At 64.1% G+C, this 54,969-nt stretch carries 44 protein-coding genes and 1 pseudogene; 27 read left to right on the top strand and 18 right to left on the bottom strand.

Features of this window, described 5'->3' with window-relative positions; all coding sequences use genetic code 11:
• Positions 1-449 precede the first annotated feature (449 nt).
• Positions 450-1,877 (bottom strand): hypothetical protein, encoded by a 1,428-nt coding sequence (locus P9M14_06205; GenBank protein MDP8255323.1) that lies wholly within the window; start codon positions 1,875-1,877, stop codon positions 450-452.
• Between P9M14_06205 and P9M14_06200 the strand changes: the two genes are divergently transcribed.
• From P9M14_06200 to P9M14_06190, 3 genes are all read left to right on the top strand, one after another.
• Positions 1,866-2,123, top strand: a complete 258-nt coding sequence (locus tag P9M14_06200) for a hypothetical protein (protein MDP8255322.1) — start codon at positions 1,866-1,868, stop codon at positions 2,121-2,123. The genes P9M14_06205 and P9M14_06200 overlap by 12 nt on opposite strands.
• Before the next feature lie 68 nt (positions 2,124-2,191).
• Positions 2,192-3,586: a hypothetical protein gene (locus P9M14_06195; GenBank protein MDP8255321.1), complete on the top strand. Its 1,395-nt coding sequence runs from the start codon at positions 2,192-2,194 to the stop codon at positions 3,584-3,586.
• Complete coding sequence (locus P9M14_06190) at positions 3,583-5,175, top strand: hypothetical protein (protein ID MDP8255320.1); 1,593 nt, start codon at positions 3,583-3,585, stop codon at positions 5,173-5,175. The genes P9M14_06195 and P9M14_06190 overlap by 4 nt, the downstream gene beginning before the upstream one ends.
• A gap of 280 nt (positions 5,176-5,455) precedes the next feature.
• Here the strand turns inward: P9M14_06190 and metG are convergent, their stop codons facing one another.
• On the bottom strand, positions 5,456-7,471 hold the full coding sequence (gene metG / locus P9M14_06185) for a methionine--tRNA ligase (protein MDP8255319.1): 2,016 nt from the start codon (positions 7,469-7,471) through the stop codon (positions 5,456-5,458).
• A 313-nt stretch (positions 7,472-7,784) separates the two neighbouring features.
• Between metG and P9M14_06180 the strand changes: the two genes are divergently transcribed.
• The 3 genes from P9M14_06180 (at position 7,785) to P9M14_06170 (ending at position 11,427) form a co-directional block, all read left to right on the top strand.
• The gene (locus P9M14_06180; protein MDP8255318.1) at positions 7,785-8,942 is read left to right on the top strand and encodes a hypothetical protein; all 1,158 of its coding nucleotides are present in this window, start codon (positions 7,785-7,787) and stop codon (positions 8,940-8,942) included.
• A 131-nt stretch (positions 8,943-9,073) separates the two neighbouring features.
• Complete coding sequence (locus P9M14_06175; protein MDP8255317.1) at positions 9,074-10,774, top strand: alkaline phosphatase family protein; 1,701 nt, start codon at positions 9,074-9,076, stop codon at positions 10,772-10,774.
• Entirely contained in the window at positions 10,771-11,427 is a 657-nt protein-coding gene (locus tag P9M14_06170; protein MDP8255316.1) for a transglutaminase family protein, read from the top strand. Before P9M14_06175 ends, P9M14_06170 begins: the two co-directional genes overlap by 4 nt.
• Here the strand turns inward: P9M14_06170 and P9M14_06165 are convergent, their stop codons facing one another.
• The 3 genes from P9M14_06165 to P9M14_06155 are packed head-to-tail and all read right to left on the bottom strand — an operon-like array spanning position 11,428 to position 13,441.
• Entirely contained in the window at positions 11,428-11,742 is a 315-nt protein-coding gene (locus P9M14_06165; GenBank protein ID MDP8255315.1) for a hypothetical protein, read from the bottom strand. It abuts the gene before it with no gap.
• A 42-nt stretch (positions 11,743-11,784) separates the two neighbouring features.
• Complete coding sequence (locus tag P9M14_06160; protein ID MDP8255314.1) at positions 11,785-11,916, bottom strand: hypothetical protein; 132 nt, start codon at positions 11,914-11,916, stop codon at positions 11,785-11,787.
• Positions 11,894-13,441 carry a family 1 glycosylhydrolase gene (locus P9M14_06155; protein ID MDP8255313.1) on the bottom strand — a complete coding sequence of 516 codons (1,548 nt, stop codon included), beginning with the start codon at positions 13,439-13,441 and terminating at the stop codon, positions 11,894-11,896. The genes P9M14_06160 and P9M14_06155 overlap by 23 nt, the downstream gene beginning before the upstream one ends.
• A 192-nt stretch (positions 13,442-13,633) precedes the next feature.
• Here P9M14_06155 and purD point away from each other — a divergent pair, with 192 nt between their 5' ends.
• The 7 genes from purD to P9M14_06120 all read left to right on the top strand — a co-directional run bounded on the left by purD (position 13,634) and on the right by P9M14_06120 (position 20,206).
• On the top strand, positions 13,634-14,905 hold the full coding sequence (gene purD, locus P9M14_06150) for a phosphoribosylamine--glycine ligase (GenBank protein ID MDP8255312.1): 1,272 nt from the start codon (positions 13,634-13,636) through the stop codon (positions 14,903-14,905).
• A gap of 16 nt (positions 14,906-14,921) precedes the next feature.
• Positions 14,922-15,425, top strand: a complete 504-nt coding sequence (gene purE / locus P9M14_06145) for a 5-(carboxyamino)imidazole ribonucleotide mutase (protein MDP8255311.1) — start codon at positions 14,922-14,924, stop codon at positions 15,423-15,425.
• On the top strand, positions 15,422-16,084 hold the full coding sequence (locus tag P9M14_06140) for an L-threonylcarbamoyladenylate synthase (protein MDP8255310.1): 663 nt from the start codon (positions 15,422-15,424) through the stop codon (positions 16,082-16,084). The genes purE and P9M14_06140 overlap by 4 nt, the downstream gene beginning before the upstream one ends.
• Entirely contained in the window at positions 16,071-17,384 is a 1,314-nt protein-coding gene (locus tag P9M14_06135; GenBank protein MDP8255309.1) for a DUF1015 domain-containing protein, read from the top strand. Before P9M14_06140 ends, P9M14_06135 begins: the two co-directional genes overlap by 14 nt.
• A gap of 4 nt (positions 17,385-17,388) precedes the next feature.
• Complete coding sequence (locus P9M14_06130) at positions 17,389-18,168, top strand: methyltransferase domain-containing protein (GenBank protein MDP8255308.1); 780 nt, start codon at positions 17,389-17,391, stop codon at positions 18,166-18,168.
• Between the two features lie 5 nt (positions 18,169-18,173).
• Positions 18,174-18,995: an amidohydrolase family protein gene (locus P9M14_06125; GenBank protein MDP8255307.1), complete on the top strand. Its 822-nt coding sequence runs from the start codon at positions 18,174-18,176 to the stop codon at positions 18,993-18,995.
• 77 nt (positions 18,996-19,072) lie between these two features.
• A complete protein-coding gene (locus tag P9M14_06120; GenBank protein ID MDP8255306.1) occupies positions 19,073-20,206 on the top strand; it encodes a DUF362 domain-containing protein in 1,134 nt (377 codons plus the stop codon).
• Positions 20,207-20,299: 93 nt separating this feature from the next.
• Here the strand turns inward: P9M14_06120 and P9M14_06115 are convergent, their stop codons facing one another.
• Positions 20,300-20,818: a hypothetical protein gene (locus tag P9M14_06115; protein MDP8255305.1), complete on the bottom strand. Its 519-nt coding sequence runs from the start codon at positions 20,816-20,818 to the stop codon at positions 20,300-20,302.
• A 162-nt stretch (positions 20,819-20,980) separates the two neighbouring features.
• On the bottom strand, positions 20,981-21,874 hold the full coding sequence (locus P9M14_06110; GenBank protein ID MDP8255304.1) for a thioredoxin domain-containing protein: 894 nt from the start codon (positions 21,872-21,874) through the stop codon (positions 20,981-20,983).
• A 294-nt stretch (positions 21,875-22,168) separates the two neighbouring features.
• On the opposite strand from P9M14_06110, the gene P9M14_06105 reads away from it, so the two are divergent.
• Positions 22,169-23,776 (top strand): hypothetical protein, encoded by a 1,608-nt coding sequence (locus tag P9M14_06105; GenBank protein MDP8255303.1) that lies wholly within the window; start codon positions 22,169-22,171, stop codon positions 23,774-23,776.
• Positions 23,777-23,956: 180 nt separating this feature from the next.
• Here P9M14_06105 and P9M14_06100 read toward each other — a convergent pair whose 3' ends face one another.
• On the bottom strand, positions 23,957-24,682 hold the full coding sequence (locus tag P9M14_06100) for a hypothetical protein (protein MDP8255302.1): 726 nt from the start codon (positions 24,680-24,682) through the stop codon (positions 23,957-23,959).
• The gene (locus tag P9M14_06095) at positions 24,628-24,996 is read right to left on the bottom strand and encodes a hypothetical protein (GenBank protein ID MDP8255301.1); all 369 of its coding nucleotides are present in this window, start codon (positions 24,994-24,996) and stop codon (positions 24,628-24,630) included. The genes P9M14_06100 and P9M14_06095 overlap by 55 nt, the downstream gene beginning before the upstream one ends.
• Positions 24,997-25,096: 100 nt before the next feature.
• On the opposite strand from P9M14_06095, the gene P9M14_06090 reads away from it, so the two are divergent.
• The 4 genes from P9M14_06090 to P9M14_06075 all read left to right on the top strand — a co-directional run bounded on the left by P9M14_06090 (position 25,097) and on the right by P9M14_06075 (position 27,116).
• On the top strand, positions 25,097-25,630 hold the full coding sequence (locus P9M14_06090; protein MDP8255300.1) for a hypothetical protein: 534 nt from the start codon (positions 25,097-25,099) through the stop codon (positions 25,628-25,630).
• A gap of 28 nt (positions 25,631-25,658) precedes the next feature.
• Complete coding sequence (locus P9M14_06085) at positions 25,659-25,880, top strand: hypothetical protein (protein MDP8255299.1); 222 nt, start codon at positions 25,659-25,661, stop codon at positions 25,878-25,880.
• Between the two features lie 59 nt (positions 25,881-25,939).
• Positions 25,940-26,626, top strand: coding sequence for a zinc metallopeptidase (locus P9M14_06080; protein MDP8255298.1), 687 nt, complete (start codon positions 25,940-25,942; stop codon positions 26,624-26,626).
• A gap of 73 nt (positions 26,627-26,699) precedes the next feature.
• Positions 26,700-27,116: a DUF5362 family protein gene (locus tag P9M14_06075; GenBank protein ID MDP8255297.1), complete on the top strand. Its 417-nt coding sequence runs from the start codon at positions 26,700-26,702 to the stop codon at positions 27,114-27,116.
• Here P9M14_06075 and P9M14_06070 read toward each other — a convergent pair.
• On the bottom strand, positions 27,102-27,293 hold the full coding sequence (locus P9M14_06070) for a hypothetical protein (GenBank protein MDP8255296.1): 192 nt from the start codon (positions 27,291-27,293) through the stop codon (positions 27,102-27,104). The two genes, P9M14_06075 and P9M14_06070, sit on opposite strands and share 15 nt — an antisense overlap.
• 147 nt (positions 27,294-27,440) lie before the next feature.
• On the opposite strand from P9M14_06070, the gene P9M14_06065 reads away from it, so the two are divergent.
• Entirely contained in the window at positions 27,441-28,379 is a 939-nt protein-coding gene (locus P9M14_06065; GenBank protein ID MDP8255295.1) for a DUF933 domain-containing protein, read from the top strand.
• Positions 28,380-28,411: 32 nt separating this feature from the next.
• Here P9M14_06065 and P9M14_06060 read toward each other — a convergent pair whose 3' ends face one another.
• Positions 28,412-30,937: a hypothetical protein gene (locus tag P9M14_06060; GenBank protein MDP8255294.1), complete on the bottom strand. Its 2,526-nt coding sequence runs from the start codon at positions 30,935-30,937 to the stop codon at positions 28,412-28,414.
• Positions 30,938-31,117: 180 nt separating this feature from the next.
• Here P9M14_06060 and P9M14_06055 point away from each other — a divergent pair.
• From P9M14_06055 to thrC, 4 genes and pseudogenes are all read left to right on the top strand, one after another.
• Positions 31,118-31,309, top strand: a pseudogene (locus tag P9M14_06055) (IS1595 family transposase).
• A gap of 285 nt (positions 31,310-31,594) precedes the next feature.
• Complete coding sequence (thrA, locus tag P9M14_06050) at positions 31,595-34,063, top strand: bifunctional aspartate kinase/homoserine dehydrogenase I (protein MDP8255293.1); 2,469 nt, start codon at positions 31,595-31,597, stop codon at positions 34,061-34,063.
• Positions 34,060-35,028, top strand: coding sequence for a homoserine kinase (locus tag P9M14_06045; protein MDP8255292.1), 969 nt, complete (start codon positions 34,060-34,062; stop codon positions 35,026-35,028). The genes thrA and P9M14_06045 overlap by 4 nt, the downstream gene beginning before the upstream one ends.
• Positions 35,025-36,329 carry a threonine synthase gene (gene thrC, locus P9M14_06040; protein MDP8255291.1) on the top strand — a complete coding sequence of 435 codons (1,305 nt, stop codon included), beginning with the start codon at positions 35,025-35,027 and terminating at the stop codon, positions 36,327-36,329. The genes P9M14_06045 and thrC overlap by 4 nt, the downstream gene beginning before the upstream one ends.
• 300 nt (positions 36,330-36,629) lie before the next feature.
• Here the strand turns inward: thrC and P9M14_06035 are convergent, their stop codons facing one another.
• A complete protein-coding gene (locus tag P9M14_06035) occupies positions 36,630-38,630 on the bottom strand; it encodes a PKD domain-containing protein (GenBank protein ID MDP8255290.1) in 2,001 nt (666 codons plus the stop codon).
• Between the two features lie 171 nt (positions 38,631-38,801).
• Here P9M14_06035 and P9M14_06030 point away from each other — a divergent pair, with 171 nt between their 5' ends.
• The gene (locus P9M14_06030; GenBank protein ID MDP8255289.1) at positions 38,802-40,160 is read left to right on the top strand and encodes a Gfo/Idh/MocA family oxidoreductase; all 1,359 of its coding nucleotides are present in this window, start codon (positions 38,802-38,804) and stop codon (positions 40,158-40,160) included.
• A 197-nt stretch (positions 40,161-40,357) separates the two neighbouring features.
• Here the strand turns inward: P9M14_06030 and P9M14_06025 are convergent, their stop codons facing one another.
• The 3 genes from P9M14_06025 to aroF (P9M14_06015) form a co-directional block, all read right to left on the bottom strand.
• On the bottom strand, positions 40,358-41,503 hold the full coding sequence (locus tag P9M14_06025; GenBank protein ID MDP8255288.1) for a prephenate dehydrogenase/arogenate dehydrogenase family protein: 1,146 nt from the start codon (positions 41,501-41,503) through the stop codon (positions 40,358-40,360).
• Positions 41,503-42,531, bottom strand: coding sequence for a 3-deoxy-7-phosphoheptulonate synthase (aroF, locus tag P9M14_06020; protein MDP8255287.1), 1,029 nt, complete (start codon positions 42,529-42,531; stop codon positions 41,503-41,505). Before aroF (P9M14_06020) ends, P9M14_06025 begins: the two co-directional genes overlap by 1 nt.
• A 115-nt stretch (positions 42,532-42,646) precedes the next feature.
• Positions 42,647-44,536, bottom strand: a complete 1,890-nt coding sequence (gene aroF, locus P9M14_06015; GenBank protein MDP8255286.1) for a 3-deoxy-7-phosphoheptulonate synthase — start codon at positions 44,534-44,536, stop codon at positions 42,647-42,649.
• A gap of 124 nt (positions 44,537-44,660) precedes the next feature.
• Between aroF (P9M14_06015) and P9M14_06010 the strand changes: the two genes are divergently transcribed.
• On the top strand, positions 44,661-45,356 hold the full coding sequence (locus P9M14_06010; protein ID MDP8255285.1) for a pseudouridine synthase: 696 nt from the start codon (positions 44,661-44,663) through the stop codon (positions 45,354-45,356).
• Between the two features lie 223 nt (positions 45,357-45,579).
• Here P9M14_06010 and P9M14_06005 read toward each other — a convergent pair whose 3' ends face one another.
• From P9M14_06005 to P9M14_05995, 3 genes are all read right to left on the bottom strand, one after another.
• Positions 45,580-48,672, bottom strand: coding sequence for a PAS domain S-box protein (locus P9M14_06005; protein MDP8255284.1), 3,093 nt, complete (start codon positions 48,670-48,672; stop codon positions 45,580-45,582).
• Positions 48,673-48,832: 160 nt separating this feature from the next.
• Positions 48,833-50,527, bottom strand: coding sequence for a DUF6178 family protein (locus P9M14_06000; GenBank protein MDP8255283.1), 1,695 nt, complete (start codon positions 50,525-50,527; stop codon positions 48,833-48,835).
• 68 nt (positions 50,528-50,595) lie between these two features.
• Positions 50,596-52,281, bottom strand: a complete 1,686-nt coding sequence (locus P9M14_05995) for a hypothetical protein (protein MDP8255282.1) — start codon at positions 52,279-52,281, stop codon at positions 50,596-50,598.
• Between the two features lie 57 nt (positions 52,282-52,338).
• Here P9M14_05995 and P9M14_05990 point away from each other — a divergent pair, with 57 nt between their 5' ends.
• Both P9M14_05990 and P9M14_05985 read left to right on the top strand, forming a co-directional pair.
• A complete protein-coding gene (locus P9M14_05990; GenBank protein MDP8255281.1) occupies positions 52,339-52,899 on the top strand; it encodes a hypothetical protein in 561 nt (186 codons plus the stop codon).
• 1 nt (position 52,900) lies between these two features.
• The gene (locus P9M14_05985) at positions 52,901-54,838 is read left to right on the top strand and encodes a cellulase family glycosylhydrolase (GenBank protein ID MDP8255280.1); all 1,938 of its coding nucleotides are present in this window, start codon (positions 52,901-52,903) and stop codon (positions 54,836-54,838) included.
• Positions 54,839-54,969 lie beyond the last annotated feature (131 nt).

Genomic DNA, 54,969 nt, shown 5'->3' with positions numbered 1-54,969 from the left:
CAGGCCGATGTAAAGTTGCATTGGGCTGTCCTCCTCAAAGTTTGTGCCGTATGAGCACGTTTAACGTTTGAGGCTGTTTTATCAAACAGACCTCGAGGACAGCCCTCTTTCATGTATACGCAGCAATGCACGCGAGCGAACCATGGTCGTAATCCAACGAGCCTCTCCGCGACGAAAGATGGGGGAGGGTAATAATGTTGGATAACATTATTGGGTAGGCGCGAGCAGGGCATTGTCTTGAGATTTATTTTGCGGTGGACTGAAAAGCGTGCTCTTCCTCGTGCATGTCGAAGAAAAAATGCGTGGAGAACCCTGTAAGGCTGACATGCTGACTGTTGAGGGTCGCGGATACTGTCAAAGGCGGCATGCACTCCGATATTAATAAATTTCGAGCCAATGCCCCGTGAGCCTTACACACAAAGATCGATTTCTCGATCTTTACCCCCCCCCTATTGAAGCTCTGCGGCCAGTGCGCTATGGGCCGCGATCAGCCCGTCGGCAATATCCGGCCCCACGCAGAGCATCTTCTCATAGCGATAGATCGGATCCTCATACTGCTCGACGTCGATAATGTACCCCAGGTAGTCCTGGCTCAGGCCGCAGATGATCTGCGCCTTGCCGCCCACCGCCTCGCGAATCGTCATTCCGATCTGCGGTGAGAGCTCGCCGGGCACCGTGGCCAGCCACAGCTCGCCGATGCGCGCCAGAGTGACTTTGGTTTGGAACTGTTCGTGCATCGGCGGCAGGTCGAACGGCATCAGCCCCAGGCCCTTGGCCAATCCCAAGATCCGGTTGTCCATGGTCACGGTCACCGGCGCGGACTCGACCTTGATCGCGTCCACGGACAGCGGCTCGAGCTTGGCGAGCACCGCAATCGTGCGCTGGGCCACGGCGCGGCCCACGGCGTCGGCCCAGACGAAACCCTGCGACTGCCGCTCGTCGCCCACGTTCTGCTCGCGCCAGGGCTCGGAGGGCTGAATCGAGGCGCCGATCGAGCCGTTGATGAACATCGGGATGCCCACGTCGCGGCGGCGCATGATCGCGTAGTAGCTGCCGACCCAGTCCGAGCTGACCAGCAGGTTGTCGCCGTTCTCGCAGGTCGGATGGCAGCCCCAGTTGAGCACGGTGACGATCGGCCGGCCCTCGAAGTCCGCGGCCTGCAGCACGGTCAGCGTGTGGTCGATGGGCGCGTCGTCGACCTGGGTCTGATAGTGGTTCCAGTGCGGCTCGGCCAGCTCGCCCACCCCGTAGCTGAGCTGCGCCGGTCGGCGCGACTCGAACGCCAGGCCCGCGGCCTGCACGGCCTGGGACTTCATGTAGAGCATGTAGCCCTCGTCGCGTCCGGTGCGCGGCGGCAGCAGCGTGCCCCACAGCCCCATGGTGTCCGGGCTGTGATGTGTATGGGTGGAGCTGATGATCACCTGGTCCGGGGCGATGGGCCAGCGCTGGGCGATGGCGGCCTTGATCTCGTCCTGGTCCGGCCCGGCGAGCCCCACCAGGTCCAGGGAGATCAGCAGCAGCCGTTGGTCGTCCAGACCGATGTACATTGCCGTGGCGTAGAGCGGATCGTGCACTCCCTGCGACCAGCGGCAGGTCTCGATGCTGCCCACGTACACGCCGTAGCCGCCCATCATCGCGGACCTCAGCGGAGTGATCTCCAGCCGCGATACGCCGACCCGCAGCACGCCGGGGTCGATGTCGCCGATCGGCGCCTGCTGTTCCGTGGTCGCGGCAACGGCATTGCCCTGGGGCACGCTGACCAGCCCGGCAACCATCGCGGTGTTTGAACAACCGGCCAATAGGGCCAGGGTCAAGACCAGGACGGCCGCGACGGACAGTCTGTTTATTCGCGCTTGGTTTTGATGATGGCTTTTCAACTTATTGTCTCCTGCGCTTTTCGTTCGGCCGCAAAACATGGCACTGCAGCGTTGATCGGTCAACGGCGTCGATTTGCCGTTGAAACTTTCCGCAGCCGATCAATTGTAATCAAAGCACAAATCCTGTACTTTTTCTCGGATACGCCGCACCACTTTCTAACGATAAAAATATTGACCGAATTAAGAATTAACGAGCATGTGCCGCACCGCAAGGGCTGGTTGCGTCCTGACACCATGGAGGATTGAAAGACATGTTCGAACGTATGCCGCTATCAGCGGGGTTTTGGCTGCTGCTACTGCTTACGATTTGCTTGATGCTGCTTCCAATCGCGGCCGCTGCCGACGAGGGGGAAGCCGGAGACGATCAAGACGAATCGGATGAGCCCGGCGACGCCGAGCAGACGGACGATGCCGAACAAACCGACGAGGCTGAGGAGTCGGCCGAGGCGGAAGAACAGCCCGCAGGCACCGGGGACGCGTTTCTCGACGCCTACCTGCAGCGCGAGCCGCTGTTCGGACGTTACGGCCGTTGGCTCAAACACTACGAGAACATGGCGCTGAACCTCGACATGCGCGGCACCATGACGGTCCCCCAGGGCTTCCTGGTTGCGGTGGTCGGCTGGGGCACGATGCGCCCCTATGGCCGGTTCGACAACAACCGCGAGATGGACAACCTGCTGCCGGTTTTACAATTCGAGGATCCGTTTCACTACGGCGGCGAGTTCTTCGAGTTCTCGTTCAACCTATCGGGCAACGCCAGCGGTTACGCGGTGGCGCTGATGTACGGCATCACCGACACCTTGACCGTGGGCGTGAGCACGATGTTCATGGACCTCGATATCAACATCGATCCGGTGTTCGAGCCGGGCACCTCCGACCGCCTGGGCATCGCCTCGCGCGACGACTTCTACGACATGTTCGAGGCATTGGGACATCCGGCGCCGGTACATCACTACAAGAGCGACCCGGTGGACTGGGGCGACACCATAATCGACGTTGTATGGAGCTGCTACCGCAACTCCTGGTTCGCCACGGGCACCAACTGGCATATCTACCTGCCAACGGCGCACCAGGCGGACGCCAACAAGAACATGATCTTCGCGATGGGCCCGGACACCGACACCGGCTACAGCGCCTGGGGTTTGGGCCTGGGCATCCCGCTGTCATTCAGCATGCCCAAGCCGCTTAACGCCCTGGGGATCTCGGTCACGGGCGACGGCGCCTACTTCCTGCCCTCCAAGCGCCGCAGCCCGACGTTCCTGGATATCAACCAGGACGTGCGCGACTACCTCGAGGCCCAGGGCATGGAGGTCGATCTTTTCCAGGATCTGACCGATCTGGACGAGTATTACGATTTTCAGCCCGGACCGTGGGCCGCCGTGACCGTGGGGCTGAATTTCAGCATCATCGGCATCAGCTACCGCCATGGCTGGGGCTGGGAGGCGCACTACAAGTCCAACAGCGAGGGCTTCGACAACCTGATCGACTACATCGGTCTGGTGGGCAACGGCGACGACGGCAAGCTCAGCGTCAGCCTGACCCTGCCCTTGACCCCGCTTTACATCCCCGCAGTGGCCATGCTGCGCATGGACTACACCACCGACGGCCGCAACGCGATGGTCTGGCGCGACGCCTACCAGGTGGGCATGGGCTTCTTCATCCCGATCGCGCCGCCCGATCGCTATCGCTACAAAGGAGGTGACAAATGAGACGGCGTAAGCTTGTTATCGTCGCGATTGTCGCCCTGATTGCTACGGCATTCATCGCCTGGTCATGCCAAGGCGAGCCGCCCGAACAATGGTCGCTGCAGAAGTTGCTCTCCGAGGGCCGGCTGGCCCTGCAGGAAGGCAACGGCTCGACCGCCTATAACTTCTACAAAGACGCGCTGCAGATCGATCCGGACAACCTTGAGGCGATGTGGGGCGTGACCGTCTCCACCATGGACCGCATCGTGTCCAACCTCGACGGCCTGGTCGACCTGCTGGCCGGCGTCTACATCTACGAGCCCACGAGCCAGGAGTGCGTCGAGGCCTGCGAGCGGCTGACCGAGTGCAATCTGCTCGACGAGATCCGCTCATCCGAAGAGACCTGCATGCAAGACTGCCCCTGGGGTCTGCAGCCGATGATGTTCGCCGACATCACAGCCTCCGATGACTGCGACGCCGTGCGCCACGACGCCATCGAATGGATCCTCAACACCCAGCCCGAGGACTGCGAGGCGATTGCCGGCACCCTGGAGATGTGCGGCAACTTCAACCCGCCGATCACCTACGACAAGCAGGAGTTCATCGAGCGCTGCCCCAGAATGTACGTCGAGCACCATAGCCGCTGCTTCACCAAGCACCTCGGGGAATGCAACCGCAAAGACCGCACCTGCTTTGAGCATACGATCGTCGGCTTCCAGGTGCTGTTCCGCGAGCTGGGCACCAAAATGCCGCCCGAAATTTTAAAGTATTCGGACGTCCTGCTTGAGCATCCCGAGCAGCAGCTCTTCCTCAAGAATTTCTGGCTCGAATTTCACGACCCGGCAGTCAAGTGGGAACTTCCCGGCCGCTTCGGCGTGCCCGAGCTATACTTCTCCCGGGCGATGGCGCATTTCTTCAACTGGTTCCTGTTCTGCGCCACCTCGACCAACCTGGACATCAACACCGTGACCTTCGACCTCAACGTACGCGAGGCCGAGGGCTTCGAGGAGATGTACTGGGGGCTCACCACCGCGGTCGAGAACATGCTCTACGATCCGATCTTCCCCAACGCGCTGATCGCCTACGACGACGAGAAGTCGCTGGAGCTGATCAAGGCCTCGGGCCCCGAACTGGGCTACGCGTTCGGCGATTTCGGCCGCTACCTGGACTACCTGATGATCGACCCCGAACGCCAGACCGGCAAGGCGATGGGCTACGGCGACACGAACAACAACGGCATCTGGGACCCGGAGGAGTACGTCGAGTTCAAGGGGCTGGGGATCACCATCAACCGCATCCAGGCCGAACAGATCGCGGCGATGTGCGAGGGGATGGAACTCAACCTGGTCTATGGCACGGACTACCCGTTCGACGTCTCGTTGTTCCGCAACGTGCTGGACTCCTACAACCTGTGGTACGTCGACCTGATCTGCCGCCTGATCTTCGGCGACGGATACACCAACAACGACTTGGTCGACTTCTCGCACTTCTTCACCGACCCCAACGTCTACGACTTCCGCGATTTCGCGCTGAACCTGGTCGAAGACCTCAAGCTGATCGGCAGCATGTTCTTCGGCGGCGAGCTCGACCTCAAGTCGGCTCCCGTAGAGTAATCTACGCAATCGACAAACGGCTGGGGGCACAGGCTCCCGGCCGTTTTTTTATCCGGCTATTTAGTAAATCGCGGGGCGGATCGTGGCATTCCGTCCCTTGTCCGCCCGCGAGCCTTGCCCCCGGCTCAAAGCCGGGCGCAGGGTGGGTCGTGGCACTACGTCCAGCGAACTACGCGAGTTTTGTGGCACCTCGAAGGTGCCGGCGCGGGGCGGGTCGTTGCATTAAAACCAGCGAACTGCGCGAGTTTTGCTGCGGCTCTAAGCCGCCTCAAAGGTGCCCTCAGGAGACCTTTTCGCCCGGCTGGGCGCTCTGATCGGCCCAAAGGAAGTTGAGGTTGCCGTCCTTGCCGTCGGTGCTGGCCAGCACCATCCCCTCGGACAGTCCGAAGCGCATCTTGCGCGGCGCGAGGTTGGCCACGCAGATCACCTTGCGCCCATCAAGCACGGCCGGGTCGTCCACTGCCTTGCGCATGCCGGCGAACACCGTGCGCTCGCCCAGCGGTCCCAGACTAATCTGTAGGCGGATCAGCTTATCCGCACCCTCGACCATCGTGGCCTTGATTACCTGGGCCACGCGCAGATCGAGCTTGAGGAAATCGTCGTATGCGATCTCGTCGGCGATCTGCGGCACTTCGTAGTCGAACTGTTCCACGGGCTGCTGCTCCACCTTGCTTGCCTCCACCATCGCGTCGATCTGTTTCTGCTCGATGCGATCGACCAGGTGCTGAAACTCGTTGATCTCGCGGTCGACCAAGTCGGCCCGGGCGTCGTTCCAGGTTAGCGGATCGATTCCCAGGATGCGCTCAATGTCCGCGGCGAACTTGGGAAGCGCGGGTTTGAGCGCCACGGTGATGATCTTCGAGAGGTTGACCGCGGCGGTGCACACGTTGCGCGCGGCCTCGGGATCGTCCTTGATCAGCTTCCAGGGCTCGGCGTTCTGCAAATAGACGTTGCCGCGCTCGGCGAGCTGATTGACGATCTCGATTGCGGCGGCCACGTTGCGCTGCTCGTAGTGCTCGGCGATGCGCTCCATCGCGGCCTCGGCCTCGGATATCATCTCGGCGGCAGCGGGGTCGATCTTGCCCAGCCGCGAATCCAGTCGCTTGTTCAGAAACGAGATCGAGCGGCTGGCCAGGTTGGAAATCTTGTTGACCAGCTCGGCGTTGACGCGGTTGACGAAGTCGGTGAACGACAGGTCGAGGTCGTCCGCTCCGTTGTCGAGCTTGCTCGCGTAGTAGTAGCGCAACGCCTGGGGATCCATCTGGTCGAGGAAGGTCCGCGCGTTGATGAACGTGCCGCGCGACTTGCTCATCTTGGTCCCCCCGATGCGCAGGAAGCCGTGGGCCTGGACTGCGTCGGGCAGGTTCAGGCCCGCGGCCTGCAGCATCGCCGGCCAGAACAGCACGTGGAAATAGACGATGTCCTTGCCGATGATGTGGTAGATCTCGGTGCCCGGCCGCTCCCAGTAATCGGCGACGTCGCGGCCGTTTTGCGCGCACCAGCGCTCGGTGTTGGAAATGTAGCCGATCGGCGCATCGAGCCAGACATAGAAATATTTGTTTTCCTCGCCGGGAATCGGAAAGCCGAAGTACGGTCCGTCGCGGGTGATGTCCCAGTCGCGCAGTCCGTCCTCGATCCAGCCCTGGACCGAGTTGGCGATCTTCGGCTGCAAATGACCCTGGGCCGAGGTCCACTGCTTGAGGAAATCGCCGAAGTCCGAAAGCCTGAAGAACAGATGCTCGCTCTTGCGGCGCTCGGGCACGGTGCCGCACAGCGCGCAGTGCGGTTCAAGCAGCTCGCTGCTTTGGTATGTCGAGCCGCAGACCTCGCACACGTCGCCGTACTGGTCCGTCGCTGCGCACTTGGGGCAGGTGCCACGCAGGAAACGATCGGGCAGGAACAGCTCGTCTTTGGGGCAGTAGTTCTGCTCGATCTCGCGGCGTTCGATGTGTCCGTCGTCGCGGGCCGCGAGAAAAATCCGCTCGGCCCAGCGCCGGTTCTCGTCGCAGTGGGTCGAGCCGAAGAAGTCGAACTCGATCTGGAAGTCGGCAAAGTCGCGCTCATGCTCGGCGTGCATGCGCTCGATCAGCTCCTCGGGCCGGATCCCCTGCTTGCGCGCGCTGATCTCGATCGGCGTGCCGTGGGTATCGTCTGCACAGATGTAGATCGCGTCGTGGCCGCGCATCTTCAGATAGCGCACCCAGATATCGGTATAGATGTATTCCACTAGGTGGCCCAGATGGATCGAGCCGTTGGCGTAGGGTAACGCCGCGGTCACCAGGATGCGTCGCGTCATGATTCCTCCCAGGGCACGCTAATCTATCATTGGATATCCACGCGTCAAGCCGCGCTAGCCCGCATTATTCAGGAGGGTTCGTCAACGAGGCGTGCAAGGCACCGCAAATACAAGGAAGCCGGGGCAATCATCCGCAGGCGTACCCGCTACGGTACGTCGAGGACGGATCGTCACGGATGACGCAGTAGTTGCGGATGAATTGTGCGCCGCAGTAGAAGCCTAATGGATAATACGGGCGGGTGGGCCCGGCGCTTTCACCACAAGCGGGTTCGGCTTAGAATCAGCGGGTAGACACCTTGGAAGGGCCATTACAATGAATAGATATCTATCCGGATTGCTGCTGATCGCGTTGCTGCTGTTGCTCGGTCTGACGTTGGTCGCCTGCGATGGCGACGATGATGATGACGACCAAGCGGCTGACGACGACGACGATCTGGACGACGACGACACGGCCGATGACGATGACGACGATGATGCCGACGATGATGACGATGACGACGAGGGTCCGCCCGAAGTCGAATTCTCGGTCAAGGCCGACAACGTGGCCCACGACGTGGCCGCGGACAACCTCGAGCTGTTGGCCGACCGCGAGATGTCGCTCTACCTGGCGCTGCGCACCTACCATCTTGAAACGCCGAACACCACCGCGTTGCTGGCGCGTGCCGAAGAGCTCGACGTGCCGGTCAAGATCTGGCCGCTGCTGCCCTCCAACGAGGGGAGCTGGGGCTGCGAGGGCGACGCCGACGAGTGGATCGCCAACGTGCTGGCGACCATGGATTACGTCGAAAGCGTTGAGAACAACGTCGAGTGGGTGGTGCTCAACATGGAGCTGTGTCACCCCTACATCGACGAGTTCCAGCAACTGCTGTCCGACGGCGATTACATGGGCGCGCTGCTGTACATCGCGGCCAATCGCGACGCGACGCGCTTCGAGCAAAGCCGGGCCAAGTTCCAAACGCTGGTCGACCAGCTGCACGAGCGCGGCTACCTGGTGCAGGTTACGACCTACCCCTTTGTGCTCGACGACATGCTCGACGGCGATTACGACATCCAGGATTTGGCCGAGGTGCCCGTGGACGGTATCAACTTTGACCGCTGGGGCTTCACCACCTACACCACGATGTATTCACAGTTCGCCGGGATGACCATCGGCCCGGCCTTCCCATACAGCTACGGCGCGCAGGCCGCGGAGCGTTTCGACGGCGCGGCCGCGCTCTCGATCGGCCAGGTCGACGTGGCAGGCGAGACTGGCTACGACGAGATCGCACAGCTGGCGGCCGACGTGGCAGCGGCCCGGGCCGCGGGCGTGGCCGGTATCGATATCTACCACTTCGCCGGGATCCTCGATAAGGACGATCCCGCGGCCTGGCTCGACACGATCTACACCGAGCCGCTGGCGCCGCCGGACGAGCCGCTGGTCACGCTGATGCGAGAGATGTTGCAACTGGCCGACCAGGTGTTAGGCGACTAAGCCTGGATGCTTCATGAGGCTTCTACTGCGGCGCACAATATGCTCGCAATAACCGCGTCTTCCTTGTTCTTGCGGCATCTTGCACGCCTCGCTACGAAGCCCATGAAGCACCCAGGCTACGGCTGGTGATCATGCACCACGCATGGCAATTGCCGACAACGGCGCTGATCTGCCTGCTGCTCGCGGCCTGCGCTCCGCAACCGTTGCCGCCCCAGGGTCATGTTGATCCCGAGCCGCTGGATCACGGTTACGCCGTGGGCTGGCAGGCGCCCTCCGAATCAAAGATGCCGCAGCGCCAAATACCGCAGGTTCAAACCCAGCCGATCGAGCTTGGGTCGGACAGCCAGCGGGTTGTAGTGCTGGGGCTGGACGGCGCTGATTGGCGAATCCTCGAACCGTTGATGGCTGCCGGGCTGCTGCCCAACTTCGAGCGCCTGTTGGCCGCCGGGGCCGCGGGCGTGCTCCAGACCGACCACGCGTTCTCGCCCACCAGTTGGACCACCATCGCCACCGGTAAAGTCCCGGTGCGCCACGGAGTGACCCCGGATTACAAGCTGAGCTGGGGCGCGATGGCCCTTGAGCCGCAGGAGATCAACGTGCGCCGAGTGTGGGAGATGGCGCGCGACCGGCAGCGCACCATCGCGGTCTTCGACTACTACTTCAGCCGTCCGCGCGCCGCGGGCAACTGGGGTTACATCCCCGACCTAGGCTCGGCCGACGACCAACTGCTGCCCGCGGGCCTGAGCCTCGAGGGCTGCTACAACCCCGAGGCCGGAGAGCTGGAGCACCTGTTTCAAAAGGCGTGCATCATCGGCCGACGACCGATGGACCTTTCGATAATCCTGGTGCAGCAGACCGACGTGGCCGCGCACAAGGCCGAGCTTTGCTGGCTGCGGCGCTGGCATCCCGAAATGTTCGCCGACGATCCGCAGGTGGCGCAGCTCGATCAGCCCGACCGGCTGAGCGCAACCTGGATCGGAATCGACCGCGCCCTGGGCTATCTATGGCAGCGTATGCCCTCCGGCGCACACCTAGTGATCTGCTCGGACCACGGCTTCGGCGTGCCCCAGGCCACGCATTTGCACGCCGGGCTCGGCCACGGAACCCTCGCGGCCCTGGCCCTGGATCGCGAGCGGATCGAACAGCAGCCCGCGGGGCTCGAGTTCCGCCTCGGGCAGCGCAGGCTGCGCGCCACACGCTCCTACGACTTCCAGGCCGCACACCTGGCGCACTTCAAATGGCGCGAGGGGCCCGAGACCACTTGGCTGGTGCGCGAGCAGTTGCTGATCGAGCCTGCGGGCAGAACCGCACCCGGCTGGATCGATGCCGTGCGCACGGACCTGCAATCGGCCCTGGGAGAGCAATCCGCGCTGCTCGAATTCCAAAACGTGGAGGACCGCGGCCTGCTGGTGCGGCCAGCGGTCGATGCGACGTTGAGCGCTGCATGCCGCTTGCAGACCCCGCAACAGCGCGACGCTGTGGCACTGGAATTCACCTGCGCTCATCACAACCCCGGGGACGACGGCGTAATGCTGATCGTCGGCCCCAAGGTCAAACCCGGAGCGCGAATCCAGGGCGCACGCCTGGTGGACGTAACGCCCACGGTGCTCTACCTGCTGGGCCTGCCCGTGGGCCAAGACCTCGACGGACGCGTGCTGAGCAAGGCGTTCGAGCCCGCGGCGCTGGCCGTTGATCCGGTGCGCTTTGTTGCGACCTACGAGACCTCGCCGCCGCAGCGCGACCCGATCAGCCTGGCCGAAATCACTCTGGACTCGCCGCAGATGACGCCCGAGCTGCTCGAGCGCCTGCGTTCCCTGGGGTATTTGCAATGAACGATCGTCTTTGTGAACTCGAGCTTTTCCTGCGTCCCACACCCAGCGTGGACAGCGATTCGCCGCTGGTGCGCGACAAGGCCCTGGAACTGATCCAGGGCGTTGATTCGGAACGCGAGCGCGGAGTGCGGCTTTTTTACTTTGCGCGCGACGCGATTCGCTACAACCCGTTCGCTCCGATGTTCTGCGCCGAGGAGTATGCGGCGAGCGCCACGCTGCAACGCGGCTCGGGCTACTGCGTGCAGAAGGCCGTGCTGCTCGCCGCGCTTTGCCGCGCCGCGAAAATCCCGACCCGGCTGTGCTTCGCGGACCTGCTCAACCACTGCGTGCCCGGCGACCTGCTGGAACTGATGGGGACCAACCTGTTCACCTACCACGGCTACTGCGAGCTGTACCTCGAGGGGCGTTGGGTCAAGGCCACGCCGGCGTTCGATAGTGCGATGTGCCAGCGCCATGGATTCCGCCCGGTGGAGTTCGACGGCAGCTGCGATGCAGTGTTCCACTCCACGACCCTCGATGGCAGGCCGCACATCGAGTACGTGCGCGACATTGGCCGCTATCACGACCTGCCGCTGAACGATTTAATCCAGGCATTCATCGAGACCTATGGCAAGGCCAATCCCGATCTTATGGAGCAGTGGCGCGGGAAGTAATCAACCCGGGCAATCGGCCCCAAGCTCGATCCGCGGCTGGGGCAGCAGCTCGTCGGGAATGCGCGAGGGCCAGCCCAGCAGGCGCTGGGCGCGATTGCTCAGCAGATTAAGCAGCTTATAGAACGGGTCCGGCGCGCTTTGCGGACGTTCGCGCAAGCGCTTTAGGTCCAGCCGCCACAGGCCGTGCTCGCGCGCCGCGAGATAGGCCCGGCCTCGCACGGGATCAATCACAATGTCAGTGACGAACGGCGGCGCGATCACGCTGCGCAGCAGCCGCAGGCCGTAGTAGGACGAGAAGAACAGCAGGCGCAGCACGTCGAGCTCAGCGGTCAGCCCGATCCGCAGCAGATGTCCAGTCTAGCCGCCATCGTGAGGAAAAGCCGCTGTGGCGGCCAGCCGCAGCAGATAGAGCGTCAGGCCCAGCCGCGCCAGGTACAGCGCAATATCGAGGGCCAGCGGCCGGCGGCTAAAGTCCGGATCGGCGTGCAAAGACCTGCACCGCCTCGCGCCCGCCGCTTTGCAGCGCCTCGATCAGCTCGGTATAGGCACGTCCCGCATCCACGCCCGCGGCGTCGGTCTCCATCCGTTGCGCGCCGTTGGCGTAGTCCACGCCGTAGAGGCCGAAGCGCGGCTCATAGCTGCCCCACTCGTAGTTGTCGACCAGGGTCCAGTAGTAGTAGCGGTCGATCTTGATCCCCGCGCGCACGGCCTTGGCCACCTCGTACAGCGAGCAGGCCAAGGCTTGATCGCGCTGCACGCCGTCGCGACGCGCATGGGCTCGAACGCCGTCGTGGCGCAGGCCCATGCCGTTTTCGACAATGCCGATCGGCGCGTCGGCCGCACCATCGGCGTAGCCCTCGAGGATCGGGCCCATGCCCTCGGGCGCAAAGCGCCAGTCCCAGGGCTCGGTACGCAGCTGCGGCCGCAAACCCAGATCCACATAGTCGAGCATAAACGGATCGTAGTAATCCAGTAGCACCTCGTCGATCAGCGGCTCGTCCGAGCGCAGCACGCGATCCCGCAACGCGCCAAAGGGTCTCGGGCCCATCAGCTTGGTGACCCACCATTGCAATCGGCGCTCGAAGTGCCGTCGCACTCCGGGCCACGATCGGCTCAGGGGCGCGTCGAGCATACGCTGGATGTGCCGTTGCCGCAGTCCGCCGATATAGGCGTCGAGCTCGCGCGGACCCACGCCCGCAGCCGGTGCGCGCAGCAGATCGCACGGCAACCGGTCGAGTTCGTAAACGCAACACGACCAGCTGTTGGTCGAGATCAAGGGCCGCTCCCAGCCACGCTCGCAATAGAGCCCTCGCAAACGCTCGACCGCCTCGACGTGCGCCAGATAGTTGTTCTCCAGGGCCGTGATCGCCGTGCCGAACCCGCGGTCCGCCGACGGGCCGGGGAAGTGTTTGAGCACGTAGGTGGCAAAGGGCACCATCAGCGGCTCGTTGATGGTGATGATCCGCTGCAGGGGCGCGGAGCCGCGTTCGATCAGCCGCGTGTTGAGCCGTTCGATCGTCTCGCATGCGTACTGGGCGAACAGCGGCACGCACAGATCGCGGTGCAGCCACAGATCCTCTCCGGCCCACAGCGGATGCACGAAATGAAACAGCGTGGGATGCGGCTCCATGCCCGCTTCGCGGATGCCGTGCAAAATCTCAGCGTAGAGATCCAGGGCCGCGGGATCGAAATCGGCCGGTCCGCGTTGTTGCGGATCGACGGCGGGCTGGACCCGCGCCCACTCGATTCCCAGCCGGAACGCGCGGCAGCCCAGGGCCGCGGCACGCTGCACATCCTCGCGCCACAGCTCGAGCAGGCGGCAGGCGCCGCCCGTGCGCTGTACGCGGCCGCTTTGCTCGTGGGGATACCAGTTGTTTTTCGGCTCGTCCGGGCCGTTGAATCCACCCTCGGCCTGATAGCCGCTGGTGGCCACGCCGAAGGCGAAGTCTACGGGCAGCGGCTGGGCCAGCACCCGCTCCAGGTCGCGCATGGTGAAGTGCGGTCGGTAATGCATAAAGCTAGCTTATTGGAGCCGGGGCGGCGCGGCAACCTCGGTCCGGACGGCCGTCTGGACAGCCGGATGGAGCCCTGATAAATTGTGGCGGGTTCAGTGCCGTGCGGTTGCGTTGAAATACCGTCGGCCTCCTCGATCGATGAACGACTGCCTCTTTCCGATCGTTTTCTCAGGCTCGGGAGTCACCTGTCGATGAAGGTTCTTGTGATTGGCGGAGGAGGGCGCGAACACGCCCTGGTGTGGAAAATACTCCAAAGCCCGCTGGCGACGGCGGTCTCGTGCGTGCCGGGCAACGCCGGCACCCAGGCGGTGGCCCCCGGACCGTCGATCTCCGCCGAAGACGTCGATTCGCTACTCGAGTACGCGCGGACCCAACGCTTCGACCTGACGGTGGTCGGTCCCGAGGTGCCGCTGGCCCAAGGGCTGGTCGATCGCTTCGAGGATCAAGGGCTGCCGTGCTTCGGCCCAACCAAGGCCGCGGCTCAAATCGAGGCCAGTAAGACCTTTGCCAAAGAGCTGATGGTTGAGGCCGGCATTCCCACCGCCGATTACGCTGTGTTCGACGATCCGGACAAGGCAGCGGCCTACATCGAGACCAAGGGTGCGCCGATCGTGGTCAAGGCCGACGGGCTGGCCGCGGGCAAGGGCGTACTTATCTGCCGCGAGCGCGACGAGGCGCTGCAGGCCGTGGACGACATCGGCCGCAAACGGCAGTTCGGCGAGGCGGGCAGCCGGATCGTAGTCGAGGAACTGTTGGTCGGCGAGGAGGCGAGCTTCCTGGCGTTGACCGACGGCTTCACCGTGCTGCCGATGGCCACCAGCCAGGATCACAAACCGGTATTCGACGACGACACCGGCCCGAACACCGGCGGGATGGGCGCCTACAGCCCGGCGCCGGTGGTCAGCCCGCGGGTGGGCGAGGCGATCATGGAGCAGGTAATGGTCCCGGCGGTGCGAGCGATGACCGACCGCGGCACCCCTTACCGCGGGATTCTCTACGCCGGGCTGATGATCGATCCCCAGGGCGCGTTCAAGGTCCTGGAGTTCAACTGCCGCTTTGGCGATCCCGAAACCCAGCCGCTGATGATGCGGCTTAAAAGCGACCTGCTGCCCGCTCTGGCGGCCTGCCGCAACGGCAGCCTGGACAAGATCGAGCTGCAATGGTCAGACAAGCCGGCGGTCTGCGTAGCGATGACTTCGGGCGGCTATCCCGGATCGTACACCAAGGGCCTGCCGATCGAGGGGCTCGATATCCAGCAACCGAACACCATGGTGTTCCATGCCGGCACGCGCCGCGACGAGGGCAAAATCGTCAGCAGCGGCGGCCGGGTGCTGGGGGTCACGGCCCTGGGCGCGGACATCCCGGACGCGATCCGCGCGGCCTACAACCGGACGCGCTCGATTCATTTCGACGGTATGCACTTTCGCACGGACATCGGACGTAAGGCCCTGAGCTACCTATAAAAAGGGGGAGCCAATCGTGGAACCGAGCGTACTACTGATAATGGGCTCGGACTCCGATGTCGAGCGCATGCGTCCTTGCTTCGAGCAGCTCGACGGGCTCGGAATAGTCTACGAGGCGCACGTCTGCAGCGCCCACCGCAGCCCGGCCTTTGCCGCGCAACTAGCCGGCGAGGCGCGCGGGCGCGGGATCAAACTGATCATCGCTGCCGCGGGCATGGCCGCGCACTTGGCCGGGGCGGCCGCGGCGCAAAGCACGCTGCCTATCATCGGCGTGCCGCTGGACGCCGGCGGACTCGGCGGGCTCGACGCATTGCTCTCCACGGTACAGATGCCGCCGGGAGTGCCGGTGGCCACCATGGCGATCGGTAAAGCCGGGGCGCACAACGCCGCGCTGTTCGCCGCGCAGATCCTCTCGCTGTCCGATGAAGGACTTGCCGCAAAGCTCGAGCAGCTCAAGGCCGAGCAGGCGCTGTCCGTGGCGTCCAAGGACGCCGAGCTTTCCAAACAGCTCAATCGATGAGAATCAAGATCGATCCCGATCAGCCCGAGCCCGGGCTGCTGGCCCGGGCCGCACAAATTCTGCGCGAGGGCGGGCTGGTGGTCTTTCCCACCGATACCCTTTACGGCCTGGGAGCCGATCCGTTCAATTCGCAGGCCGTGGCCCGGGCCGCACAGATCAAGGGACGCGACGCGGCCGACCCGTTTCCGCTGCTGGCTGCCGACGAAAAGCAGGCCCGCGGCCTGTGCGCGGATTGGCCTTCCGCCGCCCAGCGGCTGGCGAGGCGCTTCTGGCCCGGAGCACTGACGCTGGTGCTGTCCGCCGACTTGAGTGGGGGCTGCGCAGGCATCGACCCCCGTCTGCTCAACCAGCGGGGTTGCATCGCCCTGCGCGTTCCGGCGAACGCCGCGGCTCGCGGACTGATCAAGCTGCTGGGACGACCGCTGGTGGGCACCAGCGCCAACCTCAGCGGCAATGCGGGCGCCCTTGATCCACAATTGATCGAACGCGAGCTCGGTGCGGGCGTTGAGTTAATTCTCGACGCCGGAGTGCTGCCTTCCAACCCGGGATCGAGCGTTGTCGCGCTGTGCAATCCCTCGCCCAAAATTCTGCGCAACGGAGCAATCGATCCATCGCTAATCACCGACGCATTGAGGGAAATCCAAGATGGTGCAATTTAAACCGTTCCAAGCAATGCGCTACGATTTACAGGTGGCCGGCGATCCCTCTGCGCTGATCGCCCCGCCCTACGACGTGATCTCGCAGCAGCATCAGCTCGAGCTGCACGAGCGCGATCCGCACAACGTCGTGCGGTTGATCCTCGGCCTACAGCATTCCCAGGACAACGAGCAGGACAACCGCTACACTCGCGCGGCGGCCACCCTCGAGCGCTGGCTGGCCACCGGCGTACTGCTCACCGAGGACCGACCGTGCTTCTACGCCCTGAGCCACGAGTTCAGCGCGCCCGACGGTCGACGCATCACGCGCCGCGGGCTGCTGGGGCTGATCAAGCTCGAGCCGTTCGAGGACGGAGCGGTCGTGCCCCACGAGCGCACGCTCACCGGGCCGCGCACCGACCGCCTCAATCTGATTTACACCTGCCGCTCGCAGTTCGAGCCGGTATTTTGTTTGTTCAACGACGGCTCGGGCTCGGTGAGCGAAGAGCTCGCGACCGCCTGCGCGCATCAGCTGCTGTTCCAAGCCGCTCTCGAGGACGATTGCTTTGAGCTGCGCGCCATTGACGGCGACGCGGCCGGGCGCATCAGTGCGGCGATCGGTAAAAGCAGCGCGTTCATCGCCGACGGCCACCACCGCTACAGCGCGGCACTGCAGGTACACCAGCGGCTGGTCGCCGAGGGGCTGGACAGCGAGGACGGACCCAGCGGTTGGGCGCTGGTCTACATGGCCGCGTTCGAGGATCCGGGCCTGCTGGTGCTGCCGACCCATCGCGGAGTTCTGCGCCGCGAGGGGCTCGCGATCGACGCGCTGACCGACGATCTGACTCGATCCTTTGATGTTGAACTGCTCGATCCCGCACTGCTGAACGACGCGGGCTACGTACGGCAGTTCCTTGAGGGCGACTCGTTGACCACCGAACTGCTGGCTGCGGTGGGCAACGAGGCCTATCGGCTGCGCTACCGGCCGGCCGACGGCGAGCGCTGCTTCGCGCCCGATGACAAGCCCTCGTTCAAGCAAATGGACGTGGCGGTGCTGCACAAGGTGGTGCTCGAGGATCTGCTCGGCATCGGCGCGGTGCAACTGGCGGCTGGCGATCGGCTGAGCTACTTTCGCGATCCGGCCGACATGCTGGCCCGCTTACGCGATCCCGACGGCGGGCTGGCCGCAGGCTTCATCGTACGGCCGCTGAGCATCGAGCAGGTCATACAGGCCGCGGCCGAGCGTCTGGTCTTTCCCCAGAAGGCGACCTACTTCTACCCCAAGGTTCCCTCCGGGCTGGTCTTCAACCGATTCGGTGGATAAACAAATGAGCGAAAAAAACAACGAGACGATCGAAGAGAGCGTCGACCTTCAACAGGGCGAACACATCGAGAAGTTTTTGCACGGCAAGGTGCGCATTGTGCAAAAGCAGGACGGCTACCGCTTCTCGATCGACCCGATTCTGCTGTGCGGATTCGTCGACATCAAGCCCGATGACGTGGTGGCCGACCTGGGCACGGGCAGCGGCGTAATGCCGATCATCCTGGCATCCCAGGGCCAAGGGGCGCATTCCGTCGGGATCGAGATCCAGCCCTCGCTGGTCGACCAGGCGCAACGCTCGGCCAAGCTCAATGGGTTCGAGGATCGCATCGAAATCGTCGAGGGCGACTACATGCACATCCGCAATGTTTGCGAGGCCAACGAATTCGACGCGGTGATCTCCAACCCACCGTATATCAGGCAGGGCGGCGGCCGGATTCCCTCGGACGAGCAGAAGGCCATCGCCCGCCACGAGATCTCGATGGACCTCGGCGGCATGGCCGCGGCCGCAGCCTACCTGCTCAAACCCGGCGGCCGGGCCTACTTCGTCTACACCACAACGCGGCTGGTCGACATGCTTCAAACTTGCCGCCAGCACGATCTTGAGCCACGCACCATCCAGATGGTCCACAACAACGAGAACACCCGGGCCAAGCTGGTGCTGGTCGAGGCGGTCAACGGCGGCGGAGTCGAGCTCAACGTGCTCAAGCCGCTGTTCGTCTACAACCTCGAGGGCGACTACACCGACGAGGTCAACGGATTCCTCGAAGAAAAGCCGGGGCTATAGCTAAGATGATCATCGACACCCACGCTCAGCTTTACACCCGCGGATTCATCGACCAGGTCCAGGCCGGCCGCATTCCCGGCCTGGAAAATCTGGGCTACGCGGGTTTCATGGCCAAGTCGCCGCCGAGCGACACGCTGACCGACATGGACGAGGCCGGAGTCGATCTCTCGGTGGTGGTCGGCGTGGACGCCGAGACCAACGCCGGATTCAGGGTGCCCAACGAGCTGGTGGCCAAAGAGGTCGACGCGTCGGAGGGTCGTTTGATCGGGTTCATGGGGCTCGATCCGCGCAAGGGCAACGCGGCGATTGACGAGCTGCGACGCAGCCACGACGAGCTGGGGCTGCGCGGGATCAAGTTCATCTGTCACCTCAACGAGCTCGAACCATCGCACCGGCTGTTCTATCCGATCTACGAGGAGGCCTCCGCGCGCGGCCTGCCGGTGCTGCATCACACCGGCACCCACTACCACGCCGGCCGCAAGATCAAATATTGCCAGCCGCTGTTCATCGACGAGATCGCGGTCGACTTCCCCAAGCTCAAGCTGGTGGCCGCGCACTTCGGCTGGCCCTGGACCGACGAGGCGATCGCCGTGGCCCTGCGTAATCGCAACGTGTATCTCAACGTGGCGGGCTGGGCCCCGCGGCATTGGCCCGAGGTGTTGCTGCGCTACCTTCGGGGACCGCTGCAGCGCAAGGTGCTCTTCGGCTCGGACCACCCGCTGCTACCGCGCAAACGCTTGGTAAACGAGATCGACAAGCTCGAGCTGTCGGACGAAATCAAGACTCGGCTGTTCGAGCACAATCCTAAGGAGCTGTTGGGGCTCTAGCCTGGATTACCCATGAGGCTTCTAATGCGGCGCACAATTCGCTCGCAACTACTTCGTTATCCGAGCCCGGAATATTAATGAAGGTGGTTCTGCGAGACGGCCTGGATTACTTTAATCTTGACCGCGCCTGGGACTCGCTGCTCGCGCCGCTCGAGCTGGGCAATCTCGCGGGACACAAGGTACTGCTCAAGCCCAATCTGATGCTCGCGGTCGACCCCGAGGCCGCCACCTGCACCCACCCGTTGTTCGTGATCTCCCTGGCCCAATACCTGATCGAACGCGGCGCGCAGGTGAGCGTGGGCGACAGCTCGGGCGCCCTGGGCCTGACCAGCGCCGGAGCCCAGCGCATCGGCCTGCTGCGCGGATTGGCCCAGGTCGGGGCGAGTTTCGTGGACTTCGATCACTGCCCGGTCGAGCTTGTGCCCCTGGACGGGGCGGTTCTGCGCGAGGTGCCGCTGCCGCGGCCGCTGCTTGAGGCCGACCTGCGGATCAACGTGCCCAAGCTCAAGAGTCACACCCTGGTCGGACTCTCGTGCGCGGTGAAGAACGCCATGGGCTGCCTGCCCGGCGCGGTCAAGCCGCTGTTTCACGCGCGTTTCGGCGCGAGCATGGACCGGCTGTGCGCAATGCTGGCCGACATCTGCCGCGCGGCTGACTTTGATTGTCATGTAGTCGACGCCGTTGTAGTGCGCCAGGGCGGCGGCAGCCAGAGCGGAACCCCGCGACGCCTGGGCCTGGCTCTGGCCGGACGCGATCCCGTGGCGATCGACGCCACTGCCGCCGGGCTGGCCGGTTGGAGCATCGATGACGTGCCGACGATCCGCGCGGCCCAGGCCGCGGGCCTGGGGAGCCCCGAGGTTGTCGAGCCGTACGAGCCAATCGACCCGCCGCTGCAACGTGCGGGAAGCGACCTCAAACGCAACCGACTGATCGGACGCCTGTCCTACACCCTGCGCGGACGCGCGGTGCGGCCAATAATCCTGCGCCAACCCGAGGCTGCAAAGCTCGAGGGGATTATCGAAATCTGTCCGTGGAATGCGCTGGTGGGCCCGCCGTTGCGCATCGTGCGCCGCCGCTGCTGGGGTTGCCTGACCTGCGCTGCCCTGGCACCGTCCGGCTGCATCGGGCTCGAGGTGCTCAGGCCGCTACGCGCGGCGTTCGCCAAACGCTCCCAGGGCCTGGCCCCGAACGGCAAACTGCCTCAGCCCTAAATTATTCATAATGGTCCAGGCTAACAGGATCAGCGCGGGGGCGGTTTTTGCCCGGGCTCATAGCCGGGCCGGGTGGGTCGCAGATGGTCTAGGCTACTTGGAGACCTGCAGGGTCGTTTTAATCAGCTCGATCGCCGGGCCGAACTGCTCAAAATCCTCGTCCGCATACTGCCAGGAAATCACCATGGTCCGTTCGTTAAACAACGCGCCGACCACGTGGTTGGTGTGCGGAATCCCCAGGGCTTTGACGGTCAGGCGATAGCCTTTGAACTCACTCCCTGCAAATCCGGCGGAATACGGCTCAACAGTCACAGAGCCAAAAGCCTCAAAATTTTGCTTCAGCCCATCGCGGAACTCGTCGACGGTCTTGTCCAAGCCCATGTCCCGGTTGTAGACCGCGATGCTGACGAACGCACTACCCGGCGAGTCCACGGTGATCAGTGTGTAACTGGTATCGCCCAGCTCGTTGTGGTCTTCGCTGACGTTCCATGCGCTGTCGTATTTAAAGGAGAGCCCTTTGTTGTTGTAGGCGTTCTCCGATGCGGCGGCTGTTGTGAAAATCAACGCCAGTGAAAACAATACACTTACGCACGCCCTTCCGAGCGAGTCCATCTCTACCCCCTGCTGTTGGTGCTTTGCGGTTGCCAGCCCTCTATATCAAACATTTTCAGGGCTCACAAGGCGTATCTTTTAGGGTCGGCAAACCGCAACCCTATTTCGCAATGGGATTGGTCAACGACAAATCAGCCGCGTAATGCCTACGTATTATTTCGTTTATTTGTCCTGGGGCTGCCCGATGTATTTCTCCACGATCTCCTTGAGGTTGCGCGGCAGGCCGGTGTAGCGGTGGCCGTTGATAAAGATCGTGGGCGTGGCGCGAATCTTCAGAGCGTCGCCTTCGCGGGCCTCCTTGGCCAGGAAGTCGGCGAACTTGTCCGAATCCATGTCCTTTTCAAAACGCGCCATATCCAGCCCCAGCTCCTGGGCGTACTTGAGCAAATTCTCGCGTTTGAGCGCGTCGCGGCGATCAGGGCCGTTGCGGGCCTGGTAGATCTTGTCGTAGAACTCCCAGAACTTATCCTGCTCGCCTGCGGCCAGGGCCGCGTTGTGCGCCAGCGGCGCCTCGGTGTGGCGCTGCAGAATCTTGCTTTTGAACACCAGGCGGATCTTGCCCGGGTATTGCTCCATGATATGTTCCAGGCTGGCATAGGCCTTGGAGCAGGCCGGGCACTGGAACTCGCTAAATTTAACTATCGTCACCACCGCGTTCTCGGGCCCTCGGACCATGCTGTCGTTGACCTGGACGTCCCAGACCTTGTCATGGTCCTCGGGGGTGCGTTCGGGGCGCTGTCGATTGCTGGCGCGGTTGGCCATTGCCACGCGCTGCAGCGTGGTCAGCGCCTCGCTGTCCACATTGCCGGCCTTGAGGCTGGTGTAGACCTCGGCTGCCAGCTCATCGGCGTGGGCCACGATCGCCAGAGAGATCGCCGCCTTGACCTGTGCTTCCTGCTGGTCGCTGAGCTTGGACGAGGAGTCAGCGGTCGGCTTGACCGGCTGCTCCTTGCCGCCCAGACCCTGTGATCCGATAAACCAGCCGGTGGCCAAACCCACGGCCAGGCAAACGAAGACGATGATAATCGTCGGTATGATTGATCCTTTTTCGTTCATTTCGATTCCCCTGGATAATTATTTGCGTATTGTGGTCAAGGGTCGGCCGAGAGTCAATCGGAACGCTCACCTAGCCTGGATTATTCATGAGGCTTCTACTGCGGCGCACAATCTGCTCGCAATAACTTCGTCATCCTCACTGATCCGTCCTCGACGTACCGCAGTGGGTACGCCTGCGGAGTATCAACTCGGCTTCCTTGTTCTTGCGGCATCTTGCACGCCTCGTAACCGAGCCTCATGAATAATCCAGGCTAAGTTTGACTAAACACGCTGCTGGAGGCTACAAGGACCGGCATGGGACGCGACCGAATAATGTGGATTGTTTTGGCCCTGGGCCTGCCGATGATGCTGATCACGCTGTTCGCAGTGGTGCTCGCGGAACAGTCCGGCGCGCTGGAGTGGATCCAGCTGGGCCTGGGTTTGCCGCTGACCGTGCTGCTGATCGTGGTGCCGCTACGCGAGGCCCGGAGTCCGCTGCTCAGCCCCTGGCCGCTGCCGGTCGTGGCCTGCCTGGCCTGTTGCGGCATGGCGCTGTGGGCGCTGCTGCGACCGGACGATCCGCGGCTGAGCCTCGGCGGGCCGTACATGATCTTCGTCGCACTCAGCGCGCTGATCTGGGCCGCGGGACGCAACCTGGCGCGCAAGGCGCTGGGCGAGGTGGACGCAGCCTCGCCCCCCGGGCCGGATCGGCTGACCCGTTTCAGTCTGCCGTTGTTGCTGTTGGCCACGCTGCTGGCCGCGGGAATCTGGGCCGTGCTCGACAACGCGGGAACCGCCGCAAGCTCCGCCGGACTGGCAATGCTGGCAGTGCTGGCCGTGGGCCCGCCGGTCACGCTCTCGTTCGGCCTGTCGGCCCTGCTGCTGGTGGCTGCGGCGCGCGGCGGCGAATTCAGCATACGCCCCTGCACCTGGCGCACACTACGCCTGCCGGGCAAGATCGACCGCGCGCTGTTCGTCGACTCCGGATTGCTGGTCTCGTCCTCGCCGTCGATCGTGGACCTGGGCCTGGCGCCGGGCGTGAACAACGACGAGCTGGTGGACCTGCTCAAGCGACTGGACTCCATGCCCGCGGAGCGGCTCGAGCAACTGCCCGGGCTGGGCTACCGCACAACCGTCGACGACCTCGAGGCGCTGGTCGGTCGACCCGAGCTGCTCGAATCGCGAGGGATCGACGTGGCCGGGTTCGCCGAGCACACGGCGCGTTGCGAGCAAAGCGGCGCCAAGCCCACTCTGGTTGCACTGGGCGGACGCTGCCTGGGATTCCTGGCGCTGGCCTCGACCCTGCGCATGGAGGCCGGACTGGTGGTCGAGGCGCTCAAGGCCGGGGGCTGTACTGCAACGCTGGCTCAACCGCGCGAAGTCGCGGGACGGATCGCCCTGGAACGCCTACCGGCGCTCGAGGCGGTGGAGCCCGGACCCGAGGGACTGGCCGGACTGATTCGACAATGGCGCGCCGCAGGCGAGTGCGTGGCACTGGTCAGCGGGCCGCTGCTCGACCCCGAGCTGGCGCGCGAGGTCGACCTGGCGGTGGTGCTCGGCGCTCCGGCCGGGGCTGTGCCGCCGGGGGCCGACGTGATCGTCGAATCGCCGGACCTCGACGGCGTGATCAACGCTGTGGGCCTGGCCGCCTCGATCTCGCGCCGGGCCTCGCGGGTACGCCTGGCATCGGCCCTCCCGCACGCCGTGGCCCTGGTGCTGGCAGTGGGACTGCTGCACGGCACGGTCGGCCTGGGCACTTCGCCGCTACTGGGCTGCGCAGCTCTGGCCTCAGGCTGCGCGCTGATCATGCTTCAGGCGCTGCCGATCAGCTCCTGGGAGCCCGACTCCAAGATCAGCCGCACCCTCGAACACGCGGTGCAGGCCCTGTCACAGGCTGTGGACGGTAACGCCGAAAAACACTGACCCGGCTTGGAGCCGGCACAAAACTCGCGCACCGCGATTATTTTTGGACATTGATCAATCCCGTGTCGCGGAAAGCATCATTGAACAATAATGATGGTCCGCTCGCGTGCCATGCTGCGGCTCATAGCCGCCCGGGCGCGGGGTGGGTCGTGGCGCTACGACCAGCGTACTACGCGAGTTTTATAATTTTCCGTCTTTGTCGGTGGGCTCGGCGCGCCGGGCCAGGGACTGGCGCAATGCCACATGTCCGGCCTCGAGCAGCTCCTCGGCGGCCTGGTCGTCGAGCTTGTGCTTAACTACCTGCTCCTCGAGCGCCTCACGCAACGCTTCGCCCAACTCGTCGCTGAGTTCCTCGAAGTCGCGCGCCACGGGCATGCCGTCCTCGTCAACCCAGCGCACCAGATCTTCGCGGCGTCGCGGCCTGACGCGCGGCCGGGGTTTGTCCCTGCGCGCTCTGGGCCACCAGAGGATCAATCGCCGCAGGATCAGCACTACGATCGCCACGCCGAGCAGGAAGCCCAGGTTGTAGAGAAACCCGCGATTGGGGAACTGAATCAGCGGCAGCTTATCGCTCAACAGGCTCAACAACGTCACCACCGGCGACCACAGTCCGTGCAGCAGGCCCGAGAAAAATCCTGAATGGGGGATCTTTTTACTTGCCTCGCGTTCGGCCGGCGCCGTTTGGGGCGGCTGCATCTGTTGCCCGATGAGGTCGGCGGTAGTAAGCAGCGTCTCTCCCAGCGATTCCTCGGCAGGTTCGATCGGCTGCTCGCCCGCGGCGAGCACGACGTTGGAGCACAGCAGCAGCGCCAGCAGGGCCAATATCAGCGGGGTGCGCGCCAGGTTGGACATCACAACGTGGGCATGTAGATCGCGAATATCGTCAGCGGCGAAGCGATCAGCCACAGGCCCCAGACCACGGTATTGGCGATGGTCAGACTTCGGCGGCAGTAGCGCACGCCCAGATAGGCCAAGATTCCCTGGATGCACAGCAGCACGCAGATGACGATCAGTCCGCCCATTGACGTGCGTAGCAGCGTGCCCAGCTTCATTACCAGCTGGGTCAGCGTCGGCAGGTCCAGGCCCTCCGCGGCGAATTGGGCCATGGAGCGCGGCGCGAGCACCAGCAGCATCCAATAGGTCAGCAGCGCGCCGAGCAGGCCGAACCCGCCGAGCACGATATTGATCAACCCCGTAAGCTGGGGATCATCGTTGGACATCACGGCGTTCCTCCCTGTTCGATATAATTAGCACAAGCCGCGTCGCGCCGCACCTTTGACAAGCGCGTGGGCCGATGGTACGAGGGACAGGCGAAGGGGGGTGATTAAAGCCGCCTTACAAGATGCTTTAAGTTGTTTTGCAATCGGCCAACTCATAGCCTGGCTGGCCAGCCACGGACTGTCCGAGCCCGACGCGCCCGGACGGCGGGAATTAGGCTGGACCTTGCTGTTTGCCGCGCTAGGTTGGGTGCCGGTCAGCCTCTACTTCCTGCTGGTCCATCCCGCCTGGAGCTGGGCTTACGCGGTGGCCGATTCGCCGATCAATTGGAACCTGGTGGTGTTCGCGCTGACCGCCCAGGTCGGCCTGCTGCTGCTAGGCTATTTCTGGAGCTGCGAGCTGCTGCGTGGCGGCTCGATTTGGGCTCCGCTGATGTTTGCCGTTTCGTGCGCGATTTACGTATTGAGCCTGATCGCGCCCGGCGACGTGCTGCACCTGTTCGGCACTCTGGAGCAGTTCCAGGCCGGGCAGGCCGTGCCGATCTGGCGTTGCTGGCGGTTGATGATCGAGCTGGCCGTTTCCGGCGTTTGGCTCGTAGCCTGGCTGCTGGTCGTGCGCAGGAGGATCAGAGATTAACGACTCACTGCTGCTCGACGACCAGTTCGTGCTGGAACTCGAGCAGATCATCTATAAACTCTCGCGCTTCGACGTGGGGGACGACGTGTTCTCCAAACGCGAGCGGATGCTGCTCGAGGTGATGCGGCTCAACGGCCGCAGCGTAATGGCACACCTCCAGCTGACCCTGCGCGATTACCGCGGAATCAACAAAGAGGGGCAAGCCAAGATCAGACGGCTGTGCACCGCACTGGAAAAGATCTGTCGCTAGCCTTGATTCGCGAGAAATCGGACTTACATTTACCAATGATCATCGGAGGAATCGAATAGATGGGCTTCTTCTTCTGGGACTGGACCGTACTGCTGCTGATACCGGCGCTGATCCTCGGGCTGTGGGCCCAAGCCAAGGTATCGAGCAGCTTCAAGAAATACTCCAAGGTCCGTTCGCGCCAGGGCTATACCGGTGCCCAGGTGGCGCGCTATCTGCTCGACGGCGCGGGCCTGAACGACGTGGCGATCGAGCGCGTGGGCGGCCGATTGTCGGACCACTACGATCCGCGAGCCCGCGTGCTGCGGCTCTCCGACGGGGTCTACGCCAGCCCGAGCCTGGCCGCCATCGGCGTGGCCGCGCACGAGACCGGACACGCGTTGCAGCACTCGGAGGGCTATTTGCCGCTGGGCGTGCGCAACGCGGTGTTCCCCGTGGCGCGCATCGGCTCCTGGGCCTTTATGCCCACATTCCTGCTCGGGTTGTTTTTCCACAGCCAAATGGGAATCCTGCTCGACGTGGGAATCATGCTCTTTACCTTCTATGTGTTCTTCACGGTGGTAACCCTGCCGGTGGAGTTCAACGCCTCGCGCCGGGCGCTGCAAATGCTCACCCAGACCGGCTACCTCAGCGATGAGGAGGTCGGCGGCGCCCGCTCGGTGCTCAGCGCCGCGGCCATGACCTACGTGGCAGGCGCACTGATGGCGATCCTCAATTTCTTGCGATTGCTGATTCTGCGCGACCGATAACCGCGCGTTGCGGGCCATTGTCCGGTGCGGCGCTTTATGTTAGACGTTGCCCACCTATCATAAGAGGCGCGAGTTGACAGATAAGCAGAACAAGCAAGAAAAGCCGCAGATCGAACCGGTCAAGCCGCAGACGATCAAGGTCGAGCTGAGTTCGGCCGACATGCAGATCGTCCAATCGATTCGTCGCTGGTCCTCGATCAGCGGCTGGTGCGTGCTGCTGCTGGGGATCGCCGAGATGCTGACCCTCTTCGGCATTCCGGCCGGAGTCCTGATGCTGCTGCTGGGCATCCACCTGCTGGCGCTCTCGCGCAACGCCGAGGCGTTCCAGGAGCATCGCGAGGCTCAGGCCCTGGCCGAGATCGGCCGCAGGGTCAAGCTCTCGCTGATCTACGCCGGGATTATTTCGCTGCTGTTTTTCCTGGTCTTCGCCGCCATGCTGACCGTCAGCCTAGTCACCAAGTCGGGAATCCTCTCGCTACTGACGGGTTAACCTTTCGCGCTTAAAGCGCAGCAGCTCGCGCACATCAAAGCGCTCGAAATCGCCTTGTCGCACGGCCGCAAGCTCCTCGCTCTGCACGGCGTCGAGCAGCGCCTGCTCGTCCACCAGCAGCATTTCAGCGGCCTGGCCCAGAGACACCAACTTCTGCTGATCGCGGTCGATCTTCATCAGCGGCCTCCTTATTGTGGTCAGTCGTCTTAATCAATATTAGATTCCACCGCGCGATGCTGTAAACTGCGCCACATGCGAGCCACGCTTATCGGACAACCACGTTGCGGCAAGACCAGCGCGCTTCAGGCGCTCTCAGGCATCCAGATGGCCTCTCACCAGGGACCGGTCACCGTGCGCGTGGCCGACGAGCGTCTGGATCAGCTCAGCGAGATGTACAAACCCAAGAAAACCACCCGCGCCGAGATCGTGCTCGAGGAGATGACCCTCGAGGTGCGCGAGGGCGGACGGCGCAACGAGTGGGAGCGCTACGTCACCCGGCTGCACGGCTCGGAATTGCTGGTGCACGTGCTCGACGCCTTCAACTCCGGGAGCGATCCGCACGCCGCACTGCTGGCCCTGGACGCCGAGATGATGCTCGCCGACCTGGGAATCGTCGAGCGCATGCGCGAGCGGCTGATCAAGGAGCAGCGCGAGCCGCGTCTGGTCGAGGCGCTGGCCGCGGCCCAAAAGTGGCTCGAGCAGGAGCGCCCCCTGCGCACCATGGATTGCGAGCCCGACCTGCGTAAGGCGATGACGGGCTTTAACCTGGTGACGTTCATCCCGCAGCTGCTGGTGCTCAACACTCCCGAGGACGCGGAGGAGTACACGCCGGACCCCGAGCTGCTGCAGGTCGCGGGCGAGCGCCGCGTGGCCGCTGCGCCCCTGGGCATTGCCGCGGAGCTGGCGCTGCTCGACCCTTCGGAGCAGGCCGCATTCCTGGCCGACCTGGGCATGAGCGAGCCCGCGGTCGATATGCTTGTGCGCGAAATCCTCGACCAACTCCAGCTGATCCAGTTCTTCACCGTGGGTGAGGACGAGGTGCGCGGCTGGCTGATCCCGCGCAACACCCCGGCCAAGGTCGCGGCCGGCCGCATCCATTCGGACCTCGCACGCGGGTTCATTCGCGCCGAGGTCGTGGGCTGGCAAGACCTGATTAAACTCGGCTCGCTCCCCGCCTGCCGTTCCGCCGCCCTGCTGCGCCAAGAGGGCAAGACCTACCTGGTGCAAGACGGCGAGATCATGCACGTCAAGTTCAACGTCTGAGGTGGTGGCACCCCCAAGGTGCCCCTCCCCTTTTAGCGGCAGCAGCTGGGCAGCGGCGGTAGTGCGAAATCATGATACGTGGTGTCGTCCCCCGCTGGATCGCCGTCCAGGAAGTACGTCACCGCGTGCACGGGCACATCTTGATCTTCTACAATACCCATCTCGGTCGGGTCGATGTGCAGGGTCAGGGTATCGCCATCAACTTCGTAGGTCGTGCTGGTTGCGACCGGCGCCCATGAAGAGCCGTTGAACGAGACCCTTAACAGCTCGAACACGCCCGGCGCCTCGCTGAAGATGACGTAGTATTCGTCCGCCCCGGCCTGCGGGGATGTGGGCTCGCCGTTGGGCGAGGAGGGGTCGGAGTCAAAGGCCACGGCCCACTCGGTGTAGCTCGAGACCGTATCCAGGTCGTCGGCGTAGGTGATGATCGCATCGAAGCCCTCGACGGTCTGCTTGATTCCGTAGGTCAGCACGTCGGCTCCCGGTGTGTCCGTGGGGCTGCCCGGCACTCCGTACCAGAAGATCAGATCGCCCTCCGGGTCTTCCCAACCCCATTCGGGCAGAGTGCAGACGCACTCGCAGTCGCCGCCGAGGCTGGTCTGCGGATCGCTTTTGTTCCCCTTGTAGTTATCCTTGGCCCAGCTCATCGCCTCCTGCGGATCGACCTCGCCGTCGTCGTTGCCGTTGGGCGGATCGTCGGCCTGATTGTTCTCGTGGGCGCCCCACAGGGCGTTGGACACGTACGAGCCGTCGCCGTCTCCGCGTCCGTAGGAGACCTTGTTTTTGCTCGCCGAGGTCAGCACGTTGACTCCCGGCAGGTCGATGGCGTCGCTCGATCCGTCGACCAGGTGCCCCGAGTGGCAGCTCTGGATCATGAAGTTCAGGTTGCAGTAGCCCTCCTCGCTGCACTCGCCGGCGTAGTAATCCATCGGGCTTTGGCAGTGTCCGTCTGGATCAATCGCGTCGCGCAACTTCTGGGATGTCAGCTTGCCGCCGCCGTTTTGCGCACGGATGCCGCTGGTGCTGCCGTGGCCCGTGATGTAGACCCACAGCTCGTCCAGGCACGTTCCGCCCTCGAGAAAATCGCTGATTGCGTCGGCCGCCTCGTCGGCGGTCGGCTTGTTGAGCAGGGTTGAGTTGCCCGAGCCGAAGCGTCCCTCAAAGAACGACTGGGCCTTCTGGCCGTTGCGCTCCATCCAGGAGTTGCCCGGCGAGTCGCCCAGGTTGATCACCAGCGCCTTGCACTGGTAGGGAATCTCGATCTGGTCCTCCTGGCAGACGTAGACGCACTCCTTCTCCTCGGGCTCCGGCGGCGTGACCGGCGGCAATTCGGGCACGGGATATGTCGGCGGAGTAACGTCGTCGTCATCGTCAATATCATCGTCGTCGTCGTCGCCTCCGCCGCCCGGGCCGTACCAGGGGACGAAGTTGAAGTAGTGGTCCTCGATCTCGCCGTACTTGAACGCGCCCGAGCCGTCCCAGCCATCGGAACCAAACGGCGTGCCATCGATCTGCGAGCGGGTCAGGGCCACGCGCACCCAGGTCTCGAACACGAAGGTGTTGTTGGCGCTCAGGGGCATGGCCACGGGGTCGGTCCAGATCCAGCGCGAGCTGCCGGGGCTGACGTTGACCTTGAAGTTCTGCACCAGCCATTCGTCTCCCAGGCTGTTGTGTTTCCATTGGCCGCTGCGGTCGGTGTCGACCAGGATGTTGATGTAGCGATCCTGGTCCGGTGCGCCCGCTGCCACCGCGACCTCGACCAGAAAACGCACAGTGAGCGCGCCGCTGTTGCGGTCGAAGTAGAAAACCCAGTAGACCTTGTCGTCGGCATCGTCGTCGATCAGGTTGGGCGTGCCGTCCGGGTCGTTGGGATCGTCGGCGTCGACCTCGGCCGAGACGTTGGGGCCCAGGGTCTCCTGGCCCACGGTCAACGTATGGCCGCCCGGATCGCCGGTGGCCGAGTTGGCCGTGGCGTAGAGCGTGGGATAGCTGCCGCCGATGGAACCGTTGAGATAGGCCGGGGTATCGTCCGGCGCGTCGCCGTAGTCGGCATTGGGCGCGTCGGCCTTGGCTTTGGTCGATCCGCCCTGCGTGATTTCGTCGGGCACGGCCTGGGGCGCGTAGACCTTGAGCAGGTCGTAATCAGCGAGGAACAGCGCCTGGCCGTCGAGCTCGGGCCACCAGCGGGGCTGCTCGGCGACCAAAGCGCCGGAGTCCGCGTCCACGAACACGAAGCGCGTGGCGTGCTCGAACTGGCCCAAGGGATCCTCGTCAAGGTAGGCGAACCAGAACGCGTTGTCAGGCGCGTGCGAAACCTCGCCTTCGGCCGCGGTCACCGCTACGTCGGCGGCCAGCGGCTGGGTCACCACGTAGGCTACCCAGGCGTTATTTTCGCCGTCGGTGTCGAACTGATCGACCAGCCGTTCCACAAGCGTTTCGACGTTTGCGATCTGGTCGTCGTCGTCATCGTCGTCATCGTTGCCACAGCCCCAGTTCACACTCAGCGCGACCAAGCCCAGCAATAAAACCACGGTCACCAGCAGCCTGCGATCGAACATTTGCACCTCCCGAACTCGTCGGCCGAAGAGGCGGAGCAGACGTCCAGCCTGAAGTCCTCCGGCTGATGAGCGTCGTTGGTTGGGATTCCGCTAAATGATAACAAACGATCAGGCGCATGGTAAGTTAAAACATGGGTCAAGACTAGAACCGGGGTTCTGAAAGTATGTTAAGCCATCGTTATCATGGCGAAAAACAGGTACGCAAAACGTGCGAAGATTTCAGAGGCTAAAATCAAGCAGATTTTGCGCCTTTTCGCGCTCGATTTGGACGCCACGTAGATCGCAAAAATCACCTGCCTCAACCGTAATGCCATCGACCGTTATCTGAGAGAAATCAGAGTGCGCATCGCCGTGTATTGCGAACAGCGATCGCACGTCCTCGCATAGGAGAGCGTCGCAAGCTTTCGGGCATTTAAAAACCGAAAAATCACAACCGCTCGCGCTAGATACAAAGATCGATTTATCGATCTTTAACCCACCCCCATCTTCCTATGCGGGGTGGATCGTGGCATTAGGACCAGCGAACAATACGAGCCTTGCCCCCGGCTCAAAGCCGGGCGGCTATGATTCAATTATGGCTTATGATATTAACCGACTGTTTTTGTCGGTACAGCGCCCTGTGGGCGGGACCGATAATGTTTAGCGAGGAATCGATAGATGTTGGTGCATAAATTCGGCGGAACGTCGGTCAAGGACGCCGAGCGGATCAGCGGCGTGGCGCGGCTGGCGGTCGAGAACCGGCGGCCCTGCGTGGTTGTGACCTCGGCCATGGCCGGGGTGACCGACAGCCTGATTGAGCTGGCCCGGGCCGCCGAGGCGCAGGACGAGGCGCAGGTCGCCGGGCTGCTGGGTGCGCTACGCGACCGCCACCAGCTGGCGGCCGAGGCGCTGTTCGCCGACTCGACCCCCGAGCCACGGCTGACCACGCAAATCGACGAACTGCTCGACGAGCTGGGCAAGCTGATCAAGGGGGTGGCCCTGCTGCGGCATTTGCCGCGGCGTTCGCTGGACCTGATCCTCTCGTTCGGCGAGCGGCTGAGCTGCGAGCTGCTGGCCGCGGCCGTCGAGCAATCAGGCGCTCCAAGCCGGGCCTGCGACGCGCGCGACTTCATTCGTACTGACGACCATTTCGGCAAGGCCAACGTCGATATCCAGACCAGCCGCGAGCTGACGCGCGCCGCGCTGCTGGACTTGTCCCGCGACTCGATCCCGGTGGTCACCGGATTCATCGGCCGCACAGCCCAGGGCCTGAGCACGACCCTGGGTCGTGGCGGCAGCGACTACACCGCCTCACTGCTCGGCGCGTTTCTCGACGCCGATCGGATCTGGATCTGGACCGACGTGGACGGCGTGATGACCGCCGACCCGCGGGTGGTGCCTGAGGCCGAGGTGCTGCCCTCGATCTCCTACCGCGAGGCGGCGGAGATGTCGTACTTCGGCTCCAAGGTGCTGCACCCGAGCACGATGATCCCCGCGGTTCAGGCGAAGATTCCGATCCGTCTGCGCAACTCGTTCAGGCCCGAGCTCGAAGGCACGCTGATCACCGATAGCCGCACCGACCAGTTCGAGGGGGTCAAAACTGTGACCTCGATCTCGGATATTGCGATGGTCACGGTGGAGGGCAAGGGGATGATCGGTGTGCCCGGGGTGGTCGGCCGCGTTTTCGCCACCACGGCCCGCGAGTCGATCAACGTCTACATGATCTCCCAGGCCAGCTCCGAGCAAAACATCAGCCTGCTGGTGCATAAGCGCGACGGCGCGCGGGCCAAGACCGCGCTGGACCGCGAGTTCGAGCTCGAGCTGGAGCGCGACCGCATCGAGCGCGTGGATCTCAACGAAGAGGTCGGCATCCTGGCGATCATCGGCGAGGGGATGAAGGGCACCCCGGGCATCAGCCAAAAGCTGTTCACGGCCTTGGGTCGCAGCCACATCAACGTGCTGGCGATCGCCCAGGGCAGCTCGGAGCTCAACGTCTCGGTGGTGGTCGACCGGCACGACCTGCACCGCGCGGTGGGCGCGGTCCACACCCGCTTCGGCCTGACCTCGGCGACCCACGTTTTCGTACTGGGCAAGGGCCTAATCGGCCGTACGCTGCTGCGCCAACTCGTCCAGAGCAAGGCGCGCCTGCGCCGCCACGGCACCTGGCTCAACGTGATCGGCGTTTGCGGCCGCACCGAACTGCTGTTCAACGAGTTCGGCATCGACGATCAGACCCTGCGCCGTATTGCAGACGGTGAATCGCTGCTCGAGCTGGGCGGCGAGCAGCGGCCGGACTACCGCGAGATCCTCAAGCGCGTGCTCCAGACCCGCCGTCTGGATGTGGCGCTGGTCGACGTCACCGCGGCCGAGACCGGCGAGTTGCAACTAGGCGCCATGCGTCACGGAATCCACGTGGTGACCGCCAATAAAAAGACGCTCTCCGGGCCCCTCGAGCTCTACCGCTCTTTGCGCCAAACCGCCCGCGAAAAGGGCGTGGGCCTGTACTACGAGACCACCTTCGGCGCGGGCCTGCCGGTGCTGTTCACCTTGCAGGATCTGCTTGAAACCCACGATACGATCCAGCGCATCACCGGCTGCTTCTCGGGCACCCTGGGCTACATCTGCTCCGGTCTGCAAACCGGGCGACGTTTCTCGGAGGTAGTGCGCGAGGCTAAAAGCCTGGGGTACACCGAGCCCGATCCGCGCGATGATCTGTGCGGCATGGACGTAGCGCGCAAGGCGCTGATCATCGCCCGCGAGATGGGCCAACCGCTGGAGATGGAGCAGGTGGCCCTCGAGGGCATGGTGCCCGACGAGCTGCTGGCGCTGCCCGACGTCGAGAGCTTCCTGGCGCGCCTGGACGAGCTCGACGAGCCCTACGCCGAAAAGGTGCGACAGGCCGCGGACCAGGGGCGCGTGCTGCGCTACCTGGCTCAGATTACGCCCGAGGGCGTGAGCGTCGGCCTGCAGGCGGTGGAGCTATCCAGCCCCGAGGGGCAGCTCAGCGGGCCGGACAATATTTTGGTCTACCAGACCGACCGCTACACCGGCGAGAACCCGCTGGTGATTCGCGGTCCGGGCGCGGGAGCCGAGGTCACGGCCGCGGGCGTGTTCGGCGATTTGCTCAAAGTGGCGCGGCACGCATGAGCGCGCGGCCTGCATCCCGCGACTGGGTCGGCGTGTTTGCGCCGGCCACCGTGGCCAACGTCGGCCCGGGATTCGACTGCTTCGGCTTTGCCGTTGAGCAGCCCGGCGACGTGGTGCGGGTGCGAATTGTCGCGGGCAGCGGAGCGAAAGTGCTGCGCATCGAGGGCGACGGCGGCAAGCTGCCGCGCGAGCCCGATCGCAACACCGCGAGCGTGGCCGCCCTGCGCGTGCTCGAGGGCTATCCCGAGCTGGCCGCGCAGTACGGCCTGGAGCTTGAGATCGACAAAGGGCTGCCCCTGTGCTCGGGCCTGGGCTCGAGCGCTGCCAGTGCGGCCGCCGGTGCGGTAGCGGCTATGGAGGCGATCGTCGCGCTTAGCGGCGCGACCTTTGATCGCGAGCTGGTGCTGCGCGGAGCGTTGGCGGGCGAGGCCGTGGCCTCGGGCGCGGAGCATGCGGACAACGTGGCTCCGGCCCTGCTCGGCGGGTTCACCATTGTCCAGTCGCGCAGCCCGTTGCGCGTGGAACGCTTCGACCCGGCGCTCGAGCTGGCAGTGGCGCTGGTTACTCCGCAGATCGAGATTCCCACCAAGACCGCGCGGGAGATCCTGCCTCGGCTTGTTCCCCTCGACGCTGCGGTGGACAACTGGTCCAACAGCGCGGCCCTGGTGCTGGCGCTGCTGCGCGGCGATTGCGACCTGCTGGCCGCGGCGCTGTGCGATCGGATCGTCGAGCCGCACCGCGCGGCATTGATACCGGGCTGCGAGCAGGTCAAGGCCGCGGCGCTTGAGGCCGGAGCCTTGGGCGCGTCGATCAGCGGCGCCGGGCCGACGATCTTTGCCCTGGCCCTCGATCAGTCCACAGCACAACGCGCGGCCGAGGCAATGCACGCGGCGTTCCAGCGCGCGGGCCTGCAAAGCCAGGCGTTGGTAACGCGGCCCAGCCCGCAAGGCGCGAGGCGGATATGAGCGAACCCTACTCACGATTGCACTGCATTGGCTGCGACAAGAGCTACGACGCGACCGATGTGCGCTACCGTTGCGACTGCGGCGACCTGCTCGAGGTGCGCCACGATTTGCAGCGAATCAAGCACGACTTCCCGGATTTGCGCGCTCTGTTCGACCAGCGGCTGTCGGCCGTGGACCCGCCCTACAGCTCCGGGGTCTGGCGTTACCGCGAGCTGATTTTGCCCGACCTACCGCCCGAGCAAATCGTCACCAAGCCCGAGGGCAACACCAACCTCTATCGCAGCCCCAAGCTCAGCGCGGCGTTCGACACGCAACGGCTGTTTCTAAAGCACGAGGGCGAGAACCCGACCCTGAGCTTCAAGGATCGCGGCATGACCGCCGGCGTCTCCTGGGCCCACCATCTGGGCATGAAGGTCGTGGCCTGCGCCTCCACCGGCGACACCTCGGCGGCGATGGCGGCCTACGCGGCCGGAGTCGAGGGCATGCAGGGCGTGGTGTTTCTGCCCCACGAAAAGGTCAGCCCCGAGCAGCTGGCCCAGGCGATCACCTACGGCGCCAGGACCCTGGCCCTACGCACGGACTTCGACGGCTGCATGCGACTGGTGCAACAGATCTGCGAGCAGCATCCGATCTACCTGTTGAACTCGATGAACTCGTTCCGCATCGAGGGGCAAAAGGCGATCGGCATCGAGACCGTGCAGCAACTGGGCTGGCGCGTGCCGGACTGGTTCGTGATCCCCGTGGGCAACGCGGGCAACGTCAGCGCCCTGGGCAAGGGGCTGCGCGAGGCCTACGAGCTGGGCCTGATCGACCGCCTGCCGCGCATCGCCGGGATACAGGCCGCGGCCGCGGACCCGCTGTACCGCAGCTACCTAAGCGGATTCGAGGAAAAGATCCACGTGACCGCCGAGCCGACCCTGGCAAGCGCGATCCGCATCGGCGCGCCGGTGAGTCACGACAAGGCGGTCAAGGTCGTACAGCAGTTCGACGGCGTGATGGCCAAAGTCACCGAGGCCGAGCTGATGGACGCCAAGGCCGCTGCCGACCGTTGCGGCGTTGCGGTCTGTCCCAACTCCGGCGTGGCCCTGGCCGGGCTGCGCAAGCTGCGCGCCGAGGGCACGATCCACGACGACCAGAGCGTGGTGGTAATTCTCACGGCTCACGGCGCCAAGTTCTCCGGGGTCTCGGTGGACTACCACACCGGAGCGCTGCCGGGGCTCACTCCGCAGGTGAGCAATGCACCGCTGGTGCTCGAGCCCGAGCTGGGGCTGATTGCACGCGAACTGGGGCTGGATTCCTGAACCGGACCGCTATCATTTTTTAACGATTGTTTCCGCGCCGCGCTCCCCACACGCGGCGTGGGCTTTGGCCTTGCGACCCTGGTTCGCTCGCGCGTTTTGTGGGCGCCTTTGAGGCGCAGCAAAACTCGCACAGTTCGCTGGTCGTTAGGAAACGATCCACTCCGCGTCGCGGAAAGCATCTTTTAACAAAGTGCTTGGTTCGCTCGCGAGTATTTTAGCGGCTCCAAGCCGCACCGTCGTTTCCGCGTCGCGGATAGCATCGTATAACAACGTGCCTGGATCGCTCGCGAATTTTTAACCTTAGCCGCAGCAGCCGCCGTCGTCCTCATCCGAGCTGCGGGAGTCGTCATCGTCGCCGGAGTGATCGCCGCCGCCGGGCTGGACCTGAATCACCGCCTCTTTAACAACGGTGTCGCTGCCGCCGGGCGCGGTCACGGTCAGCGTTACGCTGTAAGTCCCCTCGAGTTCGTAGGTGTACAGCGGGTTCTGCTCGCTGGATGTGTCGCCATTGCCGAAGTCCCACAGCCAGCTCTCGACCTCACAGGTCTTGAAGTCCTCTGTGGCGTCGGTGAACTGCACGGGCAGCGGGGCCGCGCCCGCGGTGGGCGCCGCGTCGAAGTCAGCGTCCGGAGCGCCGCAGGTCACCTCGAAGGCGTTGCTCAGCAGGTCGGATCCGTAGTCGGTGCTGATCGCCACGTGCCACAGGCCACTGGCCACGTTACGTAGGTCGAAGGTCGCTGCGGCGTCTTGCAGGGTGTGGATGATCACGGTCTGCGCGGCCACGTCGGGCTGTCCGTTCATCTGCAGCGTCACGGTCAGCGAGTCGGCGAAGTTCTCGCCGTCGAGCTCAATGGCCACGCTGGACAGGTCGTTGCTCGCCGAGGTCGGCGAGATCGAGTCGAGCTGCGGCGAATCGCTCTGGATTTCAAAACCGTCGAGCAGCGAGCCGGTGCCCGCGGGGTTGGTCACCTCAACGTCCCACATGCCGGGCCAGGCGCCGTCGAGGTCGAAGTCCGCGCTCAGCGCTTCGGCCGAGGCGACTACCGCGCCCGTGCCCTCGATCGTCACCTCGCGGTCGGGATAGGACAGGCGCACGGTGCTCTCGGGCGTAAATCCGCTGCCGGTTACCTCCACGTCGGTGAGCTGCTCGTCGTTGTTTCCCGAGTCCGGATCAATGGCGTCGACCTCGGGCGGGAACATCCACCAGACGAACTTCATGTCGTGGTTGGTCACGTCGTAGTACACGATGTAGGCGCTGTCCGCGTCATCCAGGGCGATGCCCGTGAACTGGCCCACGTTGCCGTTGTCGTCGAGAACCTCGATGTCCCAGTCGGCCTTGCTGCGCACCGCCAGGTGCAGCTCGCCGTCGGCGTAAAAGGTCACGTGCGGCTCGTTGGCCGAATCCAGAGCGATGGAGGTGTACTTGCCGAAGTCGCTGCCGTCGCCGCACTCGGGCTCGGTCTTATCCCAGTCGCCGGAGCCCTTGGACATCACGCCCAGGCAGTTGTCGCCGATGGTGGTCGGGTCGAATGTGCTGGCCCAGATCTTGTCGTTGGTGGCGATGGCGATGTCGTTGTACTCGCCGCAGTAGTCCGAGAGGATTCCCACTATCTTTTCCGAGTGCCAGCCCGTGCCGTCGCGCCACGAGTGGTCCGGGATCTGGTTAAGGCTGTCGCGGTGGATCACGTGCGGCTGGTTGCCGCTGTCAATGGCGATCGCCGAGTGCTTACCGTACTCGCCGCCGCCCCAAACCCGCGACTCGACCCGGTCGCCGCTCCAGCCGTCGCCGCTGCGCCAGACCACGTTCAGCCCGTAATTGTGGAACGCGCCGTTGTTGAAGTGATAGGAGACGATCGGCGTGCCCGTGGTGGTGAACGCCAGGTCGATGTAGCGCCCCTCGTTCCTGTCGTCGTCCCAGACGATCTGCTCGACGTTCCACGTGCCGTCGTAATAGGCGTACATCGCCTCGTCGTAATCGCCGCGCGCCTCGTCCATAAAGGCGATGGCCGGCATGTCGCTGATCGGGTCGATGGCGATGCTGGCGTATTTGCCCGTGCTGCCCGAGGACACGACCTCGGGCTCGGACCAGCCGTCGAAGAACTCGCGGTAGGCGTACATCAGGTTGCCCGCCGAGGCGTCGTACCATGCGGCGTGGGGCGTACCGAAGCTGTCCAGGGCGATGGTGGCGTACTGCCCTTGGTCGCCCTCGCTGTCGATGGTCTCAACCACCCACTCGGCGCGGGCGGCTGTCGCCGACAACAGAAGCAGAGCACAGACGATTAATAGTGAGTTGCGGAACATGGACGGTCTCCTTACAAGGCAAATGGCTAAAAACGTAGACAGCCGCGGAAGGTCTCGGATGGTTATCCTCCATTATACCAAAGCGTGCGGCTAAGTAATTCCCTCACTACGCAGCTTCTGTTAGCCTTTAACATCGAGCCGAGCATTAATACATGACCTGCGGAGTAGAAGATGGATCGTTCCAAGCCGCTGGAGCTGGTTGTGATCGGGGCGGGAGCCCGCGGGGAGCTCAACCTGGCCTGGCTGGCCAAGCGCCACCGGGACGCGATTAAAATCACCGGCGTGGTCGAACTCGACGACGAACGCCGCGAATGCTTTATTGAAAATTACTCGATCCCGCGCGCCAACGCGCTCAAGGACTGGCGCGAGCTGGAGCAGGCGCCGCGCCTGGGCGACGCTGTGATCAACGCCCTGCCCTGCCCAATGCACTATGAGTCGACCATGGCCGCCCTGGCGGCCGGGTACCACGTGCTGCTGGAAAAACCGATGGCGCTGCACCCGGGGCAGTCGGTCAAGCTGGTACGGGCCGCGGACGAGCGCGGCCTGGGGCTGATGGTCGCGCTGCAGTGTCGGCTGAATAAAATCTACACCCGCGTGCGCGAGCTGCTCGACGCCGGAACCATCGGCCGCATGATGTGCATCGACTGCGCCGAGAACATCGGCTACTGGCACTTCGTGATGAGCTATGTGCGCGGCATCCATCACCGCGAGGACATGTCGCACTCGTTCCTGTCGGCCAAGGGGATCCACGACCTGGACCTGCTTAACTGGTTCGCGGGCTCACGCGCCAAACGGATCTCGTCGTTCGGCGAGCTGTCGTTTTTCAACGCGGACAACGCCCCGGAGGGCGCTCCCGAGCGTTGCGCCGATGGCTGCCCGGTCCAGGACGAGTGCCCGTTCGACGCAATTAAGATGTTCCTCAAGCCCGGGCGGCCCGAAATCCCGCTGAGCCTGTTCAGCGGGATGAGCCTCGGCGCGTTGCGCGACGTGGCCACCAATCCACGCTTCCGCACCCTGGCCTCGGTGATCGTGCGCGACATCAGCCGCAAGTCGGTGACCAAGGCCCTGGAAGAGACGATCTACGGCCGCTGCGCTTTTCGTTGCGACAACAACGTGGTCGACCACCAGAGCGTGAGCATCGAGTACGAGAACGGCCTGACGATCAACTACCAGCTCAACGGCTTCAGCCTGATCTGGGAGCGTATGCTCAACCTGCACGGCACCAAGGGTGAGATCCGTAGCGCCGACTTCTCCGGACGGCTCGAGACCCGCACCTATCTGCCCGGCCGCGTGACCAAGGAGCGCATCCGCTACCACGGCGTGATCCACGGCGGTGGCGACGAGGAGCTGCTGTTGCAGTTCGCCGACGCAGTGCGCAACAACACATTTGATCAGCACATGCTGTTCGGCGACGGAACCCTGGAGAGCCACCTGCTGTGCTTTGCCGCGGAGCAGGCGCGTAAAAGCGGCACGGTGGTGGATCTGGAGCAGTTCCGCGCCCAGGCGCAACACGAGGCCGACGCGCTCTAGCCCGGCTTCGAGCCGCCACATGGCTCGCAGATTTCCCTGGTCGTCTAGCGTCGACCCATGCCGCGACGCGGGATTGGTCGTTGCTCAATAACAATCGCAATGCGCGAGTTTTGCGGGCACCTCAAAGGTGCCCCCGGCGAGCCTTATTCACAAAGATCGATTTATCGATCTTTACTCCCCCACCCTCGTTTTCCAGCTTATTCGTTCGGCTGCTTGCGGGCGACGATCTGGTCCTGCACGTGTCGGCTTTGCTCGAGCACCAGCGCGAACAGCCGCTGGACCAGTTCCACCGGCAGGTCGAGCTTGGCCGCCGACTCCAGGCGTTTGTGCATCAGCTCGCGCTCGCGCTGCTCGTCGCGCACCGGCTCGTTGCCTGCGGCCTTGATCTCGCCGATGCGCCGCGCCGCGCGCATGCGATCGGCCAGGGCCTTGAGCAATTGTTCGTCACAATGGTCGATCAGCCGTCGAATGTCGGGCTTGCGGCCTCCGGGCACGCTGTCCAGGCCCATCTGGGTACGACGCTGGCGGGCCTCGGCCCACAGCCCGTCGAGCTCGTCGCGCTCAAAGGCCCGGCGCACATCGGCGAGCCGAGCCTCGATCAGGCTCAGCGCCTCGATCACCGGCGCGCGGTTGCTCTCGAGGATGCCGCGCCAGACCGCGTAGTCCGAGGCGGCCAGCCGCGTCAGTTCCTTGAAGCCGGGCCCGGCGACCATCTGCAACAGCTCGTGGGCGCGGTCGACCTCGATCGCGGCGCTCATCAGCGCCAGCGAGAGCAGTTGCGGGGCGTGGCTGATTACGGCGAGGATTCGGTCGTGCTCCTCAGCCTCGATGGTGATCGGCTTGGCGCCGATCGACTCGACCAGATCGATCAGCGTCAGCAGTGCATCGGGCGGCGTGTCGCCCGCCGGACACAGCAGCCAGGCCCTGCCGTTGAACAGCAACGGATCGGCGGACTCAATGCCCGAGCTTTCGGCTCCGGCCATTGGGTGGCCGCCAATGAAGTGCGTGCCCTCGCCCCTTGCCTCGCGGGCCACGGCCATGACCTGTGTCTTGGTGCTGCCCACATCGGTGAGGATCGCTCCCGGGCCCAGCAGCGGGGCCAGCCGTGGGATCAGCTCGATGATCCGCTCCACCGGACTGGCCAGCAGCACCAGCGCGCACTCGCGGAGCTGGTCCGTTGCCTGATCCAGCGCAAGGGCGTCGGAGTTCGGTATTGCGGCGCGCAACGCCGGCAGCCGCTGGGGCAGGTCGATGCACAGCAAGTTTACGTCGGGCCGCAGGCGCTCAAGGGCCAGGGCGAACGAACCGCCGATCAGACCGCAGCCGATGACGGCGACGCGCATCAGCCGCCCTTGGCGATCTTGCGTCCGAGGGTGGTGGCGATGATCCGGCAACGGTTCATCAGCGCGGCGAACTGATCGGGGGTCAGCGATTGCGGGCCGTCGGACAGCGCGCTGTCCGGATCGGGGTGGACCTCGATCATCACGCCGTCGGCGCCCACGGCCACTGCGGCCCGCGCCAATGCGGCCACGAACTCGCGGTTGCCCACGCCGTGGCTGGGATCGACGATGATCGGCAAATGGCTGAGTTTCTTAATTACCGGCACGGCCGAGAGGTCCAGGGTGTTGCGTGTGGCCGTCTCAAAGGTACGGATGCCGCGCTCGCAGAGCACGACCTGCGAATTGCCCGCGGCCAGTATGTATTCGGCGCTCATCAGCCATTCCTCGATGGTCGCCGAGATCCCGCGCTTGAGCAGCACCGGCCTCTCGCATTTTCCAAGCTGCGTGAGCAGCGGGAAGTTCTGCATGTTGCGCGTGCCGATCTGCAGCACGTCGGCGTAGCTCGCCACCAGCTCGATCTGGGCGATGGTCATCACCTCGGTGATTACCAACAGTCCGTGGTGGTCGGCGGCCTCGCGGATCAGCTTAAGGCCCTCCTCGCCCAATCCCTGAAAAGAGTAGGGCGACGAGCGCGGCTTGAAAGCTCCGCCGCGTAAGAAGCGCGCGCCTGCCGCGGCCACGGCCGCTGCAGTGACCTCGATCTGGTCCGCGGACTCGATCGAGCACGGTCCGGCCATCACCACCACTTCCTGGCCGCCGATGGTCGTCTCGCCGATCTGCAGCAGGGTGTCGTCGGGGTGGAACTCGCGGCTGGCCAGTTTGTAGGGCTTGGAAACGGGGATCACATCGCGCACGCCGGGCAGCACCACGAACTGTCTGATGTCCGCGATCTTGCTGCGGTCGCCGACCAGTCCCAGCACCGTGTTCGAGGCGCCGTCCGAGCGATGGGCGCCCAGGCCGAGCTGTTCGGCCCTGTGCGTCACCTGCCGGATCTGCTCCTCGGTGGCATGTGTTTCGAAAACTATAATCATCTCAAGGTCCCTCTCGCCGACGTGTTCGCCCCGCCGTCATCCGCAACACCGAAATCCTATTGCAATGCCCGATCGCGTGCCAGCCCGGATGATTGACGGGGTGCGTAGATCCGGCCTACCCATCGATCCGGTGGCTAGCTTTGCGATAGTGCCCCAAGTCGCGCAGCAGCACGGTCTTGTTGCCCAGCTGCTCCATCAGCTCGGCGAAGTCCCGCGATTGCGGGTCGAGCTCGAGATCCACGTAGAACATGTGTTCCAGCGGATTGCCCAGCACCGGCCGTGATTCGAGCTTGCTCAGGTTGACCTTGTACTCGGCGAAATCCTGCAGCGTGGAGAGCAGCGCGCCGGGACGATCCTGCGTGGCGTAGACCAGCGAGACCTTGTCCGGCTGCTCCGGCTGATCCGCCCCGCGGCCGATTACAGCAAAGCGCGTGTAGTTCGACGGCTCGTCCTCGATCGATTCGGCCAGCACGCTCATGTCGTAGATCTTGGCCGACTCGAAGCTGGCGAGCGCCGCCTCCTCGGGCTTGCCGCGGTCCTTGACGAATTTGACAGCGCCCGCAGTGTCGAGCGTCGGCAGCCGCTCCCAATCCGGATGCGCGCGCAGGTAGCGGTGGCACTGGGCCAGAGCCTGTGGGTGGGAGTAGACGCGCCGGATTTGCCCGAGGCTTGCGCCGGGGTGGCCGATCAGCGTCTGGTTGATGCGCAGCCGCAGCTCGCCGCGGATCTTGATCTGTTCGTGCCGCAACAGCAGGTCGTAGACCTCGTGCACTGATCCGCCGTTGGAGTTCTCCAGCGGGACCACGCCGAACAGCACCTCGCCGGACTCGATCTGGTCGAACACGTCGTCGAACATTTCGCAGGGCAGCGGCTGGACCTCCTCGCCGAAAAACTGGCGCACCGCGCGGCCCGAGAACGCGCCGGGCACTCCCTGGAACGCCACCTGGCGCGCGTCCGGAGCGCGATCGCTCATCCGCGAAATAGTCAGGTTCATGTCCAACTGGCGGCCGATGATCGGGCAGATCGCCTGGATCTCGCGCATCAGCTTCTCGAACTGCTCGGGGTAGAGCGACTGCGGGCCGTCGGATAACGCCTTGTCCGGCTCGGGGTGGACTTCGATCATCACGCCATCCGCTCCGCAGGCGATGGCCGAGCGCGCCATGGGCATCACCTTGTCGCGGATGCCGATGGCGTGGCTGGGGTCGACGATCACCGGCAGGTGGGTCAGCTCCTTGAGCACGGGCACCGCCGAGATGTCCAGGGTGTTGCGCGTGGCCGACTCGAAGGTGCGGATGCCGCGCTCGCAGAGAATCACGTTGGGATTGCCCTGGGAGAGGATGTACTCCGCGGCCATCAGCAGATCCTCGATCTTGGCCGACATTCCGCGCTTGAGCATTACCGGCAGCTTGTGCTGGCCCACGCGCTTGAGCAGTTCGAAGTTCTGCATGTTGCGCGCGCCGACCTGCACCGCGTCGCAATATTGGGCCATCAGCTCCATGTACTCCGGCGATGTGATCTCGGTGATAAACGGCAGGCCCGTGGCCTCACGCGCCTTGGCCAACAGCTTGAGTCCCTGTTCCTCGAGCCCCTGGAAGGCGTAGGGCGAGGTGCGCGGCTTGAACGCGCCGCCGCGCAAAATCACCGCGCCGCTGGCTTTGACGATTTGGGCCGAGCTCATGATCTGCTCTTCGCTCTCCACGGCGCAGGGCCCGGCGATCACAACCACTTTGTCGCCGCCCACTGCCACGTCGCCGATGCGCACCACGCTGTTCTCGGGGTGCATCTCGCGGCTGGCCAGCTTGTAGGGCTTGGAGAGCTGCACTACGCGCGAAACGCAGGCAAACATCTGTACCCGCAGCGGGTCGACGCCCTTGCCTCCCACCGCGCCGATGCACGGCTCCTCGGTGTTGTCCAGGTCGGCCACGCGAAGGTCCGCCTCCTTGAGGAACTCCTCAAGTTGGCGTTTGTCTTGCGGACGGCAGTCCGACTTTAGAATTATCAGCACTGTTCTTCTCCACGCCTGATATGCGTACGATTGTCGTTAAGATAATCATGGTAGGATATTTGACGCACTGCGGCAAGGTCGGCCGCGCAAAGCGCGTCGCGCCTGTAGTAGAATCCCGCGGTAAATGGACTTCGCGCAGATCCTCTATCGCGACGAACAACTGCTGGTGCTGAACAAGCCCTCGGGCATGTTGGTGCACCGCGGCTGGGCCAGGGCGCCGCGCGTGCTCACCGACTTGGTGCGCGAGCTGGGCGGCGGACGCACGGCGTATACGGTGCATCGGCTGGATCGCGCCACCAGCGGGGTGATCGTCTTTGCCCTGGATCAGCCGACCGCCGCGGCGTTGAACCGCGACTTTGATTGCGGCGCTGTTCGCAAACATTACATCGCCCTGGTACGCGGCCGAGCCCCGGATTCGGGAGTGATCGATTACCCGATCCCCGCGCGCAAGCCCGACGGCGAGCGAGTGCCCGCGCTCACCGAATTTCGATTGCTGCAATTTCTCGAACTCGAGCCGCGCGAACTGTCGTTGGTCGAGGCGCTGCCGCGTAGCGGCCGGCTGCACCAGGTGCGGCGTCATTTGCGGCACATCGACCACCCGTTGATCAACGACTCCAATTACGGCGATACGAAACTCAACCGGGCGATTAGTCAGCGCTGGGGATTAAACCGCCTAGGGCTGCATTCGGCCGTGCTGGAGCTGACCCACCCGACCAGCGGCGAGCGCCTGACCATCCGCGCTCCGCTGCCCGACGATTTGGCCGCCCCGCTTTCGCGCATGGGATTCGAGCTGGATGGCCTTAAGGTCCTTCGGGCATGACGTACAATCGTTTTCAAATGAACGCGACGCCCGGCAAGCGCATCCGCGCCGCGCAGATGGACCGGCTGAACTACGTTATGTCCACGGTCTGGGAGCCGCAGATTTCGTTGGTCGCGCGGTCTGGGACAAATCTTTCGGCGATTCATGCCATGGGGAATCGCGCCGATCCTGCGGCGCTATCTGCTCGACGCACAGCTGCAAGCCGCAGCTCCGTAACGGAAAATTACTGAGCCTTAAGGTCGAGGCGGAACTCGGCGTAGACGCCCGGCTCGCTGTCAAAGGACAGTTCGCCGCCGTGGTCTTGCATGATGTTGTATCCCACGGCCAACCCCAAACCGGAACTGCTGCTGCGATCGCGGGAAGTGAAGAACGGTTCGAAGATCCGCTCGCTCAGACTCGGATCGACCCCCTCGCCGTTGTCGCGCACCGCGATGCGCACCCAGCTCGCGCCGTCGCGCTCCAGTGGCCGCACGCTGACGCTCACACGTTTGACCTCGGTCTGATCCCCGTATTTGGCGTTGAGCGAATCGCGGGCGTTGTTGACCAAGCCCAGCAGCGCCTGCTGAATTTGTTGCGTTCGGCAGGGGACCAACGGCAAACCGTCGGGCACGTCGAGCTCCAAGTCGATTTGATCGTTTTTCAGCATGCCGCGGAACAGGCACGCGGTCTGTTCGACCAACTCGGCGATCGGCGTCGGGGTGATCTCCTCAGGCTGCTGGCGGGCGAAGCGCATCAGCCCCTGGACGATCCGCGCCGCCCGGTCGCATTCCTGGACTACGATTCGGGCGTATTCAGCGGTGCGTTCGGGGTCCACGCATTTGCGCTCGGCGATCAGCTCGCTGTAATTGACGATCACGTGCAGCGGGTTGTTGATCTCATGGGCCACGCCGCTGGCCAGAGTGCCGATCGATTCCATCTTCTGCTGTTGCTGCATCTGCTGCTCGATCAGCTTGCGCGCCGTTATGTCGCGGGCTAATCCCAAGACCAGCGTGCGCTCGCCGATTTTGGCCGGGCGGGTGTGGATCTCGACGGTGAGGCGTCTGCCGTCGCCGGATTTGAGCGTCAGCTCGTCCGGTCCGGTGCCCAGGCCCTGGTTGTTTTTGTATAGCAGTTCTGCGGCGCACGGAATGTCCTCCGATGCGAGCAGGCCGAGCTCGAGGAAATTCGAGCCGATCAGTTGTTCGCGGGGGTAGCCGATCAGCTTTTCAGCGGCGAGGTTGCCGTCGATCAGCGTGCCGTCGAGCTCGCTGATGTAGTAAGCGTCGGGGGCCATCTCGAACAGCGTGCGGAAGCGCTCCTCCGACTCGGCCAGCCGTTGCTGCTGCCGCTTGCTATCCCTGATGTCGAGCAGGATGCAGCGTAGGCCGGTGATTTGGCCGTTGTGCTCGACCGCCGTGGCGTAAGCCAGCACCGGGAGCGGGCGGCCGTTGCGGCCCCGGATTTCGAACTCCTGGGGCGCCATGTGTCCGCCGGACAACAGATCACTCAAAATCCGGGTCGCCAGTTCGATGTCATCAGGGACGACCAGCTCCAGCCCGTTGAATCCGCGCTCGACCTGTTCCGGGGTCAGATCGGTGAACTGATACATCTGTTGATTGACGAAGGTTAGCCGACCCTCGGTATCAAGCTCGAACACAATCTGGGGCAGCATCTCGGCCAGCTCGCGAAAGCGTTTTTCCCCCTGTCGCAGACGTTCCTCGGCCAACTTACGCTCGGTGATGTCGATGATCACGCCGATGATACCGTCCGGCTCGCCCTCGGCGCGTTTGAACACCGCCTTGTTGAAGATCACATCGTGCAGCGTCCCGTCGGCGTAGCGCACCTGGGCCTCGTATTGCTGAGAGCCGCCCGCCTTGAGCAGGTTGTCGTCCGCCCGCTGGTAGACCTCGGCCAGCTCGCGCGGCGCGATGTCGTAAACCGTGGAGCCGACGATTTTTTCCCTGGTCAGGCCGATGTATTGCTCGAAAGCAGCGTTGCAGCCGGTATAGATCCCCTTGGCGTCCTTGTAGAAGATCGGGCTGGAGATGGTGTCGATCAGGGTCTGCAAGAAAACGTAGTCGCTGCGCTGCTGGTCCTCTGCCAGCTTGCGCTCGGTCAGATCGTCGAAGATCGCCACTATTTCGCCCGAGGGGAGCTTGTAGATGTAGCTGGCGACCCAGAGTGTGAGCCGGTCGTCCTCGTATTTGAACAGCGGCTGACGCATCGGTTCGCCGCTAAGCCAGACCTTGCGGAACAAATCGACCAGCCCCGAGGCCTCGAGTCCGGGGTAGACATCGGAGACCAACTTGTCCACGATTTGGTCCAGCGATTTGTTGCTGACCTCGAGTCCTGCCTGGTTGATGTCGCGGATCACGAAGTTCCGCCCCTCGTCCACGGCCTCGTAAATCAATACCGAGCTGTTCAGGTTGTCGAACAGGCCCTTAAAGCGCCGCTGGCCCTCGGTCGCCTCTACCTGCGCCTGCTTGTGTTCGGTGATGTCGGTGGAAATCCCGAGTACGCAGTCGGGATTTTGGTCGAGCATGATCGGGATCTTGTAGGTCTGGAAGTGACGGACTACGCCGTCGGGCCTGGTGAACGATTCCTCCGCCACAAACTTCGGCTGCTTGCTCTGGATCACCTCCAGGTCGTCGGCGCGGAACTTCTCGGCCTGTTCCAGGCTGTTGTTCGACAGGTTGGCAAAGGAGGCGTCGGTCATGCCGGTCATTACCTCCGAGGTCATACCAAATAGCTTGGCCATCTCCCTGTTAACCAGCAGATAGCGCCCGTCCTGGTCCTTGACGTAGATCGTCGAGGGCGCGGCGTTGATCACTTCCATCAGAAAGGCGCGGGCCTGCTCGGCCTCCAGCCGGGCGGTCTTGCTGGCCGTGATGTCCAGGCAGTATTGGATCACCTGGACTACCCGCCCCTGATCGTCCTTGATCGGAAAGACGTGGATCTCGGCCTCGCGCCGCTCTCCTTGCGATGTGTAGTGCTCGTGTTCGACCACCACCGGCTCGCCGCTTTGTTTGACCATATCGACCGGACAGTTCTCGCCTCCCAGACCGCAGGGCTCGTCGCGGTGATGGCAGATGTTGAAGCAGGTCTTAAGGCGGCTGTTGACCTCGCAGTTGGCCGCGGGGTTGGCGCCGACCACCGTGTATTGCTCGACGTCGATGATCATCAGCGGATTGGGGATCGATTGCAGGACCGTGTCGATGATACGCTGCTGTTGCGAAAATCTTTGTGCGCTCTCCTCGCACAGTTGCTCCAACAGCTTCTTTTCATCCTCGAGCTGTGCGATCCGTTTAAGCAGCTCGTCCCGGTCCTGTTTACTCATCAATCGATCTCCACTTCTCGGGTCTGGGTCGGCCAAAGTTCCCTCACGGGTCAACCGATCCGTGAACTTTCAGAATATCAGGCAAAAACATACGTAAGTCGGTAATGGAGACTACGCGGCGCCATTGAGGCACCTTGGAGGTGCAGCAAAGGTGCCCGGGCTAGAAGGACACGATCAGCGAGCGCAGATAGCGTAGGTCGGCGCGGGATAGTTCTGCGGTGGTGTGCAGTTCCTGGGCCAGCTCGTCGACGAATACCTGGGCCAGCTCCTGGGCGCGCTCGAGATCGGCTGCGGTCAGCTTTTGGCAGCTCGTCGCCGCATAGGTCATGAAGTCGCGCAGCACCTGCGGATCGGCGTTGGGGCCGCGATCCGCGCCGAGCTTGTCGCGTAGCTCTGTCAGGTCGGAGCGCGACAGGGCGCTGAAATCGAAGCTCTGGCGCAGCATCAGGTTGGACAGTGCAGTACACAACAGGGTGCCGATGGTCAGGCCGCCGGAGTCCGCGTGGTTGGTGCCGGCCAGGTCGTGCTCGTCAAGGGGTGTGAAGTCCTCGCCCAGCAGGCAGCGCATCAGCGCCCAGAGTCCCTCGATGCGGGCGATGAACAGCTCCATGCGCTGGATGTCGCGCAGGTCGTGGAAGTCGCGGTAGCGGTGGCGGCCGCCCCCGTCCTGGCCCTCGTACCATTGCGGCCGGTCGGCGAGCACTCCCTCCATGGTCTCGCGCAGCGGCGAGTCGAGCAGGGCGAGGGTTGAATGCTGCTCGCTAAGCCTGATCGCGCGTAGAGAGATGCGCGCACGCCGGGCGTAGGAAATCAGCAGGCTGTGGCCCAGGCGGAACAGGTCGACCGCATAGATCTCGCGCAGCAGCTCGCGAGCCCGCTGCAGCACTCCGCCCGAGAGATATTCCAATCCGATGTTCAGCGTGTGCTGGATGCGCTCGAGCACATCGCGCACGTTCTCGGTGCTGCCGAGCTCGACGATGTCCGCTACCAGCACTTTGTTCGAGAGCATCGCCAGGTCCCAGTTGAGTTCTTCGCGCAGCTCGACGTTGTCCGCTTCATTGACCAGCGCATTGGCCAGCAGGCTCTCGCTGTCGCCCACGCGCATTGGGTAGGCCGGCGGCGAGCCCTCCATCGCGCTGTACATCCCGCGTAGTCTGGCCTGCGGTTGGAAGCGTTGCGGATCCAGCGGGCTATAGATCTCGATCGCGTCGTAGTATTCGGGAATACCGCGGTCGCCCAGGCGGCGGACCTTATCCTCAAACGCCTCCTCCTCGAGGTTGCTCTCCAGCCCGTAGTAGACCCCCTCGATCAGCCGGTTGAACAGTTCGATGTCGATGCGGTTGATGCGCAGGATGAAGCGGTTGACCAGCGCGGAGTGCTGCTCGTTGTCGTCGATGTTCTCGATCAAATAGCGCCCGTCGGGCGAGGTGAAAATCGGCCGCTCCGAGTCCAGCACGTCCGAGGAAACGTCGTCGAGCTTAAACACCTGGATCTGACGCTTGAGGTAGAGCATGACGAAGGCCAGATCGAGGCTCTTGACGTTCTCCAGAAAACGGTCGTCCTCGAGCTGCATCAGCATCCCGATCCACTTGCGCGTGAGCTGCGGATGCTGGCAGTCCTTGTGCCAGCACTCCAGGTCGAGCATGCATCGCACCTGCTCGGGATGCGCCAGCTCGAAGAGTTCGGCCGAGTCCAGCTCGCCGACCTCCTTGATCGTCAGGTAGACGTCCATCGGCTCCATCGCGGCCACCAGGGCCTCGGCGTCGTCCGACGAGATAATCATCTCCATCCGCTGCTTGGCCGGCGCGAACTCGATGCGTCTGGCCAGATCCGTCGTGTCCTGTTTGTCTTTCATCATGCTTATTATATTCCGTCTCGCGTGCCGCTACGCGTTCGGTGGACAACCTTTGTGAATAATGTGGATTAAGGCCAGTTAAGTCCGCCGTTGATTAAACCGTAGCTCAGGGTGCGTCCGTTGCCCAGGGCCACGTCCGGCCGACGTTCGATCACGGCCTCGCCCAAAGCCGCGCAGACCGCGTCGCAGGTCGCGCCGTCCAGGTCGCGGCTGTACTCGGCCGCGCCCCAGGTATCGTAGCTCAGCCGCGCGGCCAATGCCTGGGATGTTTTAAGATCGATCGGCGCGAGCAATAGCGACACCTCGCCCTCGTTCGGCAATCCCTGAGCTCCGAGGGCCGCACAGGGCCGGTGCAGCATGTAGGCCTTGAGCGTGGGCCGTTGCGCCAGGGCCAACGCGAATAGGATCCGCGAGTTCTCCACGGCGTAACCCGGCTCGGCGCGCAGGAACAGCACTTGGTCGCCTTGGTTGTCGGCCAGCATCCGCTCGACCTCGGGCTCCCAAAAGTAGCCGCTCAGCGGCGATGGCTCGGGGATCTGGAACTGCGTGGGGTCGACGACCAACTGCAGCAGGCTATCGGGGCTGGTGCGCTCGGAGACGTGCAGCACGCGCCAACCCAGGGCGCAATCCAGCGGTTTGAGCACGCCCAAGATCAGCAGCAGCGCCAGGGTCGCGCGCTTGGGCCATTGCAGCTCGGAGCGCTGCATTAGCGCGGGCCCGGCCGCAGCGATCACGCACAGCGCCGCGGCGATGCTGAAGGTGTAGTTCAGGCTGCGCTGGGCGATGGGCGCGAAAAAGATCAGCGGCAGCGCGAGCCAGGCCAGCAACGCCAGTCCCTCGACTCGGCGGTGGACCAGCAGCGGTACCAATCCCAGCAGCGCGGCCAGTGCCACCAGCGGCACCTGCTGGGCCGTGATCAACCCGTTGAGGTAATAGAACCATCCGGGCCGATCGGCGTCCCACGGTCCGGCGACTTGGTTTACCGGCTGCCGCATCAGCTCGGCGTTGTGCTGCCAGGTGACCTCGATGTACGAACGCAGGAACGGCAGACTAAGCGCCAACGCCACGGCTGTGGCCAGCACGGTGAGCGCAATGGCCCGCCGCAATTGCCCGGCGTCGTGGCGTGCGCGGATTAGTGCAGCCGCGAACAGCACCAGCGTCGGTCCGGCCAGGGCCACGGCCGGAGTAGCGCGTTCGGCGATCAGCGCCAGACCGATCAGCGGGCCGATCAGCAGCGAGGGCCACAGCCGCCGCAGGCCATCGGACGATACCTGCGCCCACAGCGCCAACGTAATCAGCGCCGCGGCCAGGCAAGAGGTGTTGTAGGTGCGGCCGAACAAATAGGCCATCGGTCCCGAGCCGATCAGCGCCGCGGCGGTCAGTCCGGCCCAGCGACCGGCGAGGCGCGCGGCCAGCAAATACCCGGCGAAGATCCACAGCAGCAGACTGCCCAGCGGCACCAGCAGGCAGGTCGCCCAGCTCGGGTCCATTGCGCGAAAGCCTAGGCTCGAGAGCATGAACAGCAGCGGCGGTGTGGTCAGGAAGTGCTCGCTGCCCAGCACGAAGCGTAGCGGGTCGTCGTAGGCGTGGTTGGCCAGTGTGTGGTGAAAGCGGAAGGTCCAGTTGAGGTTGGTCACCTCGTCCACGCCGCCGGGATGGGTGGTCTGCGCGATCCACGCCAGGCCCAGCCAGAGGTGCATGGCGAGCAGCGCGATCAGCCCGATGACCGGGACGACGTTGATAACCTTGCGCATCGCGCCAGCATAACCCGCGGCGGCCACGCTCTCCAATGCTGTGATAGATTGATCGTGATGCAACAAATCTGCGTCCTGCTGATTGCCGCCTTGCTCGCTCTGACCGGTTGTGCCGGGCACGGAGTCCTGCCCCAGGAACAGGCCGCGGGACTCAGCGCGCGCGACGCCCTGGAACTGGCGCGGCCCGCTGCCAAGGACTGGGACGCGGCCGCCTTTTTAATCGGTTTAGCGGTGTGGGATCCCGATGAGTGGGGACGCGACCCCGGACCGTGGGCATTGGAGTTCGCGGCCCAGGGCCGAGGGTCGATCCTGCGTGTGGTAGTGGACCAATCCGGCGTGCTGCGCGCCGATGACAGCGACCTCTCGGCCTATGCGCAGCGCGTGGCCCTACCCGCGGATTGGATCGATTCCGACCAGCTGGCGCCGTTGCTGATCCAACGCGGCGCGTTCACGCGCCAGGGCTGGATCGCGCTCTACTTAAACTCCGACGCGCCCTGGCCCGGCGAGCAGCCGCAACCGTGCTGGCGCGCGGCGTTTGGCAATGCCGGAGCCGGAGTCTGGTACTTGATCGGCCAAGACGGTTCGGACCTGGGCACGCGCACGCCCGAGGGGTTTTAGCGTGCGCCGCGCACTCGTGCTGCTCGCGCTGATCGCGTTGGCCGCGGGCAACGCCTGGGCCGGACTCGAGGGTCCGGCGTCCCTCGACGCGGACACCGCTACTTTTATCAATTTCCACGGCGAGCCGTTCACCCTGCGCGCCGCGTTCTACAACCAGCCCGACGCCAACACCACTTACGTGCTCAGCGAAATGGACCTCGACCTGGCGCAAGACGATCTGGCAGAGCTGGCCGCGGACGGGTTCAACGCCCTGGCGCTGATCGTGCCCTGGGGCGAGGTACTCACAAGCGTGGAGCCCGGGTCCGACGGCGCGTACGGCTACGATGCGCAGAACCTGGACAAACTCGAGGCGTTGCTCGACCTGGCGGCCGACGCTGGATTGTATGCGGTGCTCAGCCTGTGCACCGTTGATCGCCTACCCCAGGGAGCGCGCGGCGTGAACTTCACGGCCCGGGCGCGGATGACCGATTCGATTGAGCGCGCGGCGTTCATCGATTCGATATCCACAATTGCCGCACGACTGGCCGACCACCCGGCGCTGCTGATCGAGTACCTGAGCATCGAGGCCATGAGCCTCAGCCGCTGGGACTACGTGCTCTCCGACCCGGCCAACCTTGCGGCGTTCCGCGAATGGCTGGCGGACGATAAGCCCTCGGCCCTGTATTGGCTTGAGCGCTGGGGAGAGCCGACGCCCGAGTGCGCCGACCCCACGGATGAGCAATGCTGGTCGTACGTCACGTTGCCCTCGTCGCCGGGCTACAGCGGATCGCCCTGGGCCCTTGACCCGGCCTGGGACAAGGTCGAGCTGTTCCATCGCTGGCACGAGGAACTGCTGATCGACCTGCTCGACGATGCACTCGCGGCGCTGCGCACGGTCGACCCCGAGGTGGCCCTGGGCTTTTTAGGACGCAGCAATATTTTAGAGTGCGATCCCAACCCGGCCTACGATCCGGCCCATGACCCGGACGCCGACTGGCTGCCGCAATCTGCGACCAGCCGCGGCCGCGAGCTGCCTAACCCGGGGGATGATCCCGGCGTCTATTGCCGCGAGATCGTCGACGACAGCGCGCTCTACGCGGCACTCGAGTCGCTGGGCTTCGACTTGGCGGCCTGGGCCTACTTCCCACAACGCCGGATCGAGGCGTTCGGCGGCGACCGGCCGCCCCTGGAGTGGCAGCTGCGCGAGCTGCTCGCCACCCATCAGTGGCTGCTCGAGACCAGCAGTCTGCCGCTTTATTGCGAGGAACTCGGCGCGCGCTCCGAACGCGACCTGCCCGACGGCGGACGTGAGGAACTGCTGGTGTCCTACGCCGCGACCCTGGACTTGCAACGCAACGTGGGGGCCGCGCTGTGGACCTGGCGCGACGATCTGCACGTCAGCTCGCCGCTCAACGACAACCCGGCCCTGCGGCGTCTAGGCGAAGGGGGGCAACCGCTGGACGTGCAGCGCGCGGGGTCGCCGTTGCTGATACCGATCCTTGGTTACAACAATGGAATGCAGCCCTACCCGATGCCCGTGGCGCTGGTCGACGATAACGATTTCTTTTTGCACAGCGCGGCCGTTGCCCCGGGTGTGCGGCTGCGGATCGAGATCACGACCCTGGGCACGCGCAACGCGGGCAGTGGATTGTGGGCGCGCATCGACTGGCTCGATCAAGCCGGCGCGCTGCTCGGGAATTATTACACCCGCTGGCCGGAGTTCGGCGCCCAGCCGGTGAGCCTAGTCGCCCTATCCGACCCTGCGCCCGAGAGATCGGCCCTGGCCGTGCTCAGCGTGGGCAGCCTCGATCCCGGCGTGCCCGTGGCGTTGATCGCTGCGGCCATGCAGCTGCCGTATTCGGACTGGGGTCTGCGCGACGTAGAGGGCGAGCCCAAGCCGGTGCTGTGGGACGAATCGTCCGACAGCGACTTGCGACGAATCAACGCGGCAAATCCATAAGCGGCTTTGAGCCGCCTATGAAAGAGGGCAGTCAAGTATCGTTGCTGGTTTTCCTCCGGCGAGGATGATTTCAGCTCCCTCCATCCGCCTATTCGAGGTCTTGCGCCTCAGATCATCGTTCGAACGGCCGT

Source organism: Candidatus Alcyoniella australis, from assembly GCA_030765605.1.
GTDB lineage: Bacteria > Lernaellota > Lernaellaia > JAVCCG01 > Alcyoniellaceae > Alcyoniella > Alcyoniella australis.
This window is presented reverse-complemented; position numbering and strand designations above follow the sequence as displayed.

Bases quoted from the DNA above. Each gene is read 5' to 3' on its own strand.
- P9M14_06200 (MDP8255322.1), top strand. From the start codon at position 1,866: ATGGCTTTTCAACTTATTGTCTCCTGCGCTTTTCGTTCGGCCGCAAAA.
- P9M14_06195 (MDP8255321.1), top strand. From the start codon at position 2,192: ATGCTGCTTCCAATCGCGGCCGCTGCCGACGAGGGGGAAGCCGGAGAC.
- P9M14_06190 (MDP8255320.1), top strand. From the start codon at position 3,583: ATGAGACGGCGTAAGCTTGTTATCGTCGCGATTGTCGCCCTGATTGCT.
- metG (MDP8255319.1), bottom strand. From the start codon at position 7,471: ATGACGCGACGCATCCTGGTGACCGCGGCGTTACCCTACGCCAACGGC.
- P9M14_06180 (MDP8255318.1), top strand. From the start codon at position 7,785: ATGAATAGATATCTATCCGGATTGCTGCTGATCGCGTTGCTGCTGTTG.
- P9M14_06175 (MDP8255317.1), top strand. From the start codon at position 9,074: ATGCACCACGCATGGCAATTGCCGACAACGGCGCTGATCTGCCTGCTG.
- P9M14_06170 (MDP8255316.1), top strand. From the start codon at position 10,771: ATGAACGATCGTCTTTGTGAACTCGAGCTTTTCCTGCGTCCCACACCC.
- P9M14_06155 (MDP8255313.1), bottom strand. From the start codon at position 13,441: ATGCATTACCGACCGCACTTCACCATGCGCGACCTGGAGCGGGTGCTG.
- purD (MDP8255312.1), top strand. From the start codon at position 13,634: ATGAAGGTTCTTGTGATTGGCGGAGGAGGGCGCGAACACGCCCTGGTG.
- P9M14_06140 (MDP8255310.1), top strand. From the start codon at position 15,422: ATGAGAATCAAGATCGATCCCGATCAGCCCGAGCCCGGGCTGCTGGCC.
- P9M14_06135 (MDP8255309.1), top strand. From the start codon at position 16,071: ATGGTGCAATTTAAACCGTTCCAAGCAATGCGCTACGATTTACAGGTG.
- P9M14_06130 (MDP8255308.1), top strand. From the start codon at position 17,389: ATGAGCGAAAAAAACAACGAGACGATCGAAGAGAGCGTCGACCTTCAA.
- P9M14_06125 (MDP8255307.1), top strand. From the start codon at position 18,174: ATGATCATCGACACCCACGCTCAGCTTTACACCCGCGGATTCATCGAC.
- P9M14_06120 (MDP8255306.1), top strand. From the start codon at position 19,073: ATGAAGGTGGTTCTGCGAGACGGCCTGGATTACTTTAATCTTGACCGC.
- P9M14_06115 (MDP8255305.1), bottom strand. From the start codon at position 20,818: ATGGACTCGCTCGGAAGGGCGTGCGTAAGTGTATTGTTTTCACTGGCG.
- P9M14_06110 (MDP8255304.1), bottom strand. From the start codon at position 21,874: ATGAACGAAAAAGGATCAATCATACCGACGATTATCATCGTCTTCGTT.
- P9M14_06105 (MDP8255303.1), top strand. From the start codon at position 22,169: ATGGGACGCGACCGAATAATGTGGATTGTTTTGGCCCTGGGCCTGCCG.
- P9M14_06095 (MDP8255301.1), bottom strand. From the start codon at position 24,996: ATGTCCAACGATGATCCCCAGCTTACGGGGTTGATCAATATCGTGCTC.
- P9M14_06080 (MDP8255298.1), top strand. From the start codon at position 25,940: ATGGGCTTCTTCTTCTGGGACTGGACCGTACTGCTGCTGATACCGGCG.
- P9M14_06070 (MDP8255296.1), bottom strand. From the start codon at position 27,293: ATGAAGATCGACCGCGATCAGCAGAAGTTGGTGTCTCTGGGCCAGGCC.
- P9M14_06065 (MDP8255295.1), top strand. From the start codon at position 27,441: ATGGCCTCTCACCAGGGACCGGTCACCGTGCGCGTGGCCGACGAGCGT.
- P9M14_06060 (MDP8255294.1), bottom strand. From the start codon at position 30,937: ATGTTCGATCGCAGGCTGCTGGTGACCGTGGTTTTATTGCTGGGCTTG.
- thrA (MDP8255293.1), top strand. From the start codon at position 31,595: ATGTTGGTGCATAAATTCGGCGGAACGTCGGTCAAGGACGCCGAGCGG.
- P9M14_06045 (MDP8255292.1), top strand. From the start codon at position 34,060: ATGAGCGCGCGGCCTGCATCCCGCGACTGGGTCGGCGTGTTTGCGCCG.
- thrC (MDP8255291.1), top strand. From the start codon at position 35,025: ATGAGCGAACCCTACTCACGATTGCACTGCATTGGCTGCGACAAGAGC.
- P9M14_06035 (MDP8255290.1), bottom strand. From the start codon at position 38,630: ATGTTCCGCAACTCACTATTAATCGTCTGTGCTCTGCTTCTGTTGTCG.
- P9M14_06030 (MDP8255289.1), top strand. From the start codon at position 38,802: ATGGATCGTTCCAAGCCGCTGGAGCTGGTTGTGATCGGGGCGGGAGCC.
- P9M14_06025 (MDP8255288.1), bottom strand. From the start codon at position 41,503: ATGCGCGTCGCCGTCATCGGCTGCGGTCTGATCGGCGGTTCGTTCGCC.
- aroF (MDP8255287.1), bottom strand. From the start codon at position 42,531: ATGATTATAGTTTTCGAAACACATGCCACCGAGGAGCAGATCCGGCAG.
- P9M14_06010 (MDP8255285.1), top strand. From the start codon at position 44,661: ATGGACTTCGCGCAGATCCTCTATCGCGACGAACAACTGCTGGTGCTG.
- P9M14_06005 (MDP8255284.1), bottom strand. From the start codon at position 48,672: ATGAGTAAACAGGACCGGGACGAGCTGCTTAAACGGATCGCACAGCTC.
- P9M14_06000 (MDP8255283.1), bottom strand. From the start codon at position 50,527: ATGAAAGACAAACAGGACACGACGGATCTGGCCAGACGCATCGAGTTC.
- P9M14_05995 (MDP8255282.1), bottom strand. From the start codon at position 52,281: ATGCGCAAGGTTATCAACGTCGTCCCGGTCATCGGGCTGATCGCGCTG.
- P9M14_05990 (MDP8255281.1), top strand. From the start codon at position 52,339: ATGCAACAAATCTGCGTCCTGCTGATTGCCGCCTTGCTCGCTCTGACC.